The organism is Bradyrhizobium sp. CB3481, from assembly GCF_029714305.1.
Lineage (GTDB): Bacteria > Pseudomonadota > Alphaproteobacteria > Rhizobiales > Xanthobacteraceae > Bradyrhizobium.
Map to the genome: position 1 here is coordinate 1,184,118 of NZ_CP121647.1, position 55,802 is coordinate 1,239,919.

General features: G+C 63.6%; 54 protein-coding genes (2 of these 54 cut by a window edge). 27 read left to right on the plus strand and 27 right to left on the minus strand.

What is annotated here, in order from left to right; translation table 11 throughout:
- The 4 genes from iaaH to QA643_RS05645 all read right to left on the minus strand — a co-directional run.
- Positions 1 to 275, minus strand: partial view of an indoleacetamide hydrolase gene (gene iaaH, locus QA643_RS05630; protein WP_283034720.1) — the beginning only. 1,153 nt of this gene lie to the left of the window's left edge; 275 of the gene's 1,428 nt are visible here — the first part of the coding sequence; it begins with the start codon at positions 273 to 275; the stop codon falls past the left edge of the window.
- A 342-nt stretch (positions 276 to 617) separates the two neighbouring features.
- A complete protein-coding gene (locus QA643_RS05635; RefSeq protein ID WP_283032211.1) occupies positions 618 to 1,403 on the minus strand; it encodes a fumarylacetoacetate hydrolase family protein in 786 nt (261 codons plus the stop codon).
- An 11-nt stretch (positions 1,404 to 1,414) separates the two neighbouring features.
- A complete protein-coding gene (locus QA643_RS05640) occupies positions 1,415 to 2,782 on the minus strand; it encodes an LLM class flavin-dependent oxidoreductase (protein ID WP_283032212.1) in 1,368 nt (455 codons plus the stop codon).
- 31 nt (positions 2,783 to 2,813) lie between these two features.
- Entirely contained in the window at positions 2,814 to 3,866 is a 1,053-nt protein-coding gene (locus QA643_RS05645; RefSeq protein WP_283032213.1) for an Ldh family oxidoreductase, read from the minus strand.
- 522 nt (positions 3,867 to 4,388) lie between these two features.
- Between QA643_RS05645 and QA643_RS05650 the strand changes: the two genes are divergently transcribed.
- Positions 4,389 to 8,477, plus strand: a complete 4,089-nt coding sequence (locus QA643_RS05650) for a GAF domain-containing protein (RefSeq protein ID WP_283032214.1) — start codon at positions 4,389 to 4,391, stop codon at positions 8,475 to 8,477.
- Here the strand turns inward: QA643_RS05650 and QA643_RS05655 are convergent.
- The 3 genes from QA643_RS05655 to QA643_RS05665 form a co-directional block, all read right to left on the minus strand.
- Positions 8,451 to 8,795 carry a hypothetical protein gene (locus tag QA643_RS05655; RefSeq protein WP_283032215.1) on the minus strand — a complete coding sequence of 115 codons (345 nt, stop codon included), beginning with the start codon at positions 8,793 to 8,795 and terminating at the stop codon, positions 8,451 to 8,453. The genes QA643_RS05650 and QA643_RS05655 overlap by 27 nt on opposite strands.
- A gap of 60 nt (positions 8,796 to 8,855) precedes the next feature.
- Entirely contained in the window at positions 8,856 to 9,095 is a 240-nt protein-coding gene (locus tag QA643_RS05660; RefSeq protein WP_283032216.1) for a DUF2171 domain-containing protein, read from the minus strand.
- 156 nt (positions 9,096 to 9,251) lie between these two features.
- The gene (locus QA643_RS05665) at positions 9,252 to 9,719 is read right to left on the minus strand and encodes a cupin domain-containing protein (RefSeq protein ID WP_283032217.1); all 468 of its coding nucleotides are present in this window, start codon (positions 9,717 to 9,719) and stop codon (positions 9,252 to 9,254) included.
- 224 nt (positions 9,720 to 9,943) lie between these two features.
- Between QA643_RS05665 and QA643_RS05670 the strand changes: the two genes are divergently transcribed.
- Positions 9,944 to 10,546, plus strand: a complete 603-nt coding sequence (locus QA643_RS05670; RefSeq protein WP_283032218.1) for a DUF1080 domain-containing protein — start codon at positions 9,944 to 9,946, stop codon at positions 10,544 to 10,546.
- Between the two features lie 88 nt (positions 10,547 to 10,634).
- Here QA643_RS05670 and galE read toward each other — a convergent pair whose 3' ends face one another.
- The 7 genes from galE to QA643_RS05705 all read right to left on the minus strand — a co-directional run bounded on the left by galE (position 10,635) and on the right by QA643_RS05705 (position 19,213).
- Positions 10,635 to 11,651, minus strand: coding sequence for a UDP-glucose 4-epimerase GalE (gene galE / locus QA643_RS05675; RefSeq protein ID WP_283032219.1), 1,017 nt, complete (start codon positions 11,649 to 11,651; stop codon positions 10,635 to 10,637).
- Positions 11,648 to 12,472, minus strand: a complete 825-nt coding sequence (locus tag QA643_RS05680; RefSeq protein WP_283032220.1) for a WecB/TagA/CpsF family glycosyltransferase — start codon at positions 12,470 to 12,472, stop codon at positions 11,648 to 11,650. Before QA643_RS05680 ends, galE begins: the two co-directional genes overlap by 4 nt.
- Entirely contained in the window at positions 12,465 to 14,756 is a 2,292-nt protein-coding gene (locus tag QA643_RS05685; RefSeq protein ID WP_283032221.1) for an exopolysaccharide transport family protein, read from the minus strand. The genes QA643_RS05680 and QA643_RS05685 overlap by 8 nt, the downstream gene beginning before the upstream one ends.
- A 138-nt stretch (positions 14,757 to 14,894) precedes the next feature.
- Positions 14,895 to 15,647: a polysaccharide deacetylase family protein gene (locus tag QA643_RS05690; RefSeq protein ID WP_283032222.1), complete on the minus strand. Its 753-nt coding sequence runs from the start codon at positions 15,645 to 15,647 to the stop codon at positions 14,895 to 14,897.
- A 5-nt stretch (positions 15,648 to 15,652) separates the two neighbouring features.
- Positions 15,653 to 16,489 carry a class I SAM-dependent methyltransferase gene (locus tag QA643_RS05695; RefSeq protein WP_283032223.1) on the minus strand — a complete coding sequence of 279 codons (837 nt, stop codon included), beginning with the start codon at positions 16,487 to 16,489 and terminating at the stop codon, positions 15,653 to 15,655.
- Position 16,490: 1 nt separating this feature from the next.
- Positions 16,491 to 17,633: a hypothetical protein gene (locus QA643_RS05700; protein WP_283032224.1), complete on the minus strand. Its 1,143-nt coding sequence runs from the start codon at positions 17,631 to 17,633 to the stop codon at positions 16,491 to 16,493.
- Between the two features lie 68 nt (positions 17,634 to 17,701).
- Complete coding sequence (locus QA643_RS05705; RefSeq protein ID WP_283032225.1) at positions 17,702 to 19,213, minus strand: oligosaccharide flippase family protein; 1,512 nt, start codon at positions 19,211 to 19,213, stop codon at positions 17,702 to 17,704.
- A 571-nt stretch (positions 19,214 to 19,784) separates the two neighbouring features.
- On the opposite strand from QA643_RS05705, the gene QA643_RS05710 reads away from it, so the two are divergent.
- The 4 genes from QA643_RS05710 (at position 19,785) to QA643_RS05725 (ending at position 25,404) form a co-directional block, all read left to right on the plus strand.
- Positions 19,785 to 21,683: an acyltransferase family protein gene (locus tag QA643_RS05710; RefSeq protein WP_283032226.1), complete on the plus strand. Its 1,899-nt coding sequence runs from the start codon at positions 19,785 to 19,787 to the stop codon at positions 21,681 to 21,683.
- Entirely contained in the window at positions 21,670 to 22,656 is a 987-nt protein-coding gene (locus QA643_RS05715; protein ID WP_283032227.1) for a hypothetical protein, read from the plus strand. Before QA643_RS05710 ends, QA643_RS05715 begins: the two co-directional genes overlap by 14 nt.
- 406 nt (positions 22,657 to 23,062) lie before the next feature.
- Positions 23,063 to 24,094, plus strand: coding sequence for a glycosyltransferase (locus QA643_RS05720; protein WP_283034721.1), 1,032 nt, complete (start codon positions 23,063 to 23,065; stop codon positions 24,092 to 24,094).
- Positions 24,091 to 25,404: an O-antigen ligase family protein gene (locus QA643_RS05725; RefSeq protein WP_283032228.1), complete on the plus strand. Its 1,314-nt coding sequence runs from the start codon at positions 24,091 to 24,093 to the stop codon at positions 25,402 to 25,404. Before QA643_RS05720 ends, QA643_RS05725 begins: the two co-directional genes overlap by 4 nt.
- On the opposite strand, the gene QA643_RS05730 is transcribed toward QA643_RS05725, so the two are convergent.
- Entirely contained in the window at positions 25,343 to 26,494 is a 1,152-nt protein-coding gene (locus tag QA643_RS05730; RefSeq protein ID WP_283032229.1) for a hypothetical protein, read from the minus strand. The two genes, QA643_RS05725 and QA643_RS05730, sit on opposite strands and share 62 nt — an antisense overlap.
- A 232-nt stretch (positions 26,495 to 26,726) precedes the next feature.
- On the opposite strand from QA643_RS05730, the gene QA643_RS05735 reads away from it, so the two are divergent.
- From QA643_RS05735 to QA643_RS05745, 3 genes are all read left to right on the plus strand, one after another.
- Entirely contained in the window at positions 26,727 to 27,659 is a 933-nt protein-coding gene (locus QA643_RS05735; protein WP_283032230.1) for a cupin-like domain-containing protein, read from the plus strand.
- An 11-nt stretch (positions 27,660 to 27,670) separates the two neighbouring features.
- Positions 27,671 to 28,855: a GNAT family N-acetyltransferase gene (locus tag QA643_RS05740; protein ID WP_283032231.1), complete on the plus strand. Its 1,185-nt coding sequence runs from the start codon at positions 27,671 to 27,673 to the stop codon at positions 28,853 to 28,855.
- A 178-nt stretch (positions 28,856 to 29,033) separates the two neighbouring features.
- Complete coding sequence (locus QA643_RS05745) at positions 29,034 to 29,228, plus strand: hypothetical protein (RefSeq protein WP_283032232.1); 195 nt, start codon at positions 29,034 to 29,036, stop codon at positions 29,226 to 29,228.
- Positions 29,229 to 29,321: 93 nt separating this feature from the next.
- Here the strand turns inward: QA643_RS05745 and QA643_RS05750 are convergent, their stop codons facing one another.
- The 4 genes from QA643_RS05750 to QA643_RS05765 form a co-directional block, all read right to left on the minus strand.
- Positions 29,322 to 30,269, minus strand: coding sequence for a DUF5996 family protein (locus QA643_RS05750; RefSeq protein WP_283032233.1), 948 nt, complete (start codon positions 30,267 to 30,269; stop codon positions 29,322 to 29,324).
- A 145-nt stretch (positions 30,270 to 30,414) separates the two neighbouring features.
- A complete protein-coding gene (gene wrbA / locus QA643_RS05755) occupies positions 30,415 to 31,014 on the minus strand; it encodes an NAD(P)H:quinone oxidoreductase (protein WP_283032234.1) in 600 nt (199 codons plus the stop codon).
- Positions 31,015 to 31,168: 154 nt separating this feature from the next.
- Positions 31,169 to 31,867, minus strand: coding sequence for a pirin family protein (locus tag QA643_RS05760; protein WP_283032235.1), 699 nt, complete (start codon positions 31,865 to 31,867; stop codon positions 31,169 to 31,171).
- Between the two features lie 72 nt (positions 31,868 to 31,939).
- A complete protein-coding gene (locus tag QA643_RS05765; protein ID WP_283032236.1) occupies positions 31,940 to 32,692 on the minus strand; it encodes an SDR family oxidoreductase in 753 nt (250 codons plus the stop codon).
- Between the two features lie 115 nt (positions 32,693 to 32,807).
- Between QA643_RS05765 and QA643_RS05770 the strand changes: the two genes are divergently transcribed.
- From QA643_RS05770 to QA643_RS05780, 3 genes are all read left to right on the plus strand, one after another.
- Positions 32,808 to 33,722, plus strand: coding sequence for a LysR family transcriptional regulator (locus QA643_RS05770; RefSeq protein WP_283032237.1), 915 nt, complete (start codon positions 32,808 to 32,810; stop codon positions 33,720 to 33,722).
- 117 nt (positions 33,723 to 33,839) lie between these two features.
- Complete coding sequence (locus tag QA643_RS05775; RefSeq protein ID WP_283032238.1) at positions 33,840 to 34,829, plus strand: tripartite tricarboxylate transporter substrate binding protein; 990 nt, start codon at positions 33,840 to 33,842, stop codon at positions 34,827 to 34,829.
- Between the two features lie 125 nt (positions 34,830 to 34,954).
- Positions 34,955 to 35,320, plus strand: a complete 366-nt coding sequence (locus tag QA643_RS05780) for a hypothetical protein (protein WP_283032239.1) — start codon at positions 34,955 to 34,957, stop codon at positions 35,318 to 35,320.
- On the opposite strand, the gene QA643_RS05785 is transcribed toward QA643_RS05780, so the two are convergent.
- From QA643_RS05785 to QA643_RS05800, 4 genes are read right to left on the minus strand one after another with little or no spacing between them, the layout of a single operon-like run.
- Entirely contained in the window at positions 35,317 to 35,802 is a 486-nt protein-coding gene (locus tag QA643_RS05785) for a YbaK/EbsC family protein (RefSeq protein ID WP_283032240.1), read from the minus strand. The two genes, QA643_RS05780 and QA643_RS05785, sit on opposite strands and share 4 nt — an antisense overlap.
- A 1-nt stretch (position 35,803) precedes the next feature.
- A complete protein-coding gene (locus tag QA643_RS05790) occupies positions 35,804 to 36,550 on the minus strand; it encodes a haloacid dehalogenase type II (RefSeq protein ID WP_283032241.1) in 747 nt (248 codons plus the stop codon).
- Positions 36,547 to 37,383 (minus strand): alpha/beta fold hydrolase, encoded by an 837-nt coding sequence (locus tag QA643_RS05795; protein WP_283032242.1) that lies wholly within the window; start codon positions 37,381 to 37,383, stop codon positions 36,547 to 36,549. The genes QA643_RS05790 and QA643_RS05795 overlap by 4 nt, the downstream gene beginning before the upstream one ends.
- A gap of 37 nt (positions 37,384 to 37,420) precedes the next feature.
- Positions 37,421 to 38,305, minus strand: a complete 885-nt coding sequence (locus QA643_RS05800) for an amidohydrolase family protein (RefSeq protein WP_283032243.1) — start codon at positions 38,303 to 38,305, stop codon at positions 37,421 to 37,423.
- 110 nt (positions 38,306 to 38,415) lie between these two features.
- On the opposite strand from QA643_RS05800, the gene QA643_RS05805 reads away from it, so the two are divergent.
- From QA643_RS05805 to QA643_RS05825, 5 genes are all read left to right on the plus strand, one after another.
- Positions 38,416 to 38,892, plus strand: coding sequence for a MaoC family dehydratase N-terminal domain-containing protein (locus QA643_RS05805; protein ID WP_283032244.1), 477 nt, complete (start codon positions 38,416 to 38,418; stop codon positions 38,890 to 38,892).
- Between the two features lie 13 nt (positions 38,893 to 38,905).
- Positions 38,906 to 39,355, plus strand: coding sequence for a MaoC family dehydratase (locus QA643_RS05810; protein WP_283032245.1), 450 nt, complete (start codon positions 38,906 to 38,908; stop codon positions 39,353 to 39,355).
- A gap of 264 nt (positions 39,356 to 39,619) precedes the next feature.
- On the plus strand, positions 39,620 to 39,745 hold the full coding sequence (gene ykgO, locus QA643_RS05815; RefSeq protein ID WP_002718645.1) for a type B 50S ribosomal protein L36: 126 nt from the start codon (positions 39,620 to 39,622) through the stop codon (positions 39,743 to 39,745).
- A gap of 114 nt (positions 39,746 to 39,859) precedes the next feature.
- A complete protein-coding gene (locus QA643_RS05820; protein WP_283032246.1) occupies positions 39,860 to 40,522 on the plus strand; it encodes a tetratricopeptide repeat protein in 663 nt (220 codons plus the stop codon).
- A 99-nt stretch (positions 40,523 to 40,621) separates the two neighbouring features.
- Positions 40,622 to 40,900: a hypothetical protein gene (locus QA643_RS05825; protein WP_283032247.1), complete on the plus strand. Its 279-nt coding sequence runs from the start codon at positions 40,622 to 40,624 to the stop codon at positions 40,898 to 40,900.
- A 109-nt stretch (positions 40,901 to 41,009) separates the two neighbouring features.
- On the opposite strand, the gene QA643_RS05830 is transcribed toward QA643_RS05825, so the two are convergent.
- On the minus strand, positions 41,010 to 41,189 hold the full coding sequence (locus QA643_RS05830) for a hypothetical protein (RefSeq protein ID WP_225678404.1): 180 nt from the start codon (positions 41,187 to 41,189) through the stop codon (positions 41,010 to 41,012).
- 537 nt (positions 41,190 to 41,726) lie between these two features.
- On the opposite strand from QA643_RS05830, the gene QA643_RS05835 reads away from it, so the two are divergent.
- Together QA643_RS05835 and QA643_RS05840 are read left to right on the plus strand one after the other, a co-directional pair.
- The gene (locus QA643_RS05835) at positions 41,727 to 42,689 is read left to right on the plus strand and encodes an alpha/beta hydrolase (protein ID WP_283032248.1); all 963 of its coding nucleotides are present in this window, start codon (positions 41,727 to 41,729) and stop codon (positions 42,687 to 42,689) included.
- Between the two features lie 119 nt (positions 42,690 to 42,808).
- Positions 42,809 to 43,102, plus strand: coding sequence for an antibiotic biosynthesis monooxygenase (locus QA643_RS05840; RefSeq protein ID WP_283032249.1), 294 nt, complete (start codon positions 42,809 to 42,811; stop codon positions 43,100 to 43,102).
- 202 nt (positions 43,103 to 43,304) lie between these two features.
- On the opposite strand, the gene cycA is transcribed toward QA643_RS05840, so the two are convergent.
- Complete coding sequence (gene cycA / locus QA643_RS05845) at positions 43,305 to 43,697, minus strand: cytochrome c-550 CycA (protein WP_283032250.1); 393 nt, start codon at positions 43,695 to 43,697, stop codon at positions 43,305 to 43,307.
- A 238-nt stretch (positions 43,698 to 43,935) separates the two neighbouring features.
- On the opposite strand from cycA, the gene QA643_RS05850 reads away from it, so the two are divergent.
- The 6 genes from QA643_RS05850 (at position 43,936) to QA643_RS05875 (ending at position 50,952) form a co-directional block, all read left to right on the plus strand.
- Entirely contained in the window at positions 43,936 to 45,429 is a 1,494-nt protein-coding gene (locus QA643_RS05850) for an FAD-linked oxidase C-terminal domain-containing protein (protein ID WP_283032251.1), read from the plus strand.
- Positions 45,430 to 45,727: 298 nt separating this feature from the next.
- Positions 45,728 to 46,966: an FAD-binding protein gene (locus QA643_RS05855; RefSeq protein ID WP_283032252.1), complete on the plus strand. Its 1,239-nt coding sequence runs from the start codon at positions 45,728 to 45,730 to the stop codon at positions 46,964 to 46,966.
- Positions 46,963 to 48,285, plus strand: coding sequence for a glycolate oxidase subunit GlcF (gene glcF / locus QA643_RS05860; RefSeq protein WP_283032253.1), 1,323 nt, complete (start codon positions 46,963 to 46,965; stop codon positions 48,283 to 48,285). The genes QA643_RS05855 and glcF overlap by 4 nt, the downstream gene beginning before the upstream one ends.
- Positions 48,286 to 48,519: 234 nt before the next feature.
- On the plus strand, positions 48,520 to 48,891 hold the full coding sequence (locus QA643_RS05865) for a hypothetical protein (protein WP_283032254.1): 372 nt from the start codon (positions 48,520 to 48,522) through the stop codon (positions 48,889 to 48,891).
- A 402-nt stretch (positions 48,892 to 49,293) separates the two neighbouring features.
- The gene (locus QA643_RS05870; RefSeq protein ID WP_283032255.1) at positions 49,294 to 50,304 is read left to right on the plus strand and encodes a TorF family putative porin; all 1,011 of its coding nucleotides are present in this window, start codon (positions 49,294 to 49,296) and stop codon (positions 50,302 to 50,304) included.
- 66 nt (positions 50,305 to 50,370) lie between these two features.
- Entirely contained in the window at positions 50,371 to 50,952 is a 582-nt protein-coding gene (locus QA643_RS05875) for an HPP family protein (protein WP_283032256.1), read from the plus strand.
- Here QA643_RS05875 and QA643_RS05880 read toward each other — a convergent pair.
- Entirely contained in the window at positions 50,891 to 52,636 is a 1,746-nt protein-coding gene (locus QA643_RS05880) for an ABC transporter ATP-binding protein/permease (protein ID WP_283032257.1), read from the minus strand. The two genes, QA643_RS05875 and QA643_RS05880, sit on opposite strands and share 62 nt — an antisense overlap.
- A 296-nt stretch (positions 52,637 to 52,932) precedes the next feature.
- On the opposite strand from QA643_RS05880, the gene QA643_RS05885 reads away from it, so the two are divergent.
- The gene (locus QA643_RS05885; protein WP_283032258.1) at positions 52,933 to 54,597 is read left to right on the plus strand and encodes an L-lactate permease; all 1,665 of its coding nucleotides are present in this window, start codon (positions 52,933 to 52,935) and stop codon (positions 54,595 to 54,597) included.
- 192 nt (positions 54,598 to 54,789) lie between these two features.
- Positions 54,790 to 55,209 carry an META domain-containing protein gene (locus QA643_RS05890; protein ID WP_283032259.1) on the plus strand — a complete coding sequence of 140 codons (420 nt, stop codon included), beginning with the start codon at positions 54,790 to 54,792 and terminating at the stop codon, positions 55,207 to 55,209.
- A 6-nt stretch (positions 55,210 to 55,215) separates the two neighbouring features.
- On the opposite strand, the gene QA643_RS05895 is transcribed toward QA643_RS05890, so the two are convergent.
- On the minus strand, positions 55,216 to 55,802 hold the 3' portion of the coding sequence (locus QA643_RS05895) for a hypothetical protein (protein WP_283032260.1). 199 nt of this gene lie beyond the right edge of the window; the window shows 587 of its 786 coding nt (coding positions 200–786); the start codon falls outside the window, past its right edge — the gene reads right to left on this strand; it ends in the stop codon at positions 55,216 to 55,218.

Consider the following 55,802-nt stretch of genomic DNA (forward strand, 5'->3'; position numbering starts at 1 on the left):
GGCGTGCCGGCCGTAGCAGGGAGACCGGCCACTTGGATATTGTCCTTGATCACAATGGGCACGCCGCCGAGCGGCTTGCACGATCCCTTCTTGCGGCCGGCGTCGAACGCTTCGGCGGCCTTCATCGCGCCGGCCTCGTCGAGCGTGATGAAGGCGTTGAGGTCGGACTTGGCCTTGGCGCGCGCCAGCGCCGCTGCGGTCAGCGCCTTGCTGGTGATCTTGCCGGCGCAGAGATCGGCGGTGGCCTGGGTTGCGGTGAGCTGATCCAGATCGATCGCCTGGGCGGCCGCGGGAGGAGCCGCGGCAAGCGCAAGGCTGGCAAGGGCCGAGCCAAGCAGGATGGAGCTGCGAGCCATGATGATCCTCCGTGCGAATGAGTACCCGTCCGGACGAATTTTACTTAGCCCCGGTTCCGGCGCTTGTCCTCATTTCTGGGGACGCTCTAAAATCGTGGCTCCTCGGGAGGAAGGAAGAGCGAAAGCCGGCTCTCTCCACGTCATTGCGAGCGCAGCGAAGCAATCCACGTCTCGGCGCGTGGATAGATGGATTGCTTCGCTGCGCTCGCAATGACGGTGTGGACATAGCTTCACAATCCCTCGGGATGAGGAGCGGAGGCGTCAAGCTTTCTCCTTCACAAACCTATTCCGCAACGTGCCGATCCCCGTGATGTCGATCTCGACGACGTCGCCGTCCTTGAGGTCTGGCGACGCGCCATCAGTACCCATCCAGATCACATCGCCCGGCGACAGCGTGAAATATTTCGAGAGCTCGATCAGGAACGGCACGACGCCGAAGATCATGTCGTTGGTGCGGAAGCGGCCGGTCTCCTTGCCGTTGACGCGGATCACGGTTTCCATCCTGTCGAGGTCGACATCGGTTTCGATCCACGGACCCATCGGCTTGAACGTGTCGGCGTTTTTCGAACGCCACAGGCTGCGGTCCGCCTTTTGCCAGGTGCGTTCGCTGACGTCGTTGCCGATGGTGTAGCCGAACACGCAATCCATCGCGTTGGCTTCGGTGAGATGCTTCGCCTTCTTGCCGATGACGACGACGAGTTCGCCTTCATAGTGGATTTTCTCGGTCGCGCTCGCCGGTATCACCACGTCCTCGTCATGCGCGATCAGCGCGTTCTGCGCGCGATAGCCGATCTCGGGCCTGTCGGGTATGTTCGGCACGGTGCCGGCCTTGTCGGCGGCTTCCTTCAGATGCTTGAGGTAGTTCAATCCGACGCAATAGAAGGTGCGCGGGATCAGCGGCAGCTCGATCTTCACCTCGCTGAGCGGGTGCGACTGTGCCCCGCGCTGCCATTGCCCGAAAGGATCGCCGTCAACGGCAATCACGCGCTCCCCCTCGACGATTCCCCAGGATGTCTTGCCGGCGGCGGTGAATTTCAGCCAACGCATGGTTCTTCCTCTTATTCGGCGGCGGCCTGCGGCTGGGTCTTCCAGGCGCCGGCGGCCGGGCGCTTCAGTCCGAGATTCTCGCGCAACGTCTTGCCGGCGTAATCCTTGTGGAATAGCCCGCGCCGCTGCAGTTCGGGCACCACATGCTTGACGAAATCGGCGTAGGAGCCGGGCACGATGGTGGCCGCGACGACAAAGCCGTCGCAGCCGCGCTCGACGAACATCTCCTCCAGCCTGTCCGCGATCTCCTTCGGGCCGCCGACGATGGCGTCCTGCACCTGGCCACGGCCGGAGAAGTGGACGAAGTCGAGCGCGCTAGGATTGCTCTTGCCCGAATTCTTCAGCACGCCATCGCGAATGCCGAGGATGCCCTGCATGCTCCTGAGCTCTTCCGTGGTCAGCGGCTCGTCGAGCGGCTTTGACGCAAAATCGTAGTTCAGGGCCTCTGCGAGCAGCGACAGCGCGTCGATCTGCAGCGGCAGCTTGTTGATCACAGCCATCTTGTCCTCGGCCTCGGTCTTGGTGGCGCCGCAGACCGGCGTCGTAAGGTTGCAGAGGAACATCTGGTCGGGATCGCGGCCCGCCTTTGCCGCCTCGTTGCGGACGGCGGCATAGCCTTCCTTGGCGGATGCCACATTGCGTGCAGCGGTGAAGATCATCTCGCCCCATCGCCCCGCAAAGCGCTGGCCGCGGCCGGAGGCGCCGGCCTGGATGATGACGGGATGGCCCTGCGGCGAACGCGGCACGGTGAACGGCCCGCGTGACTTGAAGAACTGCCCGTGGTGATCGAGCCGCTTCACCTTGGTGGGATCGGCGAAGCGGCCGCTGGTCTTGTCCATGATCAGCGAGCCGTCTTCCCAGCTGTCCCAATGGCCGAGCACCACTTCCATGAATTCGTCGGCGCGGTCGTAGCGGAAGTCGTGCTCGAGATGGGCATCCTTGCCCATGTTCTGCGCCTCGCCGTCATTGAGCGAGGTGACGACGTTCCAGCCCGCGCGTCCGCCCGACATCAGGTCGAGGGTAGCGAAGCGCCGCGCGACGTCGAACGGCTCGTAATAGGTGGTCGAGCAGGTCGATCCCAGTCCGAGCTTCTCGGTGACCATGCCCATCGTGGTCAGCACGATCAAGGGGTCCATCTTCACGCAGCGGATGCCGTATTCGACGGTATGGGCGTGATCGTTGCCGTAGCGGTCCGGCATCGCGAGACGGTCGTCGAAGAACGCCATGTGGAACTTGCCGGCCTCGAGAATCCGGGCGATCTCCTGGTAGTAGTCGGCCGACATCGAATCGTCGCGCGATTCCGGATGCCGCCACGAACTCGGCAGGTTGGTGCAGTTCTGCGCCTGCAAAAATCCCACCAGCGCCATTTGCCGCGTCATGCCGTTCTCCTCGTGCTGGCAGGATTGGAATTCATTTGAGGTCGAGCTCGGCGGACAGCTTGTAGTCAGTGGCGAGCGCCTTGAGCTTGTCCCAGGTCGCGTCTTCGACCTCGATACCGTCGCGCCGGCGCTGCTGTTCGCGCATGTATTCGATCTCACCGGGATAGAACACACCGGGAGAGCCTTCCGATGGCGGCGTCGATTTCAGATAGCGCGCGAACTCGCCGACTTCTTTCTCGAAATCTTTCAGCGGGCGGAAGGCGGCGACGTTGAACACCGCCATGAAGCACCCGTCATTGTGCCGGCCGGTCGGCTCGACGCCAAAGCCGAGCCCGGTGAGCAGGCCGCAGAGCACCTCGACCATCGCGGCGAGGCCGCTGCCCTTGTAGCCTTCGCTGCCGCCGAGCGGCAGCAGCGCGCCGCCCTTGCGGTATTGCGTTGGATCGGTGGTGTGCCGTCCCTCGGCGTCGATGATCCAGCCTTGCGGGATCTGCTCGCCGCGCGCGACCGACAGCGCGATCTTGCCGGCCGCGACCGCCGAGGTCGCCATATCCAAATAGAACGGCGCCTCGAGGTCGGACGGCACGGCAATCGAGATCGGGTTGGTGCCGAGCCTCGCCTCGCGGCCGCCGAACGGCGCAACATGCTTTGGCGAACGGCCGGAATCGGCGGCAGCGATACCGATCATACCGGCCCGCATCGCCATCAACGGATAGGCGGCGAGCCGGCCGACATGGCTCTGGCGGAACACCGTGCAGGCGGCGACATTGGCGGTCTTCGCCTTCTCGATCGTCAGCGCCATCGCCTTGGCGTTAACGTGAAAGCCAAACCCCCAATGGCCGTCGATCACGGTCGTCGTCGGCGATTCCTGGACGATGGTCCATTGGGCGCCGGGCACGATATGGCCGGCCTTGATGCGGTCGATATAGGTCGGGATGGCGATCACGCCGTGCGAGTCATGGCCGGCGAGATTGGCGTTGACGCAGCCGGTCGCGACCGCGCGCGCCTCTTCCTCCGAAGCGCCGGCGGCCTTGAGCAGGGCGACGCCAATTTGCGTGAGCCGGTCGGCCTGAACCATCGGCATGGGGATTTCCTCTCCCTGGCACGCCCGCGCGAGTGGCGGGTCTTGCTTGCTGCGGGCATGCTCTCAAAGCCGCAGTGGCAGGGCAAGCGTGGAAATATCCTGTTAGCCATGCCGCTGGGTGAGAGGTGACGGTCTCCGTTCCCCGGACGCAGCGCACCACGTAATGATGCGGCTGCTGAGTCGGGGCCCAGTATCGGGATCGTGGCAAAATGGGCCCGGCACTGCGGAGCAGCGCTCCGCGCTGCGCCGCGTCCGGGACACGGCGCGTCAAGGCTCGCTCGCCAGTGCGCGGTCCGCAAGCGCCAAAAATTTCACCCAGTGAAATTCACTCGGCGAGGGCAGGCGCCATGGCTGATAAATCGTAAAAGTACCGTAGTTCTCCCGAGCCGTGTCGTGTGACGTTGGTCCGACATTTACTCTGACTCGCAAACCTAGGTCGCCAATAACGGGCATTTAGGTCCCCTACACGCATAAAATTCGCGAGGGGGCAGCCCGGCGCTGCCGGCAGGGAGCTTGGGGAAGGTGAATACCGATATCGCGCGCACACTCGCGGCGTTGAATGCCACCAACGAAGCGATTCTGTACGCCAAATCACCTGAAGAGCTGTACGCGAAGGTCTGCGAGGCCGCGTTTTCGGTCGGCGACTTCCTCGCCGTGTCGATTTTCCTGCTCGAGCCGGACACCAATTTCCTGCGCTTCGCCGCCGGCTGCGGCGATGACGTCCCCCGGCTGCGCAGCATCGATATTTCGATCCTGGCCGGCACGCCCGAAGGTTCCGGCGTTGCCGGGCATGCCTTCCGCGACCGCCGCATATGCGTCAGCAACGATTTTCTAAACGAACCGCGCTCGCTGGCGTGGCGCGAAGGCGCCAAGGCCAACCAGGTGGGGGCGGCAGCGGCGCTGCCGCTGCTCTGCAACGACCAGTGCGTCGGCGTACTTCTGGTGTCGCGGCATGAGGCGCACTCGATCGACGACCAGCTTGTCGCAATGCTGGAGCGGGTGTCGGCGAACGTTTCCTTTGCGCTCGACAATTTCGACCATGAGGCCGCACGCAAGAACGGCGAGCGCACCATGCGCCGCCTTAACCGGATGTTCGGCGCGATCAGCGCCACCAACGAGGCCATCCTTCGCGCCAAAACCGAGCAGGATCTTTATCAGCGCGTGTGCGATGCCGCCGTGCACAGCGGAAAGTCCGCGGCGACCGTGGTCCTGTTGGCGGAGCCGGACTCGATCTGGCTGAAGCCGGCTGCCGGCACCGGCGCCATCGTCGAGCAGATCATGCGGGCGCCGTTCTCGATCGACGTGGATAATCCCTATGGAAAGGGCGTCTGCGGCAGGGCTTTCCGTACTCAGCAGCCCGCGATCAACAACGATATCCTCAACTCGACGGTAGGGCAGCCCTGGCATCAGGCCGCGCGTGAGACCGGCGTCACCGCCTGCGTCGCCGTTCCCCTGATCAAGCGCGACGAGAGCATCGGCGTGCTGCTGTTCTTCGTCGGCAAGCTGTGGGCAGAGGACGAGGAGATCGTCGCCCTGATGGCGCGGATCGGCGAGAACGTCTCATTCGCGCTGGAAAATTTCGAACGCGCCAACGCAAAGGCGAAAGCCGACGCCCAGCAGGAGCGGCTGGCGCGCATGTTGGCGGCGCTAAGTGCCACCAACGAGGCGATCATCCGCGCGACGTCGCGAAAGGAACTGTTCGAACTGGTGTGCGAAGCTGCCGCAAAGGGCGGCCGCTTCAATTCGACCAGCGTCTTGCTGGCGAGGCCCGACAGCGATCACATGGAAATGGCGTCCGTCGCCGGGCCGACCGCGAACAACATGCGCCGGGTCAAGGTCTCCACCGATGCGAATCGTCCGGAAGGCCGTGGCCTCTGCGGTAACGCCTTCCGCTCCCGGCAGGCTTGCATCGGCAACGATCTGCGCGCCGATCCGCGCGGATCGGCATTTCATCAGTTCATTCACAGCGATGGCGCGATGTCCGGCGCGGCGTTTCCGCTGCTGGTTTCCGGCGAAGCTGTCGGCGTGATGTTCTTCATCTCCTCAGAGAAGAACACCTTCACGCCCGAATTCGCCGAGCTGCTGCAGCGGCTCACCGACAACGTGTCATTCGCGATCGGAACTTTCGATCGGGCCGACGAGAAGGCCAGGACCGAAAGCCAGAAAAAACGCCTGACTCGGATGTTCGCCGCGCTCAGCAGGACCAACGAAGCCATCATGCGGGCAAAATCCCGCACTGAGCTGTTCGACCTCGTGTGCGAAGCCGCGGCTGATGGCGGCAGATTCACCTCGACCACCGTCGCGCTGAAAGATTCCGCCAGCGACCTGCTCCGGATCGTGGCCGCCTCGGGCCCGGCGGCTGAGACGACCCGGCACGTCAGGCTCTCGGTCGACGAAAACCGGCCCGAGGGACGGGGGCTTAGCGGAACAGCGTTCCGGACTCGGCGTCCCTGCATCACCAACGATTACGTCACCGACCAGCGCGTCGCCGCCTTCCAGGCCGTGGTTGGCAGCTATGGCGCGCAGTCCGGGGCGGCCTTTCCGCTCGTGGTGCGCGACGAGCCGGTCGGCGTCATGATCTACATGTCCCTCGACAAGGACACCTTCACCGCCGAATTTGTCGAACTGCTGCAACGCTTGGCCGACAACGTCTCTTTCGCGTTGGAAAATTTCGACCGTGCGGACGACAAGGCGCGGACCGAGGTGCAGAAGGAGCGCCTGACGCGCATGCTGGCGGCGCTGAGCGCTACCAACGAGGCCATCATCCGCGCCACGTCGCGGCCGGAACTGTTCGAATTGGTATGCGAGGCGGCCGCGACGGGCGGCAAGTTCACCCTGACATCCATCGCGCTGACAAAGCCCGGCAGCGATCTTCTCGAGGTCGTGGGTGCAGCCGGTCCGACCGCTTCGAGCGCGTGGCAGGCAACGATATCGACCGATGAGAAACGTCCCGAGGGACGCGGGCTGTGCGGCCAGGCGATTCGTTCGCGCCAGCCCAGCATCATGAATGATTATCAGGCTGATCCGCGGGCGGCCGCATTCCACGACAGGGCCCGCCTTGACGGCACGAATTCCGGCGCTTCATTCCCCTTGATGACGCACGGGGAGGTGGTCGGCGTGATGTCGTTCATGGCGGTCGAAAAGGACACCTTTACCGCCGAGTTCGCCGAGCTGCTGCAGCGGCTCGTCGACAACGTGTCGTTCGCGCTTGAGAATTTCGACCGTGCCGACGAAAAGACCAAGGCCGACGAACGGATCGAGTATCTGGCCTCGCACGACAGCCTGACCGGTCTGCCGAATCGCGAAGTGTTCAACGGCATGCTGCGCCGCGCGATCGACGGCGGCGCGCGCTATCAGCGGCAATTTGCCCTGCTGTTCATCGACCTCGACAGGTTCAAGGTCATCAACGACTCGCTGGGCCATGACGCGGGCGACATGCTGCTGGTGGAGATCGCCCGCAGGCTACGCCGCGCCTTGCGTTCGAGTGACGTCGTGGCGCGGCTCGGCGGCGACGAGTTCGTGGTGATTGTGGAGGAGACGGCCGAGCGCCACGAGGTCGAGCACATCGCCGGCGAGCTGCTTTCGGTGCTGAGCCAGCCGCTGCTGCTCAGCGGCCATGAGTGCCATACCACGGCCTCGATCGGGATCGCGATGTATCCGTCCGACGGAACGGATATGCAGACGCTGACCAAGAATGCCGACATGGCGATGTATCTCGCCAAGGAAGACGGCAAGAACGGCTTCCGCTTCTTCTCCAAGGAGATCAAGACGCAGTCGATCGAGCGGCTGACGATGGAAAGCGCGCTGCGCCGTGCGCTGGAGCGCGATCAGTTCTCGCTGCATTATCAGCCCAAGATCGACATGGAGAGCCGCCAGATCACCGGCGTCGAAGCGCTGCTGCGCTGGGATCACCCCGAGCTCGGGTCGGTGTCGCCGGGCCAATTCATTCCGCTCGCCGAAGAGACCGGCCTGATTGTTCCGATCGGCCGCTGGGTGCTCAAGGAAGCCTGTGCGCAGAACATGGCCTGGCAGCGCCGCGGCCTGCGGCCGGTCACCGTGGCGGTGAACCTGTCGCCGCGGCAGTTCGCCGATCCGCACCTATTGCACGATGTCGACGAAGCATTGCTGGCGAGCGGCATGTCGCCGGTGCTGCTGCAGCTCGAAGTCACCGAAAGCATGGTGATGCGCAACGTCTCGCGCGCGATCAAGATCCTCGACGCGATCCAGAGCCGTGGCATTCGCCTTGCGATCGACGATTTCGGCACCGGCTATTCGTCGATGTCGCTGATGAAGCAATTCCCGATCGATACGATCAAGATCGACCGGTCCTTCGTTCGCGACCTTCCCATCGATTCCGAAGACCAGGCCATTGCGCAGGCGATCATCAGCATGGGCAAGGCGCTCGGCATGACCGTCATCGCCGAAGGCGTCGAAACCGTGGAGCAGGAGACCTTCCTGCGCAACCATGCCTGCGATGAAATGCAGGGCTTCCTATTCTCCAAGCCGTTGCCTGCAAGGCAGATGGCCGACCTGCTGCGGTCCGAACCGCGGCTGGATTCACCGCCGCTGCAGCCGGAGGCCGGCTCAGGGCTGAAAGGCGCTGTCGTCTGACGGCTGCGGATGCAGCTCGCGGATGGCCTTTGCTTCCGAAACCTGGGCCTTGCGGGGAAAATCGTGCGGCCAGGGCAGGGAGGTCTGTCCTGTGAACGCACCGAGAAAGACTTCCGCGCCTTTGGCGTAGCTTGCCCGATCGGGCAAACCCAACCTGGCGCACCATTCTACCGGCAGAGATTCCGCGGCGTTGCGCAGCGCCATGGCCGGTCCCCACCACCATGCCGGGGCGGGCGACCGTTCCGTTTCGGGAACGGCCCGCCAGCGGACATATTCGTCGAGTATGCGTTCAAACTGCAGTCGCGCGGCGGGGTGCATCCTGTCTCCTGTCACGGGATGATATCTGCATCCGCGCGCGGCGCAAATGCTGTCGGCCGCTTATTGACGCCCGTGCTGCCAGTGCGCGGTGACATCTGCGCCTGACTTGTTGAGGTGGACGTGCTGGTCGACATGGTCGACCCACGACACCGGAATGAAATGATGGTGCTGACCGTCGGGCGAACTCTGCTTAGTCAGCTTGATCTTGTCGGTTCCTTCCATGTGATCGACTTGGCCGACCGCTTTTTTGTCCGACGAGATGACGTCCATATGCTCACGGATTTGCGAGGCAACGTTCATGTTCCACATCCTCTATCGTTGGAAACGGGAAACGCGCCGCCATGGAAATAGTTGCGGGGATGCAAGCTGCTATGCGAGGTGGCGCAGCACGGTGGGTGGCGTTGACAGCTCAGCTTCCGCTGCGATGGCCGGATGATCAGGGCCGTGATCTAACGGCTATTTCTCTTCCGCCGCCGTCGAGGTCGCCGGGCCTTCGCCCATGATCAGTAGGATAGTATCTTCATCCTTGGCGCCGTCCCAATGGATTTGCTTGGCGAAATGGGTGACGAAGCTGCCGGCAGGCATCGGCGTCGTGCTGGCTGGATCGAATTTCGGGCCGGTGCCGACCCACCACGTGCCCTGTAGCACGACGATGTAGCGATCGTTCGGATGGAAGTGCGGGCGGCTGAAATGGTTGCCCTTGGTCCATTTGTTGTAGACCATGTAGAAGCCGGGCTTCGAGGGATCGCCGACCACGACGGCGTTTTGCGCGCCCGCCGCGTTGACCGGCCCCCACGGAATCTGGTCCGGCAGTTTGTAGGCGACCGCGGCCGGATTTAGCTCCGCGGCGGCCGCGACGCCTGTCGCAGCGGTGAACGCGAGCAGTATCGTGAGGCGTCGCCAGGGTCTGCTTGTCGGCTTCATGGCTTGCTCCCAATGGCTCGTGAGCTTGCAGCTCATCTCTTTGGTCCGGCCATGCTAGCTGCTCCCGTTCACGCTGGACAAGGCGCCCCGGGTGCATGCGTGACCGGCGGCTGCGACACGCGCGATGCGAACAACGCAACTGCAGCATGAAAAACGGATTTACGCCTGATGTCGTGATGCTAGGTTGCCGCCCAACGAAAAGCAGCCATGGGAGGGCTACGTTCATGAAGCGATTGTCGATACTTGCAGCGGGCTTGTTGATGGGCGCGGCCGCCGTCCAATTTTCGAGCGTCGCATCGGGCCAGAGCGGCGGCTGGGTGACGCTCGTCGACGGCAGCAAGATGCTCGATTGGGCCGAGGTTGGCAAAGCCAATTGGGCGGTGAAGGACGGCGCGCTTACGGCGGATAAGATTTTGGAAGGAAAGGATCCCTCTTATCTCGTCAGCAAGGAGTCCTATAAGGATTTCGAGATGAAGGTCGAGTTCTGGGCCGACGATGATGCCAACAGCGGCATCTTCATTCGCTGCGACCAAGCGGCGAAGATCGACGCCAAGATCTGCTACGAGGTCAACATCTTCGATAAGCGACCCGATCCTACATACGGCACCGGCGCCATCGTCGACGTCGCCAAGGTCGATCCGATGCCGAAGGCCGGCGGCAAGTGGAACACCTTCGAGATCACCGCCAAGGGGCCGCACCTCGTCGTCGTGTTCAACGGCCAGAAGACCGTCGATGTTCAGGATTCAAAACATGCCGGCGGCCCGTTTGCCCTGCAATACGGGGCTGGCGTGATCAAGTTCCGCAAGGTGCAGATCAAGGCGCTGTAGCTGCTTGCTCGATCGGCTTGCGTAACGCCTTCTTCTCCCTCTCCCGCTTGCGGGGAGGGCGGGGTGGGGTGCTTCCGCATCAGGGCTGTTAGAGTTTGTCCCTGCCAGGTGCGCCCGTCTTCAGCGGATGCGCTTTTTTGTGCCACGCCCAGGCGGTGCGGATAATGGTCACCAGGTCCGAATGAGCGGGGTGGAAGTTCAGCGTGTCGCGCGCGGCGGAGGGGTCGGCGACCAGGTAGGTCGGATCGCCCGGTCGCCGCGGCTTGACGACATGCGGGACCTCACGCCCGGTCTCGGCCGCGATCGCGGCGAGGATTTCCCGCACCGAAAAGCCGTTGCCGGTGCCGAGATTGAACGCGCCGCCGTTATGGCCTTCCAGCAACAGTTTCAGCGCCAGCACATGGGCCGCCGCGAGGTCGGTGACGTGGATGTAGTCGCGGATCGCCGTCCCGTCGGGCGTGTCGTAATCGTCGCCGAACACCGCAAAGTCGGGCACGTGTCCCTGCAGCGCCATCATGGCGCGCGGGATAAGATGGGTCTCCACCTCGCGCATCTCGCCGATGCCACCGGCCGGATCGGCGCCCGCGGCATTGAAGTACCGCAGCGCGAATGAGCCGAAGCCGTAGGCCGAGCGATAATCCGCCAGCACACGCTCGACCATCCATTTCGAGGCGCCGTAGGGATTGATCGGCGCGCACGGATGGCTTTCCGGCAGCGCCCGGCTGTCGGCGTTGCCGTAGACCGCGCCGGAGGAGGAAAACACCAGGCGGCTGCAGCCGGCCGCGCGCATCGTCTCCAGCAGCGCCAGCGTCCCGGCGAGGTTGTTGACGTAATATTTCTGCGGATCGGCGACGGATTCGCCGACCAGGCTCGAGGCCGCAAAGTGCATCACCGCGACAATGCCGTGCTCGGCAAAGGTCCGCGCCAGCGTGGCCTTGTCGGCGATATCGCCGACCACCAGCGTGCCTGTGGCGAAGCTGTGGTGGCCGGTCGACAGATTGTCGTAGGTGACCGGCAGGTAGCCGGCTGCTTCCAGCGCCCGGCAGCAGTGCGAGCCGATATAGCCGGCGCCGCCGGTCACGAGAATTGCAGGACGTTTGCTCATTGGTCGTGTTTTCCGCCGATATCCGCCGGTCGGCTCCTGTTCAGCAACAGATAGAGCGCGCGCGGGTTGGTGGTCAAATAGCGCCAGAACAGGCGGCGCGGCTCCAGCCAGATCCGCCAGGCCCATTCTAGACCGGCATGCTGCATCCAGACCGGCGCACGGACACGGCTGCCCGACAGGAAGTTGAACAGCCCGCCCGATGTCTTGATGACGCCGACATTGGAGAGCGCGGGCGCGAACTCTTCGACGAAGGCCTGCTCATAGGGAACGCCGAGCGCGACCCAGAGATAGTCCGGCGCCAGTGCGTTGATTTCGGAAACCTTGGCGCGTAGCGCCTCGCCGCGCAGATAGCCGTGGCATCGGCCGACGATCTTGAGGTCGGGATATTGCTGGCGAACGTAGGCGACGGCGGCGGCGTTTTCCGCATCGTCCGCGCCGAGCAGGTAGAAGGTGAGGCCCGCGGCCTGCGCCTTGCGGGCAACGACGTGGAACAGGTCGGTGGTCGCGACGCGCTCCGGCAGCGGCGTCTTCGACTTGAATTTCGATACGGTGACCAGGGGCTGGCCGTCGGCATTGATCAGGTCGGCAGCGCGAAACAGCCGGTCGGTCATCGGCTCGGTCGAGCAGCGCGCCAGCACCTCGCCATTGGCCGAGGTCAGGTACAGCGGCCGACTGGCGCGGCGCTGCGGGAACACCGCATCGATCATGAAGTTCGCGGTCTGCTCCAGATCGAGCACGGCAAGCCGCAAGCCGCCCAGCGTGATGCGCGGTATGCTGGCCGTGGCGGCCCTGCCGACGGGATTTACGCGGCGCTCACGCATACTGCTTGTCCTGCTGTGAGCCTAGCGCCGTCGCGCTGACTTCGCTGAGGACGACGCCGACGATCTTGCGTTCGTCGCCGCCGAGGGCGGAGATGATGCCCTCCATGTGTTCGTTGATGTCGAGCTGCGTCGGCAAGATCCCAACCAGCCCGTCCGCGATATCGAGCAGCTTGCGGTCGGCCGATCCCCACGGCAGCGCCGGTCCGTCGAGGATCACGAGGTCGTGGCCGGCCTCGGAACGGGCCTGCGCAACCGCCTTTCGGATGGCGTCGGCGGCCTTGGCGTCGCCGGCATTTGCGGCCGGCAGGATCGAAATGCCGTTGGCCGTCGGAATCGCTTGCGGCGGCTTGGCGCCGATGCCAAGCCAGCCGAACCGGCTTGGCTCGCTCTTGGCGAGGTGGCTCACCTTGCCCGATAGCGCGCGCTGCTTGAGGTCGGCATCGATCAACAGCACCTTCACGCCGTCGCGTGCGGCGGCAAGGGCGATGTTCAGCGCGGCAATGCTGCGATCCTGGTCGGCATCCGCGCCGATCACGGCCATCACGGGCAGGGGCTGCTCGCCGGCGCGCCGGGCCAGCGCCGCGCGCATCTCGCGCATAGCGGTGAGGACCGCCATTTGCGGAAAGCCCGCGCGCAGCGTCGGCCAGCCGAGCCGCGTGACGTCGGCGGTTTCGTCCGTTGCGAGGATGCCGCCGAGCGTACGGATCACGTCGGTTTCCTGCAGCTCCAGGATCATCGGCTTTTCGATCAGGCTGACGGCGGCTTGCGGCCGGGGTTCGCCGCCGCCCTTCGCCACCGCCGCCGCGAATTCTTTCAGAGCTTCCTTCGGCGTTTCTTTCGGCTGCGGAAGCGGGCCCGTACCCGGGGCCAGTTGATTGGCCGCGATGATCCACCCCGCGGCAGCCAGTCCGCCCAGCACAAAGCCGATCATCGCCAAGAGGCTCATCGCCGGCGGGAAGGTCCGCCGCTGCGGCACCGTGGCTTCGCCGATGATGCGTGCGTTCGAGGTATTGAGGCTCTCCTGCTCCTCGGTCTCGCGCGAGCGCTTCAGGAATGACTGATAAACGTCGCGGCTTGCCTCGACATCGCGTTCGAGTTCGCGCAGGCGCACCGAGGCCTGGCTCATCTGCACGCTCTGGCGCTTCTGGGCTTCCAGCGCCTTGCTGAGGGAGGCTTCATAATCGCGGGCACGGATCAGGTCGTTCTTGGCGGCCTGGGCAAAGCGCCCGACCTCTTCATTGATGGTGCGGCGCAGGTCCTGCACCTGCTGTTCGGCCTGACGCAGCGCCGGATGGCGTGGTCCCAATTCGCTCTGTAGCTCCGCCTGGCGCTTGCGCGCTTCGGCATGCTGCGCCCGGAGATTGGCGATGGTCTGCGATTGCAGCACCTCAGGAATGGCGCTGGGATCGGACGCAGCCTTGCGGCTGGCTTCGATCTGGTCGTACTTGGCCTGGGCGTCAAGCGTCAGCGCGCGGGCGGCGGCGAGCCGCTGGTTGCTGGAGGACAGCTGCTGGTCGCTGATCAGCGTGTCCTGGGTGCCGACGAAATTGTTCTGAGCCTTGTAGACGGCGAGCGTGTTCTCGGCGTTGCGCAGTCGTTCCTGCAGTTCCTTCAGCCGGCCGGACAGGTCGGTGGTGGCGCGCCGCGCGGCAGCGGCCTGCGACTGCTTGGATTCGGCGAGATAGGCCTTCGAGATCGCATTGGCGAGCATCGCTGCCTTGGCAGGCTCATAGGACCAGACGTCGATGTCGACGATGAAGGTGCGATCGGTCTTCTTGACGTTGATGTGCCGATTGAGCGCTTCCAGCGCGCCCATCTGGATCTGCTTCTGCTGTTCGGCGGATGGCCGCAGCTCGATCCCGACCAGGCCGAGCAACGATCCAAGAAAACCCCTGCCGTCGCTACCGCCAAACTCCGGATCCTTTTCCAGATTGGTGTCACGGATCACCTGCAGCAGCACGTTGTTCGAGGTGATGACGCGCGCCTGGCTCTCCACCACCATGGCAAGGCCGGAAATATCCTGCGCGCGCGGCGTCAGCTCGCGGTCGACCAGCTGCAGTTCGCGGGGATCGACATAGAGCTGGGCGGAGGCGGTGTATTTCGGCGTCAGGCTCTTGCCGACCGCGACGGCCGTGCAGGCGGCGATCAGCGCGGCGGAGGCGATCGCGGCCTTGCGCTGCCACAGCAGCTGGACCAGTTCGAGCACGCTGAAGCCGGCCGGCGCGGCTGCCGCCGGCCTGCCCTCGGGCTTCGTCCGCTCTATCGGCTGGTCATAGATAAGCATCGGCCCCAGCTTCCATTCGAACTGCCATACGCAACGGCTGAGGGGTTACTCTTCGGGTCACGCCCGCTGAACAAACGCAACAGGAAAAATTAACCATACTCACCAAGGGACTATTCCCGGAATTGGCAAAGAAAGCGTTTAACCGCGGGCGCATCGCATCGCCTCCGCCATGGTCATAACCGGGATGTTTCGGCACACCGCCGCCTCGAGCGCATGGCTGAGCAGAGCGGGGGTGCAGCCATAAGGGCTCGGCCGCTCTGCAACGTCGTGGCCGTAGAAAATTAACCATCCGTTAGTGGTCTGCGCCTCGTCGAACGCGCGGTCGATGCCGGCGCCGTCCATCTCGCGATCGATCAGCGGCATGGCGCGCAGGAACTGCAGGTCGACGCCGCCGGAATTGACGCCCTGCACGATGCTGCGGCAGGTCTGAAACGATTTTCTGAGTTGATATTTCCGCGCGTAGGAGCCGTATCCGAACGGATAGGCGAAGCTCTCGATCCGGACCGAGGGATCGAGCGCGCGAAGATAGGCGCGGTTGCGCACGATTTCCCGCCGCATCGCGGCCTCGTCGAGGTCGCAGGCGCGCAGATGCGAGAACGTGTGGCAGCCGATCTCGTGACCCCTGCGATGAAGCGCGATCACGTCGTCGGCATCGCCGGCCACCCAGTCCGGCGTGTCGGCGCCGACCAGGCTGCCGGAGACATAGAACGTCCCCCGCGCGCCTTGGGCTTCCAGCATCGCGGCGCCGGTCGTGACGGCGCTCTTCGGCAGATCGTCGAAGGTGAAGCTGACCATCGGTGTCGGGTTGCGCAGGCGGAACAGATCGACGCGCAGGTGCATCGCCAGCCGGTGGCCGACCTTTGCCCTTGCTTCTGACAACAGCGCGTTCATCGTCTTCAACGCTTCCGAAGGATCACGTGGTAGTCGCCGTGGCGGACATCGGTTTTGCCAGGCAGGAAGAAGTTCATGACGCGCGCGGCAGCATCGACCAGCGCCGCGAAGGCCGGCATGCGCAGCCGCATCTCTGGATAGCGCGGGCTCTCATACTGCTTGCGATAGATCATCTGCAGGCCGTTGGCCTCGGCGAACGCCTCCAGGTTAGAAAGCGTGACAAGCGGATGGAACAGCGTCGGGAATGGCGCGTGGCCGGGCAGGCCGGCTTTCTTGTCGCCGCGGACGTGGCGGTAGAACCAGACATGAAACCAGTGCGGCGAGTATTTGGTAACCACGCCGGACAGCGATTTCGGATTCGGCGCGCCGATCAGGATCAGGCCGTTCGGCTTCAGCGCCTCGCAGAAGCGCAATAGCGCGGCTTCGACGTCGGGCACGTGCTCGATCACGTTATAGCAGATCACGAGGTCAAAACTGTTCGGCTTGAAGCGATGCACCTGGATATCGCCGAGAATCGCCTGGTGCGCATAATCGTTGTTGCGGATCTGGTCCTCATCGATATCGACCACGGTGACATGGGCGCGACGCAGCACCTTGAGCGGCAGGAAGCTGGTCGAGCCGCCGCCGGCCTCGTAGATCGCGAGCTCCCCCGAGGGAAGGATCGCTTCGAGAATACCATGGACGGTGAGCAGGCTCTGCCGCGCCTCGCCATGCGCGAGCTCGAGCAGCGCCTGCGGATGCTGCGCGGCTTCCGGCGCGGCGGTGGCGGTCTGCGTGTGGCCAAGCGTGACGGCATCGTCCATCGACGTCATCCATTCCGAGGTGGGGGTTGCCTTGTTCATTCTAATTTTCCCAATCGACGCGCTGGAAAGCGTCCAGCAAGGCGCGGTCTTCCCTGTGAATCGACGGATCGAGTGGCACGCGGTTGGTGCGCTGATATTTCCAGTTGCTGCCGATCTCGCGGAAGTGCCGGAACGAGAACTGCTTGGTGCAGAAATACGAGGCCCACCAGGAGAAGATCGAATGGACGTGCCATTGCGCATGCGTTGGGCATCGGCTCGGCACCACCGTCCATTTCGGCAGGCATTCGTTAGCGTCGCGTCGCAGCCCTAACCGCGAGACCTGGTAGTCCGGCGGCATCAGGACGGAGAAATCGGCGTGCCGATGCGGCGTCTTGCTGTTATCGTCGCGCGTGCCGTCGTCGATGCCGATGATCCAGCGGCCGCGATACCGCACCAGCCCGGTCCGTGACCGTTCGGCGGCTTCAAATACCGATTGTCCCGTTCTCGACAGCACGAGCTCGTCGATATCGGAGTTCATCGCGCTGCGGGCATGCTGCAGGAATCGCCATCGCGCGTGCTCCCAGGCGCCGAGCTGGCAGAAATCGGAATCCCAGTGGTCCCAGCTATTGGCGCCCTGCGGCCCGTATTTGAACGGCCACTCCATCACGACCGAGCATTGGATGCCCGGGACCGAGCGGAGCGCCGCGCTCAACGTGGCGGCATCATAGGCACTGGAGCCGTTGTCATAGATCAGGACGGCATCCGCGCCGTGAATGTCGCGGTTGAACCGCACCCAGTCGAGGATCCACTCGATCGGGTTGTCCTTCGACATCGTGAAGATGACGCGGCGGTCCCGGAACATTTTCGAACTGTTCGGCGACACCGGGAAGGTAAAGCTCCCGAGATCGCCGAGCGCCTGGATCGGACCGGCGTGCTCGGCAATGTCCAGCCACAATTGGGCATGGCGGTCGAGGCGCCGCGCCCGTGCCTTGCAGGTCCCGGAGCCACTGATGAAGGTTGTCGTCGCAACGTCGCGCGCGAGATTGAAGAACGGCGGCGCGAATAGGGCGACCTTCGATTGGCTCACTTGTACTGCGTCATAGAACAGCGTGTTGCTATCGAAGTCGCGGTCGAAATGCTCGCCGCGGAATTCGAGCGGGCGCGTCGCCTCGCGCCGCTTGTCGGTGAAGTCAGACAGCGACACCGGGTTGGTTCGACAAATGAGATGTCGATTGTCGGCTGCGACGGCCGGACTTTTGCTGGCGAGCCGCATCATGGTTCTCTGACCGATATGCTGGGAAGGCCCGTGACGGGCGCGGTGAGGGAAGAGGCCGGAAGCGGGCATTCGTGCCCTGCTTGGCTGGCCGGCCAGAGATTTCGGCGTGCGCCCTGGACGATCACGGCTTTTCGCAGTCCTGCGATATCGAATGCGAAGGCCGCCACGACATAGACAAGGCAGCCGGTGGCCGCGAGGATGCCGAACGAGAGGATGCCGATCGGCAGCAGCGGTTTCAGGAACGTCAGCACCAGCGCCATGATCGCGGTCGCCGCGACGATGCGCACGGCTTGGAAGGCGTTGAAGGGCAGCGGGAATGCCTTGCGCGTCAGATACCAGCCGAACGCCGCGCCAAAACCCTCGACGATGACGAGGCTCACGGCCGCGCCGACCAGGCCAAATCGCGCGAGCAGCAGCGGCATGACGAGCAAGTTCGCGGTCAGCATCGCGATGCTCTGCGTCGTCATCATGAACGGCGTCTTGGCGAGATGAAAACTCGCATGGATGTAGGACTGCGAGAAGGACTGGAACAGCCAGGCGAAAGCCAGGATCGGCATGATCTGCGCGGCGGTCTCCCGGAACTCGGCGCCAAGGATCACGCCGGCGATATAGCTGCTCGTCAGCACCACGCCGACGACGGCCGGCAGCACGGCGGCGAGCAGGATTTCCAGGCTGAATTCCAGATGCGGCCGGGCTTCGTCCGCACCGCCATTGGCATAGGCGCGCACCGCCAGCGGGATCGTCGCGGAAGCGATGCTGACTGCCGGGATCAGGATGATCTGCCGGACGAGGTCGGCGGAAGCGCCATACTGGCCGGCGGCGTGGTCGCCCATAAAATGAAACACCAGCATGCGGTCGAGCGCGGCATGGATCGCAAACACGATGCCGGACAGCGTGATCGGAATGCCGAAACCGGCAAACGTGCGCAGGTCGGAAAGCTTCGGCCCGGCGACCGGCGAGCGCAGGATCGTGCTCGCAAACAGCGCGGTGGTGACGAAGTAGGTTAGTCCGGCCATGGCTAGCTGGAGCAGCCCGCCGCCGCCGAGCAGCGCCGCGATCAGGCACAGCACGAAGGCGAGGCAGGCGCGAATGATAGACGCCGACATGAACGCGAGCGATTGCAATCGCGCCTTGAGCAGCTCCTGCCCGAGTTCGAACAGGCCCAGCCCCAGTGCGAAGAAGACAGCGGCGATATTGCGTTCGAACGATACCGACGTGGTCAGCGTGGCAACAAGAAGGGCGAACGGAGCGGCGAGGGCGGAGATGAGATAGGCGAGGAAAATGGTTTTACGGACATCGACCGTTCCGCCTTCCGACTGGAACCGCAGTGCGGAGACGCGAACCCAGGTGAACAGCAGCGCCGAGACGATGCCCGCAGTGCTCAAGCCGACGACATAGACGCCATACTCGTCCGGCGACAGCAGCCGCGTGAACACGACCGCGCTGAGCAGGCCGACGGCCGCCGACACGACGCTCGCAACAGAATAATGGACCGTCTGGCTCAGCATTAATGTTTCGGCCTTTGAAGCGCGGAACTCCGCTCCGGCAATGAGTTCAGGGTTAACGACACGGCACTATTCATCTCGACAATCTGCCGGAGGGTGGCCGTCAACAGGCGCAGACCTCCCGCAGCCCCATTGGAGCAAGAACAGTGCCGGACCGATGCGCCACATCCTGCGGTGCGTCGGCGTGGTTAACCGGCTGATTTTCCGCGTTTTCTCGCAGACAATTCATCGGCGCCGGCGGAGCTCGGTCGTTCCGCTACTGGTTGCCTGTCCTCGCTGTCCGCATTTGCGACAGCGAAAGCTACTCCCGTTGCGCGGTAACCATCGCGCGCGTCGCTTCGGCGTGCTCGCCGCACTGGACTCGATATTGCAAAGCCGATTGGCGAAATCGTCGACCGCGTTCGACGGATGGATTGCCGATGTTAAATTTTCGACGGAATTTCTTTTTGCAGCAAGCGCCACCGGTCCGTTTTGATACAGCCCGCCTGTCCGGCCTGTATCCTTTTGCGACGGCGTTCGTTCGTTATCGCGCCGCTGGGCTTTGCTGCGTCCGCGCCGGGCTGGTGAGCCCGAGGTGACGGAATACCGCGCCGACATCGACGGCCTGCGGGCGATCGCCGTCATTCCTGTGCTGCTTTATCATGCCGGCGTATCAGGCTTTTCCGGCGGCTTCGTCGGCGTCGATATCTTCTTTGTCATCTCTGGCTATCTGATCTGCGGCATGATCGCTGCGGACCTTCGTCGCGGCACGTTCTCGCTCGCCAACTTCTACAAACGGCGCATTCTGCGCATCCTGCCCGCGCTGTTCGTGATGTTCCTGATCACCAGCGTTTTCGCCGCGATCTATTGCCTGCCGGTCGAACTGGTGGACTACGCGAGAAGCCTTGCCAGCGCCGTTGCATCGGTCTCGAACGTCTATTTCGCGCAGACTGCCGGCTATTTCGATCCGCCGGCCGAAACCAAGCCGCTTTTACATACCTGGTCGCTCTCCGTCGAAGAGCAGTTCTATTTCGCGGTCCCGCTGTTGATGCTGCTGATCCATCGCTTCGTGCCAAAGCGCGTCGGGATTCTGTTCGCCATGGTCGCAGCGATCTCCTTCGCTGGCGCACTGGCGATGAGTGCGCGAAACCCCACCTTCGCGTTCTATCTCACCCCGTTCCGGGCCTGGGAGCTGGCGCTCGGCGCGCTGCTCTCGGCGGAGTTCCTTCCGGTGCCGGAGACCGCATTTTGGCGCAACGCCAGCGGCGTGTCCGGGCTGCTACTTCTCTTTGGCGTCATCGCATTCGGATCATCGGCGATGCCGCTTCTCGCGATGACGGGCCTTGCCGCGCTCGGCACTACTCTAGTGATTGCGTCGAGTGAACGCAGCGTATCGCTCGTAGGACGATTGCTGTCACTCAAGCCGTTGGTGTTCGTCGGGCTGATCTCTTACTCGCTCTATCTGTGGCACTGGCCACTAATCGTGTTCCAGCGCACCGATGGTATTTTCTTCGCAGTGTCCTCCGCATCGGCGAAGCTGACGCTGATCGTTCTTTCCTTCGGCTTGGCTTATCTGTCGTGGAAGCTGGTCGAGACGCCGTTCCGTAGCCTGGCAAAGGGAACCTCAAAGGCCGCGATTTTCGGCGCGACCTCGGCCGCGATGCTGTCGACGGCCGGGCTGTGCGGAATGGTGATTTTTCTGAGCGGCGCGCCGTCGCGCTTTCCGCAGCGCGTCGTCGAGATCGGCTCGTTCCTGGCCTACGATTCATCGGCTGCGTTCCGTACCGGGCGCTGCTTTCTCTCGACCAGCCGCCAGCGGCTCGATACCGAAACCTGCCTGAAGATTGACCCGGCGCGGCCGAATTATCTGCTGGTGGGTGACAGCCACGCCGCGCATCTCTGGTCTGGGCTCTCGCAGGCCATGCCCGAATTCAACATCATGCAGGCGACCGCCAGCCTGTGCCGGCCGGCCGTTACTGCTGGATCGCGGTATGACACCCCGGTGTGCCGCGCGATGATGGAATTCGTGTTCGACGACTTTCTCGCCCGCAACAAGGTCGATGGCGTGCTGCTCGCCGCGTCCTGGAAGGACGAGGATCTGCCATTCCTGTCGGCCACGCTGCAACTGTTGAAGTCGAAGCGCATCGACGCCACGGTGCTCGGCCCGATCGTCGAATATGATGCGGCGCTACCCCGGCTTCTAGTGGATGGGATCCTGCACGCCACACCGTCGCATGCGAGCGCGAAGCGGACGCCGGGGATTCGTGAGCGGGATTTCGCCATGAGGCACATGGTGACGGCCGCCGGCGCCAGCTATCTTTCCGTTTACGACGCGATGTGCCGTGACGATCGTTGCGACGAATATGCGCGAGGCGATATCCCGATGCAGTTCGATGCGGGTCATCTCACGGCCGAAGGCGCGATCGAGGTCGGACGAAGGCTTTCAGTCGCCTTTGCCCGCAAGCATGCAAGAGCAGCCGATGTTTCAAACTGATCCAACAAGGCGCAAGAAATTCGGCCTGAAGCGGCTGGTGCTGTTTGTCGCCGCCTTTGTCACGACCGTGCTGCTGCTGGCGCATGTCGACAGCAATGCCGCCTCGCGCGCCGCCTCTACTCCCGCGAAATTCGCCGGCGCCTTCGTCAATTGGGGCCCTGTCGGGCGCGAGCACACGCTGCAGACATGGGAGAAATGGCTGAAGCAAAAGCCGTCCTCAGTGCTCGGCGTCGACTTCTATGGCCAGGCGACCTGGGAGGATTTCTTCAAGGTCGACTGGGTTCCCGGCATCTGGAAGAAGCTTAACTCCGCGCGCAACGTGGTGTGGTCGATTCCGCTGACCATGAAAGGCACGCCGCTCGCCGACGTCGCCGAAGGACTGCACGATGCCGAATTCGAAGCTGCGGCCCGCGCGATTTCGCAGGCGCATCCGCAGGCGATCATCCGCCTCGGCTGGGAGATGAATCTGGCTGAAATGGCCTGGTTCGCCAAAGGATATGAAGCCGACTACATCAAGGCGTTCCGCCGCGTCGTCGAAATATTCCGCCGCCACTCGACTGACTTCAAGTTCGACTGGTGTCCGGGCTGGGGGCCGCAGGATGGCCCTGCCGATGCAAGCTATCCTGGCGATGACGTCGTCGATTACATCGGCCTCGACGTTTACGACTTCAAGCAGGAAGGCACGCCGGAGGAACGCTGGAACGCGTTCTACGTCAAGGCGCCGTTCGGCCTGGAATGGCACCGCGAGTTCGCGCGTCAGCACGGCAAGAAGATGAGCTATCCCGAATGGGGCGTCGGCAACGCCGGCGACAATCCCTTGTTCATCGAAAAAATGCACGACTGGTTCATGAAGAACGAAGGCAGCATCGCCTACGCCGCCTATTTCGACGTCAACGGCGCTTGGCCGACCCAGATCGACAACGGCCAGTTTCCGAACGCGCAAGCCTTGTTCCGCAAGCTGTTCAGCCGCTGATCCTGTTCCGCACGATAAACTAACTCTGGCACCTCGTACCCGCTCAAATCCCTCATCCTGAGGAGCGGCGTCTTCGCCGCGTCTCGAAGGATGCGGGCCCGACCGCGGCCTCATGGTTCGAGAGGCGCGGAGCCTGTCATCGGGCCGCGCTACGCGCGGACCCGTTGGCGCTCCTCACCATGGGGGCTTGAGTCCAGCGCGTGTTAACACCGTCCGTTAACCGTCGCCGGAGTTCTCGGCTTCGCGCTCTACCGCGGGACCGATTATTGCACCGCTCTGCGCGTTACGTCCGCAGGAGCGTATCGCTCCCGGAATGAGCGATCTTGGCGAAACGGAAATGTCCCGGGATGACGCAGGCCATCCCGTTTCGGGACGATGAGACACATTCGTGAACGACCTTGGCGTCATGGCAGAGATTTCGACCGGCGAACGCGCTGATAATACGGCCGATGCGGCCGTCAGGCCGCTTCGCGCGCTGGTGGCGGTCTCGAAGGCGCTCGACCCCGCAATCGACACCGTCATTTGCATGCCCTGTTTCCGCCGCCCGCACTATCTGCGCCGGACGTTGGACTCGCTCGCCGGCCAGCGCACCGGCCGCCGCTTCGCCGTCGTCATGGTAGAGAACGATGCAGCGAAGAGCGAGAGCGTTCCGGTTGCCGCCGAATACCTCGCGTCAGGGAAACTCACGGGGCTATGCGTGATCGAGCCGCGCCAGGGCAATTGCTATGCGATCAATGCCGCTTTCGAGACGGCGCTGCAGACATTCCCGATGGCGACCAGCTTTCTGATGATCGACGATGACGAGATCGCCTCAAAGGATTGGCTGGAGCAGATGCTGCGGACGGCCGAAGCGACCGGCGCGGAGATCGTCGGCGGGCCGGTCTTCCCTGAATTCGATGAGAAACGCAAGCGTGGCTTGCGGCGCCATCCGGCCTTTGCGCCGGCCTATGACGTCTCGGGTCCGGTGCCGGTGATCTATGGCTGCGGCAATTGCCTGATCCGCCGCTCGGTGTTCGAGCAACTGGGCACGCCGGCATTCGACCTCCGCTTCAATTTCCTCGGCGGCGGCGATACCGATTTCTTCTACCGCTGCAAGCGGCTCGGCATGCGCTTTCACTGGGTGGCGGAAGCCGCGATCAGCGAGACCGTGCCGCAGAGCCGGACCAGCCTGAAATGGCTGGTGACGCGGGGCTTAAGGATCGGCGCGATCAATTATCACGTTCAGCGCAAGGCGACGCCGACGCGCTGGCTGCGCGCGAAGCTGACCACCAAATTGCTGGCGGCGTTGCCGCTATCGCTGGTCTACGCCGTGCACGCAGTCTTCACCGAGCGCAAGGGGACCATCGCCATGCATCCGGTAACGGTTGCGATCGGCAGCGCGCTCGCCGCAGTCGGCCTCGAGCCGCAGCCCTACAAGGCCTCGAAGATCGTCTCATGAGCCAGCTCGCTGACGCATCGGAACTCCGCACCGTCGCCGCCGGAATCGAGCGGCAGCAGGTGATGGACATCGTGCGCGGCGCGACCTTTATCGGGACGCTGCTGCTCGGCTGGGTCACGCTGCATCCGTTCGAGAGCCTCGGCGATCTGCAGATCGGCGATGTCGGCACCGGCAACGAGCTGATGACCTATGCGACGTTCGGCGCGTTGAGCCTTTTGACGCTGGCGCTCGCCATGCGTAGCGACGCCAAAGGACTGGCGACGCTGCTGTCGCCGGCGTTTGTCCTATTCGGTGCCTGGCTCTTGATCACCGTCGTGCTGTCGTTTGATCCCGCGACGTCGGTCAAGCGTCTTTCACTCACGATCTGCGTCATCGCGGTAACGGCATCGATGATGCTGCTGCCGAAGTCGCAGCACGAATTGATGCACTGGTTCGCGATATCAGCACTCGCGCTGCTGGCGATCTGCTATCTCGGCATATTGCTGGCGCCGGACTTGTCGATCCACTTGGCGAGCGATCCACAGGAACCGGGCCTTGCCGGCAACTGGCGCGGCGCGTTCGGCCACAAGAATATGGCCGCGGCCGTCATGGTGATGGTGCTGTTTCTCGGAATCTACGTCGTCAGCTCCGGCCTCTGGATCTCGGGGGCCGCGATCATCGGGCTCGCTTCGCTGTTCCTGCTCTATTCGGCCGGCAAGAGCTCGCTCACGCTGTGCTTTGCGGTGCTGCTGCTGACATCGATCACCTCGTTCGTCCGCTCGTTCCGGCTGCGCGCCATCATCCTGCTGACGCCGCTACTGCTATTGAACCTGCTGAGCATCGGCGCCGTGATGTTCGAGGGGCTCGCGGGAATCTCAAAACTGCTGCCGTTCGATTCGACGTTCACCGGCCGCACCGACATCTGGGCCTTTGCGCTGCAGTCGCTGCACGCGCGGTTGCTCACCGGCTATGGCTTTGCGTCGTTCTGGGGCTCCAGCGCCATCCAGAATCTGCCTGAAGGCAAGGAGTGGGCCGGCTTCGCTGCGCACAGCCACAACGGCTATCTCGACACTGCGCTGGGCATGGGCGTGCCCGGGCTGCTGCTGCTTATCCTGGTGCTGGTGATCCTGCCGCTTCGAAACTTTCAGCGGGCGACCGAGGGCGGCAACAATGGTCCGCTCGCGATGGCTTTGCTGCGGATCTGGCTGTTTGGTCTTTATCTGTCGGCGATGGAGAGCTTCTTCCTCGACCGCTCCGATCCGATCTGGTTCACGTTCCTGCTGGCGGTGTTCGGCCTGCACTATCTGGCGCGGTTCCGGGCGCAGGCATAGGGAGCTGCGCGCGTACCGCGTCGGCCACATCCTTCCACCAGCCGTCGAAATCGAACGGCAGCGCGATCGGCGGCCGCTTCACCGCCGCGGCGATCTTGTCGGCAAAGGCCTCGTTATCCGCACCGCGCTCGACCAGCACGATAGCGCCGCGGCTGATCAATTCCTTGAAGCGCGGATGATGGTCGAACTCTTCCCTTAGCGTGGGGCCGGCGACGATCAGGGGGTGGCCGGATTGCACGCAGGTCAGGATGCTGGAGCGGCGCGCGGTCAGGCCTTCATCGAGCGGATAGCAGAAGACATCGATCTCGCTGAACAGGCCGAACACCTCGTGACTGGAGCCGACGAAGCCGGAGACGATCACATCCCCGGCGAGGTCGAGCTCCCGGGCGCGGGCATAAAACTCTTCCTCGACCTTGTCGACGCCGCGGATGAAGGAGCCGACATAGACGAGCAGCGGGTTCAGTCCGCGTTGCTTCAGGATGGCGCCGATCTCGAGCAGCGCATTCGGCTGCTTGCCGGGATAGATCGAGCCGAAATGACCGATGATCAACCGACCGTCGCCTTTCGCGGCGATGAGGCGATGGCGCAATTTCGAATCCTGTATGCCGATCGGGGCCTCGATGTTCGGCGGCAGCGGCGCCAGCACGATCTTCTTGGCGGTCCAGCCGAGCAGGGGATCAGCCGCCAGTTCGCTCCGCACCAGCGGCGAGAACATGACGATGACGTCGGCGAGCACCAGTGCCGGCATGTAGGTGACGCGGCGCAGCCAATGCAGCCCATTCCATTCGTGCTGAACAAGAATGACCTTGCGCCGGCGCAGCCGTGCGATGGCGATTCCCGCGAGCGGGGCGAACATCACGCGCTTCCAGGCCACGATCGGGAAGTTGCAGACCACGCTTTGCGCCGAGCCGACCGCGCGCCAGATCTCGCCGAGGGTGCCTTCCTGTCGTGTCAGGGTTAACGTCGCGCTGGCACCCGGAGCTAGCTTCTCGATTGTTTCCTGCAATAGCCGGGTGAACTGGCCGACGCCGCAATGCATCTGCCGTCCCGCGCCGAGAAACAGCGCCCGATATCGGGTTTCTCCAGTCATCGTTGCGGCGGCGGTTTCCCAGAAACGGTCGGCGTTAGCCATAGCTGGCAGACATTAGCTTCCGGTAAGCGGCGTTGTCCGCCCGGCATCGTTCTTGCCAATTCGGTCATGAAGCGCGTCCGGCCGTCTCATAACGGGACATCGGGCGGTAACGCAATGGCACCGGGCCTTCGATTTCGGGACAACCGGAATGGGCGGCCGGCCAGACAACGGCAGTTCCAGGAGCGCGGCGATGACGGGCAGGATCTTCAGCACATGGGATGAGACGCATTCCGAGCTTTGGAGCCATCAGCCGATCCGGCTCGAGCACCAGATGCACAAATCGCCGGCCTTCTCGATGGACGAGCTTGCCCGCCTGATCGAGAACTATCCGCGCGAGCACTACAGCCTGGTGAAGACCGGGGCCAAAGGCTCCAGCCGGGTCTGGCGCGAGGGCGATATCGGCAACCTCTCGGGACGGCAGGTGATCGAGGCGATTTCCCGCGGCGGCCTCTGGCTCAACATGCGCGACGTCGGTTCGGTCGACAGCCGCTTCCGCAAGCTGATCGACAAGATGTTCGACGAGATCGCCGCCAAGGTGCCGGGCTTCGTGGTGCCGAACCATCAGGCCGGCATTCTGGTCTCCTCGCCGGACGCCCAGGTCTATTACCATGCTGATTTGCCAGGGCAGGGGCTGATCCAGATCTCGGGGCGCAAGCGGGTCTACGTCTACCCGAACACGCCGCCGTTCCTGAGGCCGGAGCATCTCGAGGACATCGCGCTGTTCGACGTCGAGGTCGATCTGCCCTATGCGCCTTGGTACGACGCGCATGCGCAGGTGTTCGATCTCGAACCCGGCCAGATGCTCAACTGGCCGCTGAACGCGCCGCACCGTGTCGAAAATCTCGGCACCGTCAACATCTCCATGACGGTGTCCTACGGCAATGACGACATCCGCCGGGCCCAGATCGTTCATCTCGCCAACGGCCTGCTCCGCCATCGCTTCGGCTATACGCCGAAGAGCCGCGCGCCGAAGGGACCGTCATTCTTCGCCAAGAAGGTGCTGCAGAAGCTCGTGCGCGACAGCGCCTGGGTCAAGCGCGAGCGCAAGGCGCGCCGCGCCATCGATTTCCGCCTCGATGCCGCCGAGCCCGGCAAGATCGTCGATCTGCCCAAGGCGGCGTAACCGCAACAGCGATGTCGGTGCTGGCGACCAATGCGGGACTGTCGGCGCGGCCAGTGAGCCGCGCGGCGGGATTTCGTGTCGAACTGCTGGGTGACTGGAAACAAGCCGTTGCGCGCTGGCACGACCTCGGTCCGTCGACGCCGTTTCAGCATCCGGCGTGGTACGACGCCTGGTACAAGGCCTTCGCCGGTACGGAGGGCGTCGCGCCGCTGATCGCCGTCGTGACGGATGCATCGACTGGCGACCCGGCAATGCTGCTGCCGTTGATTCGCCGCCGGCAGGGCCGGATCGCGATCATCGAGTTCGCCGATCTCGATCTGACCGACTACAACGCGCCTTTCCTTGGGGCTGCCGCGCCGCGCGATGCAAAGGCGGTTCGCCACCTCTGGCGCAGCCTGCTCTCGGCGCTGCGCCGGATGCCCGATCCGGCCGATCTTGTTCGCCTTCGCAAGGTGCCCGTCGAATTCGGCGGCAGGCCCAACCCGCTAGCTTTGCTCGACACCGCCGGCTCGTGTGCGCTCAACGGTAACCTCGTCACCACGGGCGAGGATTACGACGCCTGGCGCTACACGCTGGAAAAGACCGTGCGCAAGGAGCTGGAGCGGAGCTGGCGCGTGTTCACGCGCGATCCCGCCGCGTCGTTTGCGCTTCTTACCGATGCTGACCAGGCGCAGCAGATCCTCTCGACGACCGAGGCGCAGCAGGGCACGCGGATGCGCAGTCTCGGAATGAACTATGTCCTTGATGACGCAAGCCGCGCGGCCTTCTACCGCAATCTGGTTCGCAACAGTGTCGGCAGCGGCTACGCGCTGGTTTCGGCGCTCACGGTGGGCGACGAGGTCGTTGCAACGCTGCTCGGCATCAGGACCGGCGCACGCTACGTGATGATCCGCATCAGCAATGCCGGCGAGAAATGGTCGAACTGTTCGCCGGGCCGGCTGATCATCGAGCGCACGATGGCCGCGCTGCACAGGGATGGCGTACGGGAGTTCGATTTCTCCGTCGGCAACTACGCCTACAAGCGCCGCTTCGGTGTGACGCCCTTACCGCTCGTCGACATCAGCGCGGCCTTGAGCTGGCGCGGCTGGCCCTTTGCGCTGCGTGATCGCGCGGTGGGTGTGCTGAGAGATCGTCCGCAGCTCGATGCACGGCTGCGCCGCATATTAGGTAAGCCATTGTCGCGCGAAGAGAATTGACGCATTCCGGCCGTGGTTCCAAATGCGATGCAAAACTGTCACATAGGTCGGGATTGTGTGGACGTTCGCTCTGTGTTCGCGAGAGTTCATGATTGCCTGCACGCTGCAGGCGTATGCTCCACATTGGGTTAGGGCTTACTTGTGAATGCCTTCTTGGGTGCATTTGGGGAGAGCCGACATGCCAGCCTACATCCATCACCAAGACGATATCGAGCCGGGGTTCATTATCTGTCCGAGTTGTGTGGGGCTTGAAATGTACGTGCGTGAAGTCGAGCCGCATTGGAGCATGGCGAAGATCGACTTCACCTATGAATGCGCCGATTGCGGCGCCGAGGTTCGCCAGACCATCGTGAAGCCGGAGCTCCGGCATTAGTTAGCTTGGGGGGCAAATGGGCGCGCCGTGCCCACCTTCCCATCGCATTTCGAACGGGAGGTGGGCACGCGCTGCCCGCCCTATAAACCAGCCTCAAAGCTGACGCACCATACCTGGCCGGCCAGGATCGCACTCCAGCGCGGCGCGATCCCACTTTCCTGATATTGCGGCGGCCTCATAGGTGCTTTGCAGGAAATCGAGCAGGGCCTTGTCGGGACTACCAGCGCCGCGAACGGCATCATAGGGCAGGATGAATTCGCCTAGCGCTTCACTGAAGAAGGCCGCCTCGGGTCGCACCTTCGTTGTCCGAAAATCCGGCGGCTCGGGATAGGCATAGGAATAGTACGCAGGATAATCGATCGTGCCGCCGCCCGGCCAGAAGCCCGCGCTGCTGACCTCGTGTGAATAGGCCTCATGCGCGACCGCGTCGGGCAAATGCGGTACGCCGCCGGGATGACGCGGCGCTGGCCGGCCCGAGAAACGCGTCACCGCGAGATCGAAACTGCCCCAGAAAAAATGCACCGGACTAGCCTTGCCGAGAAAGCCGGTGCGGAACTGTTTGAAGACACGATCGCTGTTGACAAGGATTTGCAGGAAGCGCCCGACGGCGTCCGGATCATAGGAAGCGTGCGCGACATCCTCGGAAAATTTTATCGGATCGGGCAATTCGTTCGGCATCTCGTCGATCGCAACAGCAATGCCGAGCTCACCGAGCGCGGCAAGCGTGGCAGCGTAGAAGCTTGCGACGGAATGACCCGGCAGCGCAAAGTCCTGGCGCGCGCCGTCGCTGGCTGAGATGCGTAGGTGATGATCGATGAAATCGAAATCGATCTGGAACGTTCGCGTACCGTCGGGCACCGGCGACGTCGTTAATCCGCGTGGCGTGACGTACAGCGTCACATGCCAGGAATGATTGAGCCACGGCGACTTGGTCAGGCGAATTTTGCCGACGATCTGAGTCCAGAGCTGCAGCGTCGCACAGGTGTCACGCCACGCCGCGGTCGGCAATTCCGGCCATGTAGCTTGCGAATGGTTACTCATGCGAAAGCCTTCCGCGTTCCGATCCGGGCCGAAGCCCTATCACGAATTCATCTGGTGTTTAAAAAAGCCGTGCGTCACGATTTCGTGCAATTCCAGACGGCGCGGATAGGGCGGCATCACCAGAGAGAATGCCGCCCTTGTCCTATCACCCATGCAGCTTGTTCGCGGTCTCCGCAATCACGCGGCCCTGATAGCGCGCGCCGGCGAGTTCGTTCTCGCTCGGCTGGCGGCTGCCGTCGCCGCCGGTGATCGTGGTGGCGCCGTAGGGCGCGCCGCCGGTGACCTCGTCGAGCTTCATCTGGCCGGCAAAGCCGTAGTTGAGGCCGACGACCGTCATGCCGAAATGCAAGAGGTTGGTGATGATCGAGAACAGCGTGGTTTCCTGTCCGCCATGCTGGGTCGCGCTCGCCGTGAAGGCGCCCCCGACCTTGCCGTGCAGCGCGCCCTTGGCCCAGAGGCCGCCGGCCTGGTCGAGGAAGTTCGCCATCTGCGAGGCCATCCGGCCGAAACGCGTGCCGGTGCCGATGATGATCGCATCGTAGTTGGCGAGGTCCTCGATTTTCGCGATCGGCGCGGCCTGGTCGAGCTTGTAATACGAGGCCTTGGCGACGGCTTCCGGCACCAGCTCGGGCACGCGCTTGATGTCGACGGTGGCGCCGGCCTTGCGTGCACCTTCGGCAACGGCATTTGCCATCGCCTCGATGTGACCGTAGGCGGAATAATAGAGCACGAGTACTTTGGACATGATGGTTTTCCTTTGGGGTTTGAGTTGAGGTGTTCGGAAACAAAAGCGGTCGTCATGCCCGGCCTTGTGCCGGGCATCCACGTCTTGCTTTGCGGCCAAGGCGTGGATGGCCGGGACAAGCCCGGCCATGACGAGGAGGGAGTGGTGTTCGCAGCTACGCCGCGTCGACCAGCACCAGCTCGCTGTCTTCCAGCGCGGTGATCGTCAGCTTCGCCTCGTCGCGGATCGCGGCGCCGTCGCGGGCGTTGACGCGCACGCCGTTGACCTCGACGCTGCCGGCCGCCGGCACCAGATAGAGGTGACGCGCCTTTCGCGGCTCATATGTCGCGCTCTCGCCGGTCTTCAGCGTGGTTGCGAGCACCCGCGCGTCGGCGCGGATCGGCAGCGCATCCTCATCGCCTTCGATGCCGCTCGCGATGGTGACGAGCTTGCCGGAACGGTCTGACTTGGGAAACGGTTTCGCGCCCCAGGTCGGCTGGCCGCCCGTCGTCTCCGGCTCGATCCAGATCTGAAAAATCTTCGTCTTCGAAGGCTCCAGATTGTATTCGGAGTGACGGATGCCGCTGCCCGCGCTCATCACCTGCACGTCGCCGGCCTCGGTGCGGCCCTTGTTGCCGAGCGAGTCCTGGTGCGTGATCGCGCCTTCGCGGACATAGGTGATGATCTCCATGTTGGCGTGGGGATGGGCGGGAAAGCCGGTGTTGGGCGCGATCTCGTCATCGTTCCACACCCGCAGCGCGCCGTGGCCCATATTGCTGGGGTCGTAGTGGCTGCCGAACGAGAAGTGATGCTTCGCCTTCAGCCAGCCGTGATCGGCGCCGCCGAGTTTTGCAAAAGGTCTAAGTTCGATCATGGGGTATTCCTTCGTTGAAGCTGCTTGAATGAGGAGGCCGGGCGGCATGCGCCCGACCTCGCTGTGTCTGACTTACGCGCCGAAACCGCCGTCGACGTTGAGCACCGTGCCGGTTACGAACGAGGCTTCGGGGCTGGCGAGAAACACCACGCCGGCAGCAATCTCCTCAGCGGTGCCGAAGCGTTGCAACGCATGTTGCTTGCGCTGGGCGTCGGCAAACTCGCGGTCGTCGTCCGGGTTCATATCGGTGTTGATCGATCCCGGCTGCAGCACGTTGACCGTGATGCCGCGTGGCCCGAGGTCGCGTGATGCGCCCTTGGAGTAGCCGACGATCGCAGCCTTGGTGGCCGCGTAATCGGCAAGCCCCGGAAACGAAGCGCGGGTCGCAATACCCGAACCGATGGTGACGATGCGGCCGCCTTCGCTCATCAGCTTCGACGCAGTACGGATCGCGGTGACGACGCCGTGCACGTTGATTTCCTCCTGACGGGCAAGCGCCGCGGTGTCGGTATTGGCATCATCGATCGGCCCACCGACCGCAACGCCCGCATTGTTGACGAGGATGTCGAGCCGGCCGAAATCCTTGGCGACGTTCTTGACGAGTTGATCAACGTCGGCGGAGGACGCCTGGTCGGCCTTGTAGGCGCGGGCGTTGACGCCCTTGGCCTTGAGTTCAGCGACGACGGCTTCGGCCTTGTCGGGGGAGGCGACATAGCTGATCGCAACGTTGGCACCTTCTTCCGCCAATGCGCGGGCGCTTGCCGCGCCGATGCCGCGGGAACCGCCGGTGACGAGGGCTACCTTGCCTGAGAGCTTCTTGGTCATTGGATTTCTCCATCGCTTCGATTTCGATGGCCATTGGATATGCCGTCAGTCGTGGTATAGAAATAGAAACTATTGAAACTTATTGTTTCCAAAAACGATCTTTGGAGGCGATTGCATGTCGAAACTCCCGGACTTCGAGGCGCTGGCGATTTTCGCGAAAGTCGTGGAACTACGGTCGTTTGCCTCGGCCGCGACTGAACTGGCGCTGTCGAAGGCCACGGTGTCCAAGGCGGTCAGCCGGCTGGAGCAGCGGCTCGGCGCGCGGCTGTTCAACCGCACCTCCCGGCGGCTGGCGCTGACCGATGCCGGGCAGCGGCTGGCGGAGCCCGCCGCGCGCCTGCTCGCCGACGGCGAGGACGCCGAGAACGAGGCGCTGTCGCAATCGATGGCGCCGCGCGGCTTGGTGCGGCTCGCGGTGCCGATGACCTTTGGTGTGAAGGCGGTGGCGCCGATCCTGCCGGAATTCCTCGCCGCCTATCCGGAAGTCTCGATCGACCTTCACCTGAGCGACGCCACGGTAGATCTGATCGGCGAGGGATTCGACGCCGGCCTGCGCATCGCGCGGCTGCCGGACTCTTCACTGATCGCGCGTCGCCTGTGCGGCATGCCGCGCTACACGGTGGCGGCGCCTTCCTATCTGAAGCGTTACGGAAGGCCGACGCACCCGATGCATCTCGCCCAGCACAAGTGCTTCGGCTATGCCTATCTCTCGACGCCCGGCGTCTGGCACTACACCAATGCGGCCGGCGAGCAGGCGAGCGTGCGTCCGGCGGGCCAGCTCCGCGTCAACAATGGCGAGGCCGTGCTGCCTTCCGTCATCGCCGGCCTCGGCATCGCCGACCTGCCGGACTTCATAGTCGGCGACGCCGTTGCCTCCGGCGCAGTCGAGGTCATCCTCAAGGGCTGGCACCAGGCGGAAGGCGCCGTGCATCTCGTGACCCCGCCCGGCGGCCCGCGCCCCGCCCGGGTCGAGGTGCTGGCGGATTTCCTCGCCAAGCATTTTGCAAAAGCGAAGAAAAGGAAGTCGTGACGCGCTTTTCTTTACCCTCCCCTCCAGGGGAGGGTGAGACACCGCGCACTATCGCCACGTCCTCTGTATCGGTTAGTCTGTCCCCAATAACGAAAATAATCCGGGAGAAACTCACCCATGAACCGCCGCGAACTTCTCAAGGCCGCCGCTGCGTTGCCGCTGGCGTCAACTTCACTTTCCAACACCGCCTTCGCGCAAAGCCCATATCCCTCGCGCAACATCACCATGATCGTGCCGTTCCCGCCGGGCGGACAAGCCGATCTTGCGGCGCGGCCGGTGGCGCAGGCACTGGAGCGGATTCTCGGCAAGCCCGTGATCGTCGACAACCGCGCCGGCGGTGGCGGCGGATCGGTCGGCAATGCGGCGGCCGCGCGCGCTGAGCCTGACGGGCACACGCTGTTGATGACGCTGTCGTCGCTCGCCGTGCTGCCCGAGGCCGACCGGCTGTTCGATCGCCCGGTGGCGTATGAAGTCTCACAGTTTGCGCCGATCGCGCGCGTGCTGGCCGATCCGACCTTGCTCGCGGTGCCGGCATCCGCGCCATGGAAGACGCTGCAGGAATTCGTCGACGATGCCAAGAAACGTCCCGGTCAAATCCCCTACGGTTCGTCCGGTCCCTACGGCACGCTGCATGTGGCGATGGAGATGTTCGCCGCGAGCGCCGGCATCAAGCTGCTGCACGTGCCGTTCCGCGGCGCGGGGCCGGCGCTCACCGCGCTGCTCAGCGGCACCGTGCAGGCGATGGCATCGGCGCCGGGCACGCTGAAGGAGCAGGTCGATGCGGGTAAGATGCGCGTGCTCGCCAATTGGGGTGCGGAGCGCATCAAGAGCTTTCCTGATCTGCCGACCTTCAGGGAAATCGGCTACAAGGATGTCGAGTTCTACATCTGGGCCGGGCTGTTCGCGCAAAGCGCGCTGCCCGCGCCGATCATGACGCGGCTGCGCGAAGCGATGGCGGAAGCCGTGAAGGCGCCCGAGGTGGTGAAGACGTACGAGACCGCCGGCAGCCCGGTCGCCTATCTCGACGCGCCGGAGTTTGCAAAGTTCGTGGCCGAGGACAGCGCGCGGCTCGTCGCGGCGGTGAAGAAGATCGGCAAGGTCGAATAGGGAACCCGGCTTCACATTTTTTTGTTCGCACCAACGTCGCGTGGCCGCATTCATCCGACAGGGTGAATCCCGCTACCGCGCGGAGTTCCGCGTCAACGTGAATTCAAGAAGAAAGGACGTGATCCATGCAAGCGCAGCGGATTGTCCTCAGCCTTGCCGTTGCGATCGCCGGCATGGGTGCCGTTTCCACCGCGTCTTCGCAAGAATATCGCGGAACCTGGGAACAGCAGATGGCCTGCACGCCCGATGTGTGGCGGCTCTGCGGCGACCAGATCCCGGATGTCAGCCGGATCGTCGCCTGCCTGCGGCAGAACACACCGCAGCTCTCTCCTAACTGCCGCGCGGTGTTCGAATCGAGCGCCGAGCAGCAGGCCAATCGCGCGCCGCCACCGCGCGGCTTGCAGCAGGCGCCACGCGGCCGCGCGCCGCAGCCAATGCAGCCGCGAGAAGCGTATCCACGGCCGCGACCGTATTTAGAGGAAGACGATTAGGCCGATGCCGCCTCGACCGGCCTGAGTTCGCAGACGTCGACCCATTCGGCGCCGGTCAATTCCGCCATGCGCTCCGGCGTGATCTTCACTGCGCTGTGGGTCGAGCCCGCGGCCGGCACCACGATGTCGAACGCCTTCAACGACACATCGCAATAGACCGGCAGCGGCGTTTTCAGCCCGAATGGGCAAACGCCGCCCACTTCATGTCCGGTGATATCTGCGACTTCGTCGAGGCCGAGCATCTTCGGCTTGCCGCCGAACAGCGCCTTCACCTTCTTGTTGTCCATCCGCGAGGTACCGGCCGCCACGATCAGCACCACGCGATCGCCGACGCGCAAGGACAGCGTCTTGGCGATCCGCGCCGGCTCGACGCCATAGGCCTCGGCGGCCAGCGCGACGGTGGCAGAGCTCATCTCGGATTCAATCACGGCAATATCGGGCGCCTTCTCGGCGAAGAAGGCGCGAACGGAAGCAAGACTCATTTCAGGACCTTATGCCAGACACCAAAGCGGGAAGCTCGGCGAGGGCGTGGATGCGATGGTCCGCCGTCACGCCGAGCTCGTCCATCTGGGTGCGCAATATCTTGAACATCGTCAAGGGCGGCAGCGTCTCGCTTTCCAGGCAGGCCAGCGCCATCGCCTCCGGGCTCACCCGCTCGATCCAGGCGACGTTGAGCCCGAACGCCTTGGCGCCGCAGACGTCCCAGGGATTGGAGGAGATGAACAGCACCTCGGCAGGCGGCACATGCAGCGCCTCTTCAATCAGTGCGTAGACCTCGGGTGAGGGCTTGAACATCTTCTTGGCATCGACGCTGATGACGGCATCGAGCACGCTGTCGAGCCCGCTGTTCTTCACCAGCGCGTCAAGCATGTCGGGGCTGCCATTGGAGAGGATCGCGAGCTTGCGGTCCTTCATCGCCGACAATGCGGTCAGCGCGTCGGGATAGAGATCGAGATGCAGGTATTTCTCGATGATGCGCACGAACGTCGCGTCGTCATACTGCAGCCCGAGGCTGGCCAGTGTGTAGGCCAGCGCCTCGCGCGTCACGACAGCAAAATTCTGGTAACGCCGCATCAGCGAGCGCAGCCAGCTATATTCGAGCTGCTTGATGCGCCAGACCTGGGTGATGATCTCGCCATAGCCCGGGAACGCCTCCTCGGTGACATCGGCCACCGACTGGACATCATAGAGGGTGCCATAGGCATCGAAGACGACGGCTTTGATGGTCATGGCTGCTTCTCCTTGCCGCCGATGGTCGCATGCAGGAATTTCCGCAAGGCGTCGACGGACCGATCCCGCGCCGTCTCGTTGAATTCGAGGTGATGGCCGAGAATCTTCACGGGCGTCGTGAAAGTCGGCACGTCAAAATCATGGTGGGCGCCGGGATAGACGGCGATCTCGATCGGCACTCCCTTGCCTTTCTCGCGCGAGATACCCCAATCGTCGCGGCCCTCGGCGAGGTTGCGGCATTCGCTTGCCGGCGCCCAGTCGTCAAGCTCGCCGATCAGGATCAGCGTCGGCACCGTCATGTTGCCCTTGATGCCCGCGCAGAGCGGATAGAAGCCGACGGCCGCGCGGAATTTTTGCTCTGAGCTTCGTTCGAGCTCGCCGCGCTCGACCGACAGCAGGGCGAGCATGCCGCCTTGCGAAAATCCCACGACGGCCACGCGGCTGGGGTCGACGGACGATTGTTCGGCAAGGAAATTCAGCGCGCGATAGGCATCGAGCAGCGTCGATGGCGGCATTGCACCGGTGCAGGCGTTGGTGATGCCACGTGTGCCGAAGCGGTCGATCGCCAGCGTGACATAGCCCCACTCCGCCAGCCGCTTGCCCCAGCGCGCGTCAATGCCCCGCCAGGCGCCGCCGCAGCCATGCATCAGCACGACGGCGGGCGAGGGGCCGGGACCATCGGGCAATCGCAAATAGCCCTGCAGCGCCTGTGGGCCCGCCAGCGGGCTTTCGAATTCGACGAGGCGTGGCGGCACATCGCCCGCAAGCGCGACGTCCGCGCAAAGGAACAGGAGCACGGCTATCACGGCGGCTATTCTGGCGAAGTTCGTCATGGACCACCTCGCAAGCTTTGCCGCCGATGATACGCCCTTAGATGCCCAAAATCTTCCGCGCGTTGGCCTTCATCACCTTCGGCCTGATTTCCTCGCGGATCTCGAGTTTCGCAAAATCCGCAAGCCAGCGGTCCGGCGTGATGACAGGCCAGTCCGAGCCGAACAGCATTTTGTCCTGCAAGATCGAGTTAATGTAGCGCACCAGGATCGGCGGGAAATATTTCGGCGACCAGCCGGACAGGTCGATATAGACGTTCGGCTTGTGGGTCGCGACCGACAGCGCCTCTTCCTGCCAGGGGAAGGAGGGATGCGCGAGGATGATCTTGAGGTCGGGGAAGTCAGCCGCGACGTCGTCCATGTACATTGGGTTGGAATATTTCAGCCGCATCCCCATGCCGCCGGGCATGCCGCTGCCGACGCCGGTCTGCCCGGTGTGGAACAGCGCGATCGCGCCGCCCTCGTTGATCGCTTCATAGAGCGGATAGGCCAGCCGATCGTTGGCGTAAAAACCCTGCATGGTCGGATGGAATTTGAAGCCGCGAACGCCGTATTCCTCGATCAGCTTGCGCGCCTCGCGTACGCCGAGCTTGCCCTTGTGCGGATCGATCGAGACGAACGGGATCAGGACATCGAGATGGTCGGAGGCAACCTCCAGCATCTCGTAATTGTTGTAGCGGCGGAAACCGGTCTCGCGCTCGGCATCAACAGGGAAGATCACGGCCGCGATGTTCTTCGAGCGGTAGTAGGCCGCGGTCTCCGGCACGGTCGGCGGATGCTTGTGCGGCGATTTGAAATACTCCGCCATGCGCTCCTGGAAATCGTCATAGCCGTCGTCGGCATGCAGGCCGCAGGGCTCCTCCGCATGGGTGTGGATGTCGATGGCTGTGACTTTCTCGATATCGGGCAGCTTGAGCTTGGGCATCTCTCGGGTTTCCCGCCGGCTTGATTTTTGGGTCTGGAAAATTGATTATACTATATAACAAATTCCGCAAGGCGGCAGAAGCAAAAGGCGGAAAATAACGGGAGTGCGGCATGGGAACAGCGCAGGCTTTCGAGACCGATTTCTGGAAAGACGCCAATTTGCGAAAGGTCTGGGACGACATTGTTCCCGGCGAGCCCCGCAAGACCATTCCCTACACGCTGACCAAGGAAGCGATCGAGCTGTACTGCAAGTCGGTCGGCGAGACCCATCCGATTTATTTCGACGAGGCTTACGCGAAGACCACCCGCTATGGCGGCGTGATCGCGCCGCCGTCGATCCACATCCTGCTGATGTTTTCCTGCACGCCGGCAGACGACTGGATGCGCTCGCCGGGCACGGTGAATGCCGGGCAGTCCTGGAGCTACAACGTTCCGGCACGCCCTGGCGACGTCATCACGCTGCAGGCCCGCGCGCTCGACAAGTTCATCAAGCGCGAAAGGCTGTTCGTGGTGCACGACAATGTCTTCTTCAACCAGAAGGGCGACGTAATCTGTTCCGGCCGCGGCTGGACGATTCGGCCGATGTGAGTGGGAGGGCGCGATGACCACGACGTTCGAAAAGCTCAGGGCGGGTGACGCCATCGATGGACCCGCCTTCGCGGTGAGCCGCGAATCCATCCGCCTGTTTTGCGATGCCTCGCTCGATTACAACCCGCTGCATCTCGACGACGACTACATGAAGGGCAGCTTCGGCAAGACCAATTTCGGCGGCATCATCATGCACGGCATGAACAATTTCGGGCTGATCTCGCGCATGATCACCGACTGGGCCTATCCGGCCGGCGCCATCCACCGCCGCCTGGAGACGCGATGGGTCAAGCCGGTTAAGCCCGGCGACACCATCCAGCCCTCCGGAATCATCAAGGCCAAGCAGGTGAGCGAAAAGTCCCGCTGGGTCTTGATCGACGTTGTCGTGAAGAACCAGGTGGGCGAAAAGGTCGCGACCGGCGAGGCCCTGGTCGAGTTCCCCCGCGACCTGTTTTGTCAGTGAATCGGGTTGTACCGTCTCGCACCGTCATTCCGGGATGGTCCGAAGGACCAGACCCGGAATCTCGAGATTCCGGGTTCGATGCTGCCGCATCGCCCCGGAATGACGGCAAGAAGCCCCATTCGGATTGACATTCGGGGCTGCGCTGCTTAGAAACCGCCCATCCCGGGCGGCCAGCCGCTTTTCGGGTTTAATCCCATTTTGCCACTTTCGGGTAGCTCAGCTACGGGCCTCCAGCACGGCCTTTCAAAGCATCAGGATCGTCCCATGAAAGTCCGTAACTCCTTGAAATCGCTGCGCGGGCGTCACCGCAACAACCGTCTGGTCCGCCGCAAGGGCCGGGTCTACGTGATCAACAAGGTGCAGCGCCGCTTCAAGGCCCGCCAAGGCTAAGAACAAGGCCAGGAGCCGGGCCAAAGTCCGGCCGCGCCAGCCCGATTTTACCTTTCACAGGTCTTTGACGAAGTGCTGCTTTGCGGCGCGGTTTTGCACGTCTAGACTTGGTCCATGCTTCCAAGATTCCCGCTTCCCCGTAACTGCCGGATCGCGGTCCTCGCCGCGGTCCTGGCCGCCGTGCCGGCGGTCGCATTCGCCCAGGCCCAGAACGACCCCCGGGTCATTCCCCCGCCGAAAGCCCAGAAGAAGCTGCCGGAAGCGCCAAGCAAGCTTCCTCAGATCGGCGCCGACCGTACCCGCGGACTGGATTTCCTGTTCGGCGCGCTCAAGGCCGCCCCGGATGAAGCCAGCGCCAAGCATGTCGAGGCGCGGATCTGGGCGCAGTGGATGAAAACTCCGAGCGATACGGCGGCGCTTTTGATGCTGCGCGCCAAGGCCGCGATGGACGCGCAGCAGGCCGACGTTGCGCTGAAACTGCTCGATGCCGTCATCAAGCTACGTCCCGATTATACCGAGGCATGGAACCGGCGCGCGACGCTGTACTATCTGAAGAACGACTACACCCGTTCACTGGAGGACATCCGGCAGGTGCTGATCCGCGAGCCCCGGCATTTCGGCGCGCTGGCCGGGCTCGGCATGATCATGCAGGACATCGGCGACGAGAAGCGCGCGCTGGAAGCCTTCCGCAAGGCGCTGGCCGTCAATCCGCATCTGGAGAAGGTGCCGGAGCTCGTCAAAACCCTCACCGAAAAGGTCGAAGGCCGCGATATCTGATATTTCGCGGTTAACCGCGTTTTCCGACGGCGTAACTCAGGCGGGAACGCCGCGCGGCCGACGGGCTATCATTGGCTGACTGCGTGACAGGAGTGAGCCATGAAACCATTGCTGCTGGCCGCCGCGATGATGGTTGCGGGCGCGAGTTGCGCCTTCGCGCAAGGCGGCTACTGGGTGGTCGGCAACAGCGCCACCGGCAAATGCGAGATTGTCACGAGCAATCCCGTCATCAACGCCCAAGTCGGCGGAAATATCTGGTTCGGAACCGGACCGTACCAATCGAATGACGACGCCAAGCGTGCCCGTTCGACCATTCCTCAATGCCCGGCCGTCGCGGAACCTCCCGCAGGAGCGGCGGACGAACAGAAGCAGGAATAGAGCGGCAGCTAGAGCATGATCCGGAAAAGTGTGAAGCGGTTTTCCGAAAAGATCATGCTCAAACAAAGACCTAAAGCGCGATGACGATTCATCCAAATCTCATCGCGCTTTAGTGCAGCGCGTTACTTCCGCGGGCCATGCCGTCGAGGCCGACCGCCGCGTAGAACTGCGCCAGTTCGGCTTCCAGCTTCTCATTCACCAGCAACAGAGCCTTGAGTGCGCCGCGGATGTCGCCATCGCAACTTGCTACGATCTGGTCGATGGCGGCTTCGCTTGCGTCGGAAATCATGGGCAGTCCTCCGATGATACGCCTGGAACAACTTGTAGTGAGCGCCCGGGTTGCTGTGGATGTTGGGTAAAGTGCAGGTGCCCGACTAACCCCCTCATCAGGCACGCGCACAAGTGGCGAAAGTGTCAGCGCCACTGTACAAACTCGGCAATGACATCATTATGACCCCGCTATCCACAGCGCAGGTCGCCTGTGGACAACCTCCGAGCGACCGATGAGACTTCGCCGATGTCAACGCGGCGCTTCGCGTGATGCATGAACAAGTTCTCAAACAAGTTTGAGAAACGCAGCCATGCCTTTGCTTTGGATTTTGTTTTCTACAATTTCGCCGCAATCATGAGACCGCTTGGCGCGACGTCCTCGTGCCGTCTGGACTTGTAGAGATCTACGCGGGCACCGCCAGGAACCTGACTGTGCGCAGACCGTATCGGAAAAAGGTGACGAAATTCCAAACCGAGACACGACCGGACAAGCCATGAAACCTGCACCCGTCGGCGCCGTAGCTCGCTGGTGCGAAAAATCAGCCGGAAATCCTCGATGGTGGTGGTGATTGTGGTGGCGGCGCTGGCGGTGCTGGCGCTGGTCACGCAAGTCGGCGTTTTTCTGGCCGAGCGGGCTCACCCGGCGCAGGGCAGGATGATCGAGGTGGCCGGTGGCGCCCTCCACATCCTGGATATCGGCCCGCGCGATGCCGCTGGTCCGCCGGTCGTGATGCTGCACGGCGCAAGTTCCAATCTCGAAGTCATGCGGCAGCCGGTCGGGGAACTGCTCAGCCGAAAGCACCGCGTGATTCTGATCGACCGTCCCGGGCACGGCTGGAGCACCCGCGCCCGCCTTGAGGATTCCACGCCCGAGATCCAGGCCCGGATGGTCGAGGAGGCGCTGGCCAAAATCGGCGTTACCAGCGCGATTTTTGTGGTGCATTCCTGGTCCGGCGCCTTAGGCGCGCGGATCGCGCTGGATTACCCGCAGGCCGTCGCCGGTCTCGTGATGCTGGCGCCGGTCGCCTATCCGTGGCCTGGCGGTGTCGGCCGCTACAACCGTCTGATCGCAACGCCGGTCATTGGTCCGCTCTTCGCCTACACGATCACGCTGCCGCTCGGCCTGTTGCTGGTGGATTCCGGCAGCCGCGGCGTCTTCCTGCCGCAGACCATGCCGGACGGTTTTGTCAGGAATACCGCAACGCCGCTGTTGCTGCGGCCGCGCGAATTCATCGCCAACGCGCGCGATCTGGTGACGCTGAAGGACGCGGTTGCCGGGCAGTCGCCGCGCTATGGAGAGATCAAGGCGCCGGTCACCATCATCACCGGCGAGGCCGACAAGACGGTGTCGACCGACCGGCATTCACGTCCCTTTGCGGCGGCCGCGCCGAACGTGAAGCTGATCGTGCTGCCCGGCGTCGGCCACATGATCCAGCAGGCGGTTCCCGACCTCGTCATCGCCGAAGTCGAGGCGATGGTCGCAGCGCTGCCGAGCGTCGAGGCTGCGGCGGCACATTAAGGCGGCGCATCCGCTTGGGATGCGATACGATCGCCGTGCGCGGGATTTCCGCTGCTCGCCCCGCGAGGGATGAAGCCAGGCAGTTGCTATATCGGGCAGCCGACCCAAGGGAGAGCGCCATGTATGCCGCCATTCGTCAGGGCAAGGCCAAGGCCGGCAAGGCCGAAGAACTCACACGCAGGATCAAGGAAGGCGCCATACCAGTCATCAGCGGGGTCGAAGGCTTCATGGGCTATTACGTGGTCTACGCGCCCGACGACACCGTGATCGCAATCAGCCTGTTCAACAATTTTGCCGCCGCCGAGGAATCCAACCGGCGCGCACTGGCATGGATCGAGCACGATCTCGCGCCGCTATTGACGGGACCGGCGACCGCAACCGCCGGCCCGGTGATCGTGCATACACTGGCGTGATGTGGCGGGGGTTCACCCTCCCCTGGAGGGGGAGGGTCGGCTCACATGGAGCGCAGCGGAATGTGAGACGGGGCGGGGTGATCTTTCCACTCGGGTACTGTCGGCTGTGGAGGGACCGTCACCCCACCTCGGTTCGCATTTCATGCGAACCGATCCTCCCCCTCCAGGGGAGGATTAAGCAGCGGCGCGTCTCCGCAGCCCCTTACTTCTGCTTGCCGTCCTTGTCGAACGAGGAGACGTACGCCCAGAGGTCGTTGGCTTCCTTCTCGTTCTTGATGCCGGCGAACACCATCTTGGTGCCGGGAATCTTCGCCTTCGGGTCCTTGATGTATTCGAGGAACACGTCCTTGCCCCAGGTGATGCCGGAATTCTTGTTGGCGTCCGAGTAGGAATAGCCCTCGACGCTGCCGGACTTGCGGCCATCGAGGCCGTTCAGCACGGGGCCTACCTTGTTCTTGGCGCCTTCGCCGATCGCGTGGCAAGCCAGGCACTTGTTGAACGAGGTCTTGCCGGCGGCGGCGTCCTGCGCCATTGCGGCGGATGCTGCGGTCATCGAGGTGAGGGCAACCAGCGCAGTCAAAGTCAATTTCTTCATAGGATGCTCTTTGTCTCTTCCCTGAGGTTTATCGGGACCACTGCTTGTGGCACGGGCCGCTTCATCTGGACAAGCCACGAAACATTGACAGGTTTCGTTGCTGCGGACTTGCCCCAGAGCGAACTCGCCGTGATGCGCATCGGACGTTGGTAGCCTACCCAAACCGGGTCAGACGTGCTTGATTTATCGTGATAAATCGATAAAGCGCGCCGTGTAGGCAAGGCTTGGAGGGACACGCATGGCCATCATGATGCCGGCCGCCGATCAGGCGGTTCTCGGCCGCCGCGGCGAGATCGTGGCCGCCCTGCGCGCAATCGTGCCGGGCGAGGGCGTCATCGATACGCCGGCCGAAATGCAGGTCTACGAATCTGATGGTCTCACCGCCTACCGGCAACCTCCGATGGTCGTTGTGCTGCCCGACACCACCGAGCAGGTCTCGCGGGTTCTGAAATACTGTCATGAGCACGGCATCAAGGTGGTGCCGCGCGGCTCCGGCACCTCGCTGTCCGGCGGCGCGCTGCCGATCGCCGACGGCGTGCTGCTCGGCCTCGGCAAGTTCAAGCGCATCCGCGAGATTGATTTCGACAACCGCGTCGTGGTGACCGAGCCCGGCGTCACCAACCTCGCCATCAGCCAGGCGGTGGCGCATGCCGGCTTCTACTACGCGCCCGATCCATCCTCACAGATCGCCTGCTCGATCGGCGGCAATGTCGCTGAAAATTCCGGCGGCGTGCACTGCCTGAAATACGGCATGACCACCAACAACGTGCTCGGTTGCGAGATCGTGCTGATGTCCGGCGAAATTTTGCGGATTGGCGGCAAGGCGGCGGAGAATTCCGGCTACGACCTGATGGGCATCATCACCGGATCGGAAGGACTGCTCGGCGTCATCACCGAGATCACGGTGCGCATCCTGCAGAAGCCGGAGACGGCGCGCGCGCTGATGGTCGGCTTCGCCGAGGTCGAGGCCGCCGGCGAATGCGTCGCGCGCATTATCGGCGCCGGCATCATTCCGGGCGGCATGGAGATGATGGACAAGCCGGCGATTCACGCCGCCGAAGCTTTTGTTCATGCCGGCTATCCGCTCGAGGTCGAGGCGCTCCTGATCATCGAGCTCGATGGCCCCCAGATCGAAGTCGACGAGCTGATCAAGCGCGTCGAGGCGATCGCCAAGGGCTGCGGTTCGGTGACGCTCCAGATCTCGACATCGGAGGCCGAGCGCAATCTGTTCTGGGCCGGCCGCAAGGCGGCGTTCCCGGCAGTCGGGCGGATCTCGCCCGACTATCTCTGCATGGACGGCACCATCCCGCGCGGCGCATTGCCGAAGGCGCTGGCGCGCATCCGCGACCTCTCGGTCAAATACGATCTGCGCGTCGCCAACGTGTTTCATGCCGGCGACGGCAATCTGCACCCGCTGATTCTCTACGACGCCAACAAGCCCGGCGAGATCGAACGCGCCGAAGCCTTCGGCGCCGACATCCTGCGCGCCTGCGTCGAGTTCGGCGGCGTGCTGACTGGCGAGCATGGCGTCGGCATCGAGAAGCGCGACCTGATGCCGGAGATGTTCTCGGAAATCGACCTCAACCAGCAGCAGCGCCTGAAATGCGCCTTCGATGCGCATGGCCTGCTCAATCCCGGCAAGGTGTTTCCGACCCTGCACCGCTGCGCCGAACTCGGCCGCATGCACGTCCATGCCGGCAAGCTGGCGTTCCCTGATTTGCCGAGGTTTTAGTGATGATGTTCGAAGCCAGACGAGCAGGGGACTCTCACGGGCACCACCCGAGCCGCTCACCCCTCTCCCCAACCCTCCCCCGCAAGGGGGGAGGGAGCCTGAAGAGCGTCCTCACCTCACTTCGCTTCACAGCTTCAGCGCGCTGCGAAGAACCAGGAGAACGACAACTCGTCAGGGACGCACAGGCGGATGGGCTCCCTCCCCCCTTGCGGGGGAGGGTTGGGGAGAGGGGTAAGCCCCGGGCGCTGACAGGCGTGATGCGAAGACCGCGTTTCTGCGTATCCAATTCAGGTGCGCCGTGGACACCCTGAAAGTACGCGACGCCAAGGACGTCGAAGACGTGGTGCGCGCGGCGATCGCGAGCGAGCAGCCGCTTGAGATCATCGGCCATGGCACCAAACGCCTGATCGGTCAGCCGATGGCAACCAATGCCGTGCTCGATGCCTCTGATCTGAATGCGGTCACCTCCTACGAGCCGAACGAATTGATCATCACGGTTCAATCAGGTGCGCCGCTTGCCGACGTGCAGTCGCTGATCGATTCCAAGAACCAGCAATTCGCCTTCGAGCCGATGGATACGTCGGTGCTGCTGGGCGTATCCGGCAACGGCACCATCGGCGGCATGATCGGGGCCGGGCTCGCCGGCCCGCGCCGTATCAGGGCCGGTGGGGCGCGCGACCACCTGCTCGGCGCGGAGGCGGTGTCCGGCTTCGGCGACAGCTTCAAGACCGGCGGCAAGGTGGTGAAGAATGTCACCGGCTATGATCTCTGCAAGCTCCTGACGGGCTCATGGGGCACGCTCGCAGTCATGACCGAGGTCACGCTGAAAGTGATGCCGAAACCGGAGAGCGAGCGCACGCTGGTGCTTGCCGGGCTCGACGATCTCGCGGCCAACCTGGCGATGACCGCGGCGCTCGGCTCGCCCTATGACGTATCCGGCGCCGCGCATGTCCCGTATCAGGTGTTCGGTTCCGCAGCCGGCGCGCTGGCGCGCCTCGGGGCTGCGGGGCGGGCGGTGACCCTGCTGCGGCTGGAAGGTATCGCCGCTTCGGTAGCCGACCGCGCCGGCTCGCTCGGCAAGGCGCTCGCGGCGTTCGGCGCGGTGGAGATGCTGCAGGACGGCGCCTCGGCGGCGATCTGGGCCGAAATCCGCGACGCCGAGCCGTTCGCCGCCAGCGGCGCCCGCGGGCTGTGGCCGGTATGGCGGATCGTCTGTCCGCCGGCTTCCGGCGGCGCGCTCGGCAAGGCTCTGGCGAGCGAATCCGAAGGCGACGTGATCTACGATTGGGGCGGCGGCCTGATCTGGGCTGCGCTGCCGCCGAAGCCGGATGCGCAAGCCGCGTTGGTCCGCGCGCGGGTCGCAGCCGCGGGCGGCCATGCCGCCCTGATCCGGGCGCCCGACGAAGTCAGACGGAAGGTCGAAGTCTTCCATCCGCAGGCTCCCGGCATTGCCGCCCTGAGCGAGCGCGTGCGCAACAGCTTCGATCCCAAGATCATCCTCAACCGCGGCCGGATGGCGCGGATGGCAGCACCATGAAAACCGAATTCTCCCTCGCCCAGCTCGCCGATCCCGATATCGCGGTGGCCGACAAGATCCTGCGCGCCTGCGTGCATTGCGGGTTCTGCACCGCGACCTGTCCGACCTATGTGCTGCTCGGCGACGAGCTCGATAGCCCGCGCGGGCGGATCTACCTGATCAAGGAGATGCTGGAAAAGGACAAGCCGCCGACGGCGGAGGTGGTCAAGCATATCGACCGCTGCCTCTCCTGCCTGGCCTGCATGACCACCTGTCCCTCGGGCGTGCACTACATGCACTTGGTCGATCAGGCGCGGGTCCGCATCGAGCGCGACTATTCACGGCCGCTTCTCGAGCGGGCGCTGCGCGCGGTGCTGGCGCTGGTGCTGCCGCGGCCAAAGCTGTTTCGCACCAGCATGATCATGGCGCGGTTCGCCCGCCCGTTTGCCGCCCTGCTGCCGGCGCCGAATACGGCGACGCCCACCCTGCTCAGGCGAATCAAGGCGATGCTGGCGCTGGCGCCGAAAAGCCTTCCCGCGCCGGGGCCGGCGGGCGGCAGCGTGTTTCCGGCTGAGGGCGAGCGGCGCGGGCGGGTCGCGCTGCTGCAGGGCTGCGCCCAGCAGGTGCTGGCGCCGCGCATCAACCAGGCCGCCATCAGCCTTTTGACGCGCCACGGCATCGAGGTGGTGCTGGTCAAGGACGAGCAATGCTGCGGCGCGCTCACCCATCATCTCGGGCAGGATGCCGACGCGCTGGCGCGGGCGCGCGCCAACGTCACGGTGTGGAAAAAAGAGCTGGAACAAGGGGGCCTCGACGCCATCCTGATCACGGCATCGGGCTGCGGCACCGTCATCAAGGACTATGGTTTCATGCTGCGCGAGGATCGCGATTTCGCTAGCCCTGCAGCGCAAATCTCCGCGCTGGCAAAGGATATCACGGAATTTCTCGGCGGCATTGAACTCGCGCCAACGACGCAAAAAGGCGACGTCACAATCGCCTATCACTCGGCATGTTCGCTGCAACATGGGCAGAAAATCACAGGGCTTCCGAAAGAATTGCTTTCCAAGAATGGATTCGTGGTGAAAGATGTGCCTGAGAGCCATTTGTGTTGCGGTTCGGCGGGGACCTACAACATTCTCCAGCCTGACATTGCGAGCAGATTGCGCGATCGAAAGGTCGCCAATATTGCGACAGTCAAACCGGACATGATCGCTGCGGGCAATATTGGATGCATGGTTCAGATTGCCGGCGGTACGTCAGTTCCTGTGGTGCACACGATTGAGCTTCTCGATTGGGCGACGGGAGGTCCAAAGCCTGGATCGTTAACAGGATTGAATTGATCGATCGGCCTAAGGGCATGATCTGGAAGAGTCTGCTCTGCACCGGGGGCGCCGGTCGGATGCCGGCTCTTCGCCGGGATAGACGCGAAAGTGTTTGCCTGAAGATCGTGTCTGGATACGGGATGGAGCGGGAGGGCACTTCGAAGAAGTGTCGCCCCGGTCCGGCCCAGGACTCTCCAGGAGAGACTACGCGAAGCGCTCGACAGACATGGACAGCGTCAACAGGAGGACCAGATGGCGAAGAAGAGTAAGAAGGCCAAGAAGGCTAAAAAGGCCAAGAAGGCCAAGAAGGCCGTAGCGGCGAAGAAGTCGGCGAAGAAGGCTGCGAAAAAATCGGCCAAGAAGGCTGCGAAGAAGGGCGCGAAGAAATCCGCCAAGAAGGTTGCGAAGAAGGCTGCCAAGAAATCAAAGGCCGCGCCGAAGAAAGCCGCCAAGAAGAGCGCGGCGAAGAAGCGCAAGGCCGCTGCCAAGCCTGCTCCCGCGATGGAGCCGGCCGCGGCGTCCGAGCCGGAAGCCGAAGCTGCGGCTGCGCCGAGCTGGGCTTCTCCCGAGCCGTCCAATCCTTCCTGGTCGGCTGGTTCGTCCAACGGCAGCGACCACACGTAGGGCCGCCCGCCGCCAACCTTTTCGACGAGGCCGCAGCGTCTATCGCTGCGGCCTTTTTCGTTGCGGCCCAAAGCGGCCCAAGCCCGCAGTTTCACGGGGGAATTGATTCGCAAAACCTGGCCGGCCGATGTGTCGCCCGCGCTGCGATTTGCACAGGCCGGACGGGAGTCTCGAGGACTGGAACCCCTGGAATTGTTGTCGGAATGCAACACACACCCACAACATTTCGTGAAACAAGCCAAACGCCTAAAAAGGCGGCACGTGCTTGACTTTTTTGCTTCACGACCATGACGCCGCAGCCCAGTGTGTGACCACGATAAGACATTTGGCCGCAGTCGATTGTCGCGTGCCCTGGGGGGCGCCCGGGACGGGACTGTTCAAGAAGGGTAGATGGGGACCATCATGAAGAAACTGGCTTTGTTAGCAACGGCGCTGGCAATGGTATCGGGCTCGGCTCTCGCGGCGGATTTGCGCGTGAAGGCCGTCAAGGCCCCGCCGCCGCCGGCCTTCGATCCCTGGGATATCGCCTTCGGCGCCGGGATCACCAACGACTACATCTTCCGCGGCATCACCCAGTCCAACCACAAGCCTTCGGTGAACGCCTATTTCGAGCCGCGTTTCAACGTCACCAAGGACTTCCAGCTCTATGTCGGCCTCGGTGCGGCCAGCATCTCCTTCCCGAACCGCGCCGCAGCTGAAGTCGACGCCTACGGCGGCGCCCGCTACACACTCGGCTCGTGGGCGTTCGACATCGGCGCCTGGGGCTATCTGTATCCGGGCGGCACCTGCCATTACGGTGCAGCGACTGACACCGCGGGCGTGCCGCTCAGCAACGAGTGCCAGATCAACGCCCTGCTCAACGGCAACGTCATCAAGAAGGACCTCAGCTTCTTCGAGGTCTATGGCAAGGTGAACTACACCTTCAACGACAACTTCTCGCTGGGCGGCAACGTCTATTACACGCCGAGCTTCCTCAACAGCGGCGCCGAAGGCACCTACGCCTCGATCGTCGGCAAGGCGATCGCACCGAGCGCCTGGTTCGGCGCCACCGGCATCGGCATGTACGTGTCGGGCGAGTTCGGCCGCCAGTGGCTGGGCACCTCGAGCTCGTTCTATGGCGTCCCGGCGTTCCCGAACGGCATCAACTATGCCGACTACAACACCTGGAACATCGGCATCGGCTTCACCTACAAGGTGTTCACGCTGGACTTCCGTTACTCCGACACCAACCTGTCGAAGGGTGACTGCAACGCCTTCACCAGCGACTTCGCGGCGCGCGGCAACATCAACGGAACGAACCTCGGCAGCTTCGTGACCCCGATCAATCCGTCGGGCGTCGGTTCGAACTGGTGCGGCGCCGCCGGCATCGTCAAGCTGTCGGCCGACCTGACCGCGATGACCAACCTGAAGTAAGATCTTCCTGTCGAAGGGAAGGGGGCGGCAGAGCGATCTGCCGCCCTTTTCTTTTGGATGATACCGATGAAACAGGACTGGCGGCGCGCCTTACGCAATGCGGTCTCCCGCAACGACCACCGCAGCGCCATGGCGGGCGCGGTCGCCGGTCTCGGCGGCGCGATCGCCATCGGCGTCATGGAATTGTTCTCGTCGGTCGCGCATTACCCGCTGGCGGTGATTCCGTTCGCGACCTCCATCGTGCTGGTGATCGGATCGCCGAACGTGGAGCCGGCGCAGCCGCGGGCGCTGATCGGCGGGCATGTGTTGTCGGCGCTGGTCGGGCTTGCCGTGCTGAAGCTGACGGGGCCATACGCCTGGGCGGCGGCGGCCGCCGTCGGCCTTGCCATTTTGGCGATGTATGTGACCGGCACCTTTCACCCGCCGGCCGGCATCAATCCGCTGCTGGTCGGGCAATCTGCCCTGGACATTCCTGCTCGCGCCGGTGCTGGCCGGCGCGCTGCTGCTGACGGCGTTCTCCTACTTCTGGCATCGCACCGTACGCCGCCAGCGCTGGCCGCAGCGCTGGCTTTGAACGGCTACGCCGCTACGGCGTCTCGGCCACCTCGCCGGCGTCCTGCAGCACGAAACGATCGCCGTCACCCGTGAGTGCGACGTTGCGCTGGTGGAAGGCGTCGAGTGTCGAGCGATGGCCGATCGATATGAGGGTGGTTTCAGGCAGCCTCTCCTGGATCAGACGGTACAGCGCCTTCTCCGAAGGTTCATCGAGCGAAGCGGTGGCTTCATCGAGGAACAGATATTGCGGCGCATGTAGCAGCGCCCGCGCGATGCCGAGGCGCTGCTGCTCGCCGAGCGACAGCGTTCGATTCCAGTGCCCGTGCTCGCTGATCTGCATCGCGAGCTTGGGCAGTCCGACCGCCCGCAGCGTGTCGGCGATCTGTTTGGCGGTAAACGCGCCTTCGCTGGCGGGATATTCGATCGCCCCCTGCAGCGAGCCGACCGGGAAATAAGGCCGCTGCGGCAGCATCATCAAGGACGCCCCGGCCGGTACGGTGACCGACCCGGCGCCGAACGGCCAGATGCCGGCGATAGCCCGGAACAGCGTCGATTTGCCGGAGCCCGAGGGTCCCGTCATCAGCGTGCGCTCGCGCTTGCGGAAGCGGAAGGCGTCCGCATTCACCAGCGGCGTGCCGTTCGGCAGGCGCAGCGCCAGCTCCTTGAGGTCAATGGCGCCGTCGCCGGCCTCGACGACGCGGATGCGTTCGCTGCGGCTGGCGAGCTTGCGCGCCGTCACGATCCCGTTCTCGAAGCCATCGAGGCGGTTCACCACGGCCTGCCACTCCGCCAGTTGACGATAAGCGCTGATGAAGAACGACAGCGCGCCCTGGACCTGGGCGAATGCCGACGCGGTCTGCATCATGCCGCCGAGCTGGATCTTCTTGGCGAAGTAGGCCGGCGCCACGAGGATGTAGGGAAAGATCACCGCCGCCTGCGAGTAGCTCTGGGTGAACGCGGTGATCTTCTTGGTCCGGCTCATGATGGCGAGCCAGTTCTCCACCACGCGTCCGAAGCGGACCAGGAGGCGCTCGCGCTCGGCCTGCTCGCCGTGCAACAGCGCGATCTGTTCGGAGTTCTCCCGCACGCGCACCAGGTTGAAGCGAAAATCCGCTTCATATTGCTGCTGCTTGAAATCGATTCCGACCAGCGGCCAGCCGATCAGATGGGTCAGGATGGTGCCGAGCACCGAATAGATCAGCGCGCCCCAGACGAGATAGCCGGGAATGTCATATTCCTGGCCGAACAGATGTAGCGGCGCGGCGTTCGACAGGCCCCACAGGATGGCGATGAAGGACGCCAGCGTGACGATCGAGTTCAACAGTCCGAGGCCGATGTTGAGCGTGCGATCGACGAACAGCTTGACGTCATCGGTCATACGCTGGTCGGGGTTGTCGGCGGCATCGCCCTGAAGCTGCATCCGGTAGTGGTTGGCCTGATGCAGCCAGTCGCCGAGATACTGCGCGGTCATCCAGCGCCGCCAGCGGATCTGCAGCCATTGATTGAGGTAAAGCTGATAGACCACGACCACCGTGTACACCGTGGCCAGAACGGTGAAGTAGAGGATCTCGTAGACGAAGCTGTCCCAATTGTAGTCCTGGAGCGCGTTGTAGAAGCGCAGATTCCATTGGTTCTGCAGCACGTTCAGATAGACGACGAAGAGTTCGATGGCGATGACCGCCACCAGCAGGCCGCGACCAGCCCATTTGTCCTCGGAGCGGAAGTAGGGGGCGGCGATGCGCCATACCGTGGCGAGCGTCGGGCGAATGTTGTTCACAGATCACCGTCTCCGGAAAATCGGGCTCAAGGCCCTGAATAGATTGAGGAATTAAGGCCTGCGACGAAGGTTATGGCAGGGGCGGCCTGCGGCAGCTTGTCGCAGCTACCGGTGAGACCCTAGCATGGCTGCGATGACGAGGGACGGGGCCAATCGAACTTCGCGAGGTTGTGAGCGTTGGCTGGCATTAATGCAGCCTGGGCTCGCCTTGCAAGGCCGCTCCCGCAATTCGCTCAAGCCTGCGCCCGGCCTTCCACGTGTCCGGTGCGCCAAAAACAAATGTGGGAGAACCGCAAATGTGGGACCAGCACTACAATCCGCTCGGCAACGCCGCGCTGTCGACCATCGCCGCCGCTTTGCCTGTCGTCACGTTGCTGGTGCTGATCGCGAGCGGCAGGGTCAAGGCCCATCTCGCCGCCATCATCGCGCTTCTTGTCGCCAACATTATCACCATCGGCATCTTCACCATGCCCTGGGGCATGTCGATCCGCGCCTCGCTGCTCGGCGTCGTGGTCGGCTTCTTTCCGATCGGCTGGATCGTGCTCAATGTCATCTTCCTCTATCGCATCACGGTCGAGACCGGTCGCTTCGAGCTGTTGCAGCGCGCGATCGGCGGCGTCACCACCGACCGCCGGCTGCAACTGCTCCTGATCGCGTTTGCCTTCGGCGCCTTCTTCGAAGGCGCGTCCGGTTTCGGCACGCCGGTGGCGATCACGGGCGCAATTTTGATCGGGCTCGGCTTCTCGCCGCTCGCGGCTTCCGGCCTGTCGCTGATCGCCAACACCGCGCCTGTCGCCTATGGCGCGCTCGGCACGCCGATCCAGGGCCTGGCAACGGTCACCGGCCTCGATCCCTACGTGCTCGGCGCCATGGTCGGCAGGCAATTGCCGTTCTTTTCGCTGATCGTGCCGTTCTGGCTGATCTGGGCCTTTGCCGGCTGGCGCGGCATGATCACGATCTGGCCCGCCATTCTCGTCACCGGCGTCTCCTTTGCCGTCCCGCAATTCGTGATCTCGAACTTCATCAACCCGTGGATCGTCGATATCGGCGCGTCGCTGATATCGATGGGCTGCCTGATCCTGTTTCTTAAAATGTGGCAGCCGCGCGAGCTCTGGCTGTCGCCGGCGTTGCGCGGCAAAGATGAATCGGCTGCCACCATGGCGCCCGCCAAGCCGCTGGATACGACCAAGCTCAGCCAGCCGCAGCTCTGGAGCGCGCTTCTGCCGTGGATCATCGTCTGCGTCGTGATGCTGATCTGGGGCACCGGCGCGTTCAAGGGCTGGGCAAATGCCAACTTCGCCTGGAAATATCAGGTGCCCGAGCTGCACAACATGATCAACAAGGTGCCGCCGGTGGCCGCCAAGCCGACGCCGGAAGCGGCGCTGTTCGACTTCACCTATCTGTCCTTCACCGGAACCGGCATGCTGCTCGCCGCCATCATCTCCGGCCTCTTGATGGGCTTTTCGCCGGTCAAGATGGTCGCCGAATACGGCCGCACCATCAGGCTGTGCGCGATCTCGCTGATCACGATCTCGGCGATGCTGGCGATCGGCACGCTGACGCGGCTCTCCGGCGTCGACGCCACGCTCGGCCTCGCCTTCGCGGCGACCGGCGTGCTCTATCCCTTCTTCGGCACGCTGCTCGGCTGGCTCGGCGTTGCCTTGACCGGATCGGATACCGCTTCAAACGTGTTGTTCGGCAACTTGCAGAAGATCACCTCCGAGCAGCTTGGCCTGTCGCCGGTTCTGATGGCTGCGGCCAACTCCTCCGGCGGCGTCATGGGCAAGATGATCGACGCGCAATCGATCGTGGTCGCTTCGACCGCCACCAACTGGTACGGCCACGAGGGCTCGATCCTGCGCTACGTCTTCCTGCATTCCATCGTGCTGGCCTGCCTCGTCGGCGTGCTGGTGACGCTGCAGGCATACGTCTATCCGTTCACGATGCTGGTCTTGAAATAGCGCGGCTTGCTCAACACAGCGGTAGGATAGGCAAAGCGATAGCGTGCCCACATCTTGCAGCATGCTTGGCGCATCGCCCCACGTCCAAAGCGCGCGGCGATCCCCATCGATGCAGCGACGCCCTAGCCAATCCCGTCATTGTCCAATAGAACGGCGCGCGGCGCGGTAGGTCTGGTCTTTTCGAGAGGATGCATGATTTCGTTGCTACATACGGCCCGCGCAGGCGCCGCTTCGCTGTTGCTGATCGCAGCCGCCTTGCCGTTCAGCCCGGCATTGGCCGAGGACGACGGCTTTCCGTTCGGAAGCGAAATGCAGCTCGATGCAAACCGCCAGCCGGGCTCGAAGCGGATTCCCAATCTGGAAATCGGCGATGCCGGCGAGGTGGCGCTCGAGCTCTGGTGCAAGGGCGGCAAGGGCCAGTTCTCGGTGGCCGGCAACACCGTGATCTTCGTCATGGGTGCGATGGAAAACCGGACCTGTCCGCCGGATAAGGCTCAGCAGGATGACGAGCTGATCGCGGCGCTAAGCGCTGCCGCTACCTGGAAGCGGCAGGGCGATTTCGTGTCGTTCATCGGCGCGAAGACGCTGCGGTTTCGCATCAACACGAACTAGGTACGACTACTGCGTCGCAATCAGTCCGTTGGCGGTGGCGACAATCCAGCGATTGCCCCAGCGCACGATGGATTCGATCCGCCCGAGCCCGGGAATGGCATCGCCACGTGCGGCCATCTTGATACCTTCGGGGCCTTCGAGAACGGCGGTGCCGTCGCGCACATCGACGACGGTCCAGCCGGGAATGGTCGTCGGCCTGGTTTCGGGCGGCGCGGCCAACGCCGGTTGCCGCATCGCAATCGTCGCCGAAGGAATCACATTGGCCTGGGAAACTGCGCTCGCAGATGGGCGCGGCAGAGACGGCTTGGGAATGCTGCCGACAATGGCGGGCGAGTCCGTCGCCGATGTCGTCTTCCGAGCGGCTTCGATCTTGCTCGGGCGTGCTTCGGCCATACGCGGCGAGGGCGCTTCGTTCTGCGCAACCGTTTCGAGGTCGAATTCACCGGCGAATTGGGGCCAACTCAGGCCACCTGTCCATCCCAGTCCAAAGCTGGCCGCAAGCGCGACAGCGACCAGCAGCATGTTCCGCGTGCGGGCATGCGAGGACTCGCGCACGACCAGGACATCGTCTCGACCGGAGTTCAGGAAATTCC

What these genes read in the sequence shown, in the direction of transcription:
- QA643_RS05635 (WP_283032211.1), bottom strand. Translation starts at nt 1,403, where the DNA reads ATGCGTTGGCTGAAATTCACCGCCGCCGGCAAGACATCCTGGGGAATC.
- QA643_RS05640 (WP_283032212.1), bottom strand. Translation starts at nt 2,782, where the DNA reads ATGACGCGGCAAATGGCGCTGGTGGGATTTTTGCAGGCGCAGAACTGC.
- QA643_RS05645 (WP_283032213.1), bottom strand. Translation starts at nt 3,866, where the DNA reads ATGCCGATGGTTCAGGCCGACCGGCTCACGCAAATTGGCGTCGCCCTG.
- QA643_RS05655 (WP_283032215.1), bottom strand. Translation starts at nt 8,795, where the DNA reads ATGCACCCCGCCGCGCGACTGCAGTTTGAACGCATACTCGACGAATAT.
- QA643_RS05660 (WP_283032216.1), bottom strand. Translation starts at nt 9,095, where the DNA reads ATGAACGTTGCCTCGCAAATCCGTGAGCATATGGACGTCATCTCGTCG.
- QA643_RS05665 (WP_283032217.1), bottom strand. Translation starts at nt 9,719, where the DNA reads ATGAAGCCGACAAGCAGACCCTGGCGACGCCTCACGATACTGCTCGCG.
- QA643_RS05670 (WP_283032218.1), top strand. Translation starts at nt 9,944, where the DNA reads ATGAAGCGATTGTCGATACTTGCAGCGGGCTTGTTGATGGGCGCGGCC.
- galE (WP_283032219.1), bottom strand. Translation starts at nt 11,651, where the DNA reads ATGAGCAAACGTCCTGCAATTCTCGTGACCGGCGGCGCCGGCTATATC.
- QA643_RS05680 (WP_283032220.1), bottom strand. Translation starts at nt 12,472, where the DNA reads ATGCGTGAGCGCCGCGTAAATCCCGTCGGCAGGGCCGCCACGGCCAGC.
- QA643_RS05685 (WP_283032221.1), bottom strand. Translation starts at nt 14,756, where the DNA reads ATGCTTATCTATGACCAGCCGATAGAGCGGACGAAGCCCGAGGGCAGG.
- QA643_RS05690 (WP_283032222.1), bottom strand. Translation starts at nt 15,647, where the DNA reads ATGAACGCGCTGTTGTCAGAAGCAAGGGCAAAGGTCGGCCACCGGCTG.
- QA643_RS05695 (WP_283032223.1), bottom strand. Translation starts at nt 16,489, where the DNA reads ATGAACAAGGCAACCCCCACCTCGGAATGGATGACGTCGATGGACGAT.
- QA643_RS05705 (WP_283032225.1), bottom strand. Translation starts at nt 19,213, where the DNA reads ATGCTGAGCCAGACGGTCCATTATTCTGTTGCGAGCGTCGTGTCGGCG.
- QA643_RS05715 (WP_283032227.1), top strand. Translation starts at nt 21,670, where the DNA reads ATGTTTCAAACTGATCCAACAAGGCGCAAGAAATTCGGCCTGAAGCGG.
- QA643_RS05720 (WP_283034721.1), top strand. Translation starts at nt 23,063, where the DNA reads ATGGCAGAGATTTCGACCGGCGAACGCGCTGATAATACGGCCGATGCG.
- QA643_RS05725 (WP_283032228.1), top strand. Translation starts at nt 24,091, where the DNA reads ATGAGCCAGCTCGCTGACGCATCGGAACTCCGCACCGTCGCCGCCGGA.
- QA643_RS05730 (WP_283032229.1), bottom strand. Translation starts at nt 26,494, where the DNA reads ATGACTGGAGAAACCCGATATCGGGCGCTGTTTCTCGGCGCGGGACGG.
- QA643_RS05735 (WP_283032230.1), top strand. Translation starts at nt 26,727, where the DNA reads ATGACGGGCAGGATCTTCAGCACATGGGATGAGACGCATTCCGAGCTT.
- QA643_RS05740 (WP_283032231.1), top strand. Translation starts at nt 27,671, where the DNA reads ATGTCGGTGCTGGCGACCAATGCGGGACTGTCGGCGCGGCCAGTGAGC.
- QA643_RS05745 (WP_283032232.1), top strand. Translation starts at nt 29,034, where the DNA reads ATGCCAGCCTACATCCATCACCAAGACGATATCGAGCCGGGGTTCATT.
- QA643_RS05750 (WP_283032233.1), bottom strand. Translation starts at nt 30,269, where the DNA reads ATGAGTAACCATTCGCAAGCTACATGGCCGGAATTGCCGACCGCGGCG.
- wrbA (WP_283032234.1), bottom strand. Translation starts at nt 31,014, where the DNA reads ATGTCCAAAGTACTCGTGCTCTATTATTCCGCCTACGGTCACATCGAG.
- QA643_RS05760 (WP_283032235.1), bottom strand. Translation starts at nt 31,867, where the DNA reads ATGATCGAACTTAGACCTTTTGCAAAACTCGGCGGCGCCGATCACGGC.
- QA643_RS05765 (WP_283032236.1), bottom strand. Translation starts at nt 32,692, where the DNA reads ATGACCAAGAAGCTCTCAGGCAAGGTAGCCCTCGTCACCGGCGGTTCC.
- QA643_RS05770 (WP_283032237.1), top strand. Translation starts at nt 32,808, where the DNA reads ATGTCGAAACTCCCGGACTTCGAGGCGCTGGCGATTTTCGCGAAAGTC.
- QA643_RS05775 (WP_283032238.1), top strand. Translation starts at nt 33,840, where the DNA reads ATGAACCGCCGCGAACTTCTCAAGGCCGCCGCTGCGTTGCCGCTGGCG.
- QA643_RS05780 (WP_283032239.1), top strand. Translation starts at nt 34,955, where the DNA reads ATGCAAGCGCAGCGGATTGTCCTCAGCCTTGCCGTTGCGATCGCCGGC.
- QA643_RS05785 (WP_283032240.1), bottom strand. Translation starts at nt 35,802, where the DNA reads ATGAGTCTTGCTTCCGTTCGCGCCTTCTTCGCCGAGAAGGCGCCCGAT.
- QA643_RS05790 (WP_283032241.1), bottom strand. Translation starts at nt 36,550, where the DNA reads ATGACCATCAAAGCCGTCGTCTTCGATGCCTATGGCACCCTCTATGAT.
- QA643_RS05795 (WP_283032242.1), bottom strand. Translation starts at nt 37,383, where the DNA reads ATGACGAACTTCGCCAGAATAGCCGCCGTGATAGCCGTGCTCCTGTTC.
- QA643_RS05800 (WP_283032243.1), bottom strand. Translation starts at nt 38,305, where the DNA reads ATGCCCAAGCTCAAGCTGCCCGATATCGAGAAAGTCACAGCCATCGAC.
- QA643_RS05805 (WP_283032244.1), top strand. Translation starts at nt 38,416, where the DNA reads ATGGGAACAGCGCAGGCTTTCGAGACCGATTTCTGGAAAGACGCCAAT.
- QA643_RS05810 (WP_283032245.1), top strand. Translation starts at nt 38,906, where the DNA reads ATGACCACGACGTTCGAAAAGCTCAGGGCGGGTGACGCCATCGATGGA.
- ykgO (WP_002718645.1), top strand. Translation starts at nt 39,620, where the DNA reads ATGAAAGTCCGTAACTCCTTGAAATCGCTGCGCGGGCGTCACCGCAAC.
- QA643_RS05820 (WP_283032246.1), top strand. Translation starts at nt 39,860, where the DNA reads ATGCTTCCAAGATTCCCGCTTCCCCGTAACTGCCGGATCGCGGTCCTC.
- QA643_RS05825 (WP_283032247.1), top strand. Translation starts at nt 40,622, where the DNA reads ATGAAACCATTGCTGCTGGCCGCCGCGATGATGGTTGCGGGCGCGAGT.
- QA643_RS05830 (WP_225678404.1), bottom strand. Translation starts at nt 41,189, where the DNA reads ATGATTTCCGACGCAAGCGAAGCCGCCATCGACCAGATCGTAGCAAGT.
- QA643_RS05835 (WP_283032248.1), top strand. Translation starts at nt 41,727, where the DNA reads ATGGTGGTGGTGATTGTGGTGGCGGCGCTGGCGGTGCTGGCGCTGGTC.
- QA643_RS05840 (WP_283032249.1), top strand. Translation starts at nt 42,809, where the DNA reads ATGTATGCCGCCATTCGTCAGGGCAAGGCCAAGGCCGGCAAGGCCGAA.
- cycA (WP_283032250.1), bottom strand. Translation starts at nt 43,697, where the DNA reads ATGAAGAAATTGACTTTGACTGCGCTGGTTGCCCTCACCTCGATGACC.
- QA643_RS05850 (WP_283032251.1), top strand. Translation starts at nt 43,936, where the DNA reads ATGGCCATCATGATGCCGGCCGCCGATCAGGCGGTTCTCGGCCGCCGC.
- glcF (WP_283032253.1), top strand. Translation starts at nt 46,963, where the DNA reads ATGAAAACCGAATTCTCCCTCGCCCAGCTCGCCGATCCCGATATCGCG.
- QA643_RS05865 (WP_283032254.1), top strand. Translation starts at nt 48,520, where the DNA reads ATGGCGAAGAAGAGTAAGAAGGCCAAGAAGGCTAAAAAGGCCAAGAAG.
- QA643_RS05870 (WP_283032255.1), top strand. Translation starts at nt 49,294, where the DNA reads ATGAAGAAACTGGCTTTGTTAGCAACGGCGCTGGCAATGGTATCGGGC.
- QA643_RS05875 (WP_283032256.1), top strand. Translation starts at nt 50,371, where the DNA reads ATGAAACAGGACTGGCGGCGCGCCTTACGCAATGCGGTCTCCCGCAAC.
- QA643_RS05885 (WP_283032258.1), top strand. Translation starts at nt 52,933, where the DNA reads ATGTGGGACCAGCACTACAATCCGCTCGGCAACGCCGCGCTGTCGACC.
- QA643_RS05890 (WP_283032259.1), top strand. Translation starts at nt 54,790, where the DNA reads ATGATTTCGTTGCTACATACGGCCCGCGCAGGCGCCGCTTCGCTGTTG.